Genomic DNA, 56,714 nt, shown 5'->3' with positions numbered 1-56,714 from the left:
CGCCGTACGACGACGAGCCCTTCGCGAGCTCGCGCATGGCTGCGGATGAGAAGGTGCACCACGAGGTGGTCCGCGGCCTGGCCGCGCGCGGACGGCGACGACTCTCCGGCACGTTCCGTGCCGCCGTCTTCGGCGCCAACGACGGACTCGTGTCCAACCTCGCCCTGGTCATGGGCATCGGCGCGACGGGGGTCTCCGGCCAGTTCGTGCTCTTCAGCGGCATCGCCGGACTGCTCGCCGGCGCGCTGTCGATGGGCGCCGGCGAGTTCGTCTCGGTGCGGTCGCAACGGGAGCTGCTGGCGGCCACCGAGCCCAGCGACTACGCCGACGGCGCCATCCCCCACCTGGACATCGACGCCAACGAGCTGGCGCTGGTGTACCGCACCCGCGGCATGCCGGAGGCGGAGGCGTCCGCGCGGGCGCGGCGCGCCGTGCAGGCGGCCCGCGCGCTCGGCCAGGGCAGGGCCGAGACCGGCCCGATCACGGTCGCCGACCACGGCGAGGTCGTGGGCACGGCGTGGGGCGCCGCCCTGTCGAGCTTCCTGTTCTTCGCCTCGGGGGCGATCATCCCGGTGCTGCCCTGGATCTTCGGGCTCGCCGGCACGGCGGCCGTCATCGTGGCGCTCCTCCTCGTCGGCGTCGCGCTGATGTGCACCGGGGCGGCCGTCGGCCTTCTCTCGGGGGCTCCACCGCTGCGTCGCGCGCTGCGTCAGCTCGCCATCGGATTCGGCGCCGCGGGCATCACCTACCTGCTCGGACTGCTCTTCGGAGTGTCGCTCGGCTGACGCGCCCGGGGCCCGGCGGGATTCGTTGAACAGTGGGCGACGTGGTAATGTCATTCCTCGGTTGCGAAACCGGAAACCACCTGCGCGGGTGGCGGAATAGGTAGACGCGCTAGCTTGAGGTGCTAGTGCCCGTATAGGGCGTGGGGGTTCAAGTCCCCCCTCGCGCACACAGTGGAGAAGGCCCCCGGCAGGGGGCCTTCTTTCGTGTGCGGCGCACGCCGCCTCGCGGCGGCACGGCGCGGAAACGGAGCGGAAACGAGTGCCAGGTAGGTTGGAGCGCATGCCTGCACCCGATCCCGCACTCCCCGAAGTCGCCTCGGTCGCGCGCGATCTGATCCGGTTCGACACGACCAACCACGGCGGAGGCCGATCGGCCGGCGAGCGCGAAGCGGCGGAGTACGTCGGCGCCTACCTGGAGCGCCTCGGCCTGGAACCCGAGTACTACGAGCCCGTTGCGCGCCGCACCAACGTCATGGCGCGCGTTCCCGGGCGCGACCGGGACAAGCCGGCGCTCGTGCTGCACGGCCACCTCGACGTCGTCCCCGCGATCGCGGAGGACTGGAGCGTCGACCCCTTCGAGGGCGTCGTCAAGGACGGACTGCTCTGGGGCCGCGGTGCCGTCGACATGAAGGACATGGACGCGATGATCCTCACGTCGGTCGCCGACATCCTCCGCGCCGGAGAGCAGCCCGAGCGTGACATCGTCCTCGCCTTCTTCGCGGATGAGGAGAACGGCGGGATCGAAGGATCGGCTCTCGTCGTGGAGAACCGCCCGGAGTGGTTCACGGGTGCGACCGAGGCCATCAGCGAGGTCGGCGGCTACTCGATTCCCGTCGGCGACCGGCACGCGTACCTCCTGCAGGTCGGCGAGAAGGCCCTGGTCTGGATCCGCCTGGTCGCCCGCGGTCGCGCCGCACACGGGTCCAGCGTCCACGCCGGGAATGCGGTGACGCGCCTGGCGGAGGCCGTCGCGGCGCTGGGGCGCACCGCCTGGCCGGTGACCCTCACCGACACCACGCGCGAGATGACCGAGCGGCTCGCCGAGATCATGGGCCGCCCGGCGGACGACCCCGACGCGATCGCGCGTGCGACGGGCGCGGCATCCGGATTCCTCTGCTCGACCCTGCGGACGACCACCAACCCCACCGGGCTCGTCGCCGGCTACAAGCACAACGTCATTCCCGATCGCGCGGAGGCGCTCGTCGACGTGCGGGTGCTCCCCGGCACCGAGGACGCCGCGCTGGCCGAGATCCGCGCCATCGTGGGCGACGACGTCGCGGTCGAGATCGTGCACCAGGACATCGGCCTCGAGGTGCCGTTCTCGGGCGCACTCGTCGAGGCGATGACGGCTGCGCTGGGCCGCCACGACCCCGGGGCGCCGGTGGTGCCGTACCTGATGGGCGGCGGCACCGACAACAAGGCGCTGGCGGCCCTCGGCATCGCCGGATACGGCTTCGCGCCGCTGCGGCTGCCGGCAGACCTGGACTTCACGGGCATGTTCCACGGCGTCGACGAACGCGTGCCGATCGACGCGCTCGTGTTCGGCCAGTCCGTGCTCACCGACCTGCTGCGCACCTACTGAGAATCGAGCGGATGCCGCCACCGCCGGCATCCGCCCTGTACGGCTGAAAGGCGCCCATGCTTCTCGAAGCGATCATCCTCGGCTTCGTCCAGGGACTGACCGAGTTCCTGCCGATCTCCTCCAGCGCGCACCTGCGGATCCTGGGGGAGTTCCTCCCGTCCGCCGAGGACCCGGGGGCCGCGTTCACCGCGATCACGCAGATCGGCACCGAGGCGGCCGTCGTGGTGTTCTTCTGGCGCGACATCGTGCGCATCATCGGGCAGTGGTTCCGCTCGCTCGGCGGTCGCGTGCCCCGCAACGACCCGGACGCGCGCCTGGGCTGGCTCATCATCATCGGCTCGATCCCGATCGTGGTCCTCGGCCTGCTCTTCCAGGACCAGATCGAGACGGTCCTGCGGTCGCTGTGGATCACCGCGGTCATGCTGATCTTCTTCGGCGTGCTGCTGGGCATCGCCGACCACGTGGGTGCCAAGAAGCGCAGGCTCCAGGACATGACGATAGGACACGGCGTCATCTACGGCTTCGCCCAGTCCCTCGCGCTCATCCCGGGGGTGTCGCGGTCAGGCGGGACGATCACCGCGGGGCTGTTCATGGGATACGAGCGGGCCGCGGCCGCCCGCTACGCCTTCCTGCTGGCGATCCCCGCGGTCTTCGGCAGCGGCTTCTTCCAGCTGTTCAAGAGCCTCGGGGAGCCGGGGGTCTTCACCCTCGGCGAGACCGCCGTGGCGACCGGTGTCGCCTTCATCGTCGCGCTCGGAGTCATCGCGTTCTTCATGAGCTGGATCTCCAAGCACAGCTTCCTGCCGTTCGTGCTCTACCGCGTGGCCCTCGGCTCGCTGCTGCTCGTGCTGTTGAGCATGGGCGTCATCCAGCCGTAGCAGCGGCCGGCGCGCTCAGCGGCGCGGGTCGTCGCGTCCGGGCTTGCTGGGCCCGTCGCCGGGCTTGCCGTCGGTGCGGCGGAGATACCGCTCGAACTCCTGCGCGATCGCGTCGCCCGAGGCCTCGGGCGAGTCCCACGTGTCGCGGGTGCGCTCGAGCTGGCGGATGTACTCGGTCATCTCCTCGTCGTCGGCCGCGGCCGCGTCGATCGACGCCTCCCAAGCCGCGGCCTCGGTGGCGAGATCGCCGCGCGCCACCGACGCGCCGGTGAGGTCCTCGAGCCGGTCGAGGAGTGCCAGGGTCGCCTTGGGCGACGGGGTGTGGCCGGCGACGTAGTGCGGCACGCTCGCCCACAGGCTCGCCGAGGGGATGCCGGCGCGCTCGGCGGCATCTCCGAGCACGCTGAGGATCCCGACCGGTCCTTCGTACGTCGAGCGCTCGAGGCTGAGCGCGCCGCGCAGCGCCTCGTTCTCGCTGCCGGCGAAGACCGAGATGGGGCGCGTGTGCGGGACGTCCGACATCATCGACCCGATGCCGACGAAGCCGCTGATGTCCTCACGGAGGGCGACGTCGATGAACTCGGAAGAGAACGCCTGCCACGCGCGCGCCGGCTCGACGCCGGTCAGCAGCCAGAGCTGCGTGCCGCGCGTGGCGTGGGCCGGGCGCAGGAGCGTGGCCTCCGGCCAGCGCAGCGAACGGCCGCCGTCGCCGTCGGCGGTGATGTGGGGCCGGGTGTACTGGTAGTCGAAGTACAGCTCTGGATCCACCGAGAAGACGGTCTCGTACGACCCGCCCTCGCGCAGCTGCGTGATCGCGGACGAGGCGGCTTCACCCGCGTCGTTCCATCCGTCGAACGCGGCGACGAGAACCCGACGACCCAGTCCGTCCACGAAACCTCCTCCGCCCACGCAACCGGCGGTGGCGGGCTGCTTCCAGGATAGGCCCCCCTCTCGGAGGGGGGCCGGAGGCCCGTCGGTAGGATTGGACGGTGAATCAGCCTCGCCCCGCCGCCGTCCTGTGGGACATGGACGGCACCCTCGTCGACACCGAGCCCTACTGGATGGCAGCCGAGACCCCGTTGGTGGAGAGCTTCGGCGGCTCGTGGTCCCACGAGCAGGCGCTCGGCCTGGTGGGACTGGGGCTCGAGGACTCGGCCCGCATCCTGCAGGGCACCGGCGTCCGCATGAGCACCGACGCCATCGTCGACCACCTCACCACGGAGGTCATGCGGAGCCTCTCCGAGACCGGGGTGCCGTTCCGGCCCGGCGCGCGGGAGCTCCTCGGCGACCTGCGCGCCGCGGGGATCAAGACCGGTCTGGTGACGATGTCGATGCGGCGCATGGCCGAGACCGTCGTCGACCTGATCGACTTCGACGCCTTCGACGTCGTCGTCGCCGGGGACGACGCCACCCGTCCGAAGCCGTTCCCCGACCCCTACCTGCAGGCGTGCGAGGCGCTGGGGGTCGCACCCGAAGACACCGTCGCGATCGAGGATTCGCCCAACGGCCTGCGTTCTGCGGTGGCGTCGGGCGCCTCGGTGATCGGCGTGCCGCTGATGGTGTCGCTCACGGGTGCCGGCGCGCACGCGCTGTGGGACACGCTCGAAGGCCGGACGGTGGACGACATCACGACGTTCCACGCCGCGCGACGCGCCCGCCTGGCCGCCGGCGCGCACGCCGTCCAGGAGCCGGCGCGATGACCGGGCCGCTCGAGCAGCCCCGCGGACCCTTCCGCTTCGGCGACCGCGTCCAGCTCACCGGGCCGAAGGGCCGTCTGCACACCATCACCCTGCGCGAAGGCGGTGAGCTGCACACCCACCACGGCGTCCTGCGCCACGCCGACCTGGTCGGGCAGCCGGACGGATCGGTCGTCGCCAACAGCGGCGGCCACGAGTATCTCGCCCTGCGCCCACTGCTGCGCGACTTCGTGATGTCGATGCCGCGGGGCGCGGCGATCGTCTACCCGAAGGACGCCGCGCAGATCCTGGCCGAAGCAGACATCTTTCCGGGCGCCAGCGTCGTGGAAGCCGGCGTCGGCTCGGGAGCCCTGTCGCTGTGGCTCCTGCGAGCCGTCGGCGCTGAAGGGCGCCTGGTGTCGTTCGAACGGCGCGAGGACTTCGCCGCCGTGGCCCGCGCGAACGTCGAGACGTTCATCGGCGCGGTGCCGGGCAACTGGAGCGTGGTGGTGGGCGACCTCGCCGAGCAGCTGGCGGACGCCGTGCCCGCGGCATCCGTCGACCGTGTCGTCCTGGACATGCTGGCGCCGTGGGAGTGCATCGACGCGGTCGCCGACGCGCTCACCCCGGGTGGCGTGGTCGTCTGCTACGTGGCCACTGCGACGCAGCTGAGCCGCGTGGCGGAGTACATCCGGGGGACCGGTCTGTTCACCGAGCCGGACGCGAACGAGACCATGGTCCGCGGCTGGCACGTGGAGGGCCTGGCGGTGCGCCCGGATCACCGCATGGTGGCGCACACCGGCTTCCTGGTGTGGGCGCGCCGCCTGGCGCCGGGGGCGGTCCCGCCCGAGGTGAAGCGCCGCGCTTCGAAGTCGAGCTACGGCGACGAGGACGTCGAGCTGTGGACCCCGGGCGCGGTCGGCGACCGCCAGATCACCGACAAGAACCTGCGCAAGCGCGTTCGGGAAGCGGAGCGTGCGGCGGAGGGCGCGCGCCGGGCGGCCGGACGCGCGGACGACCCCGCCGGCGGCTGAGCCCGTGCACGTCGTGCGCCCGGCGCGCATCTAAACTGTTCCGGTGCGCAAGATCCCCGCTGCCCTCGCCGTCCTCGGTCTGACGACGCTCGGTCTCGCCGGCTGCTCGCTGCTGCCGGGCGGTGCCGACTGCTCGCGCGCGGCGGTGTCCGATCCCGAGCTGATGGAGCTCATCACGGTCACCGGGGACGTCGCGGACGAGCCCGAGGTCGACCTCTACACGCCGCTCAGCGTGCCGCAGCTCGCGTACGAAGACGTCGTGACGGGCGAGGGCACGGCGATCACGACGGACGACCAGCTGATGGTCGTCGACGTCGCCGTCTTCAACGGGGCCACCGGAGACCCGATCGTCTCGACGCCCTACGACGGAGACCTGTCGCGAGTCTCGTCCCCGGCGCAGTGGGCCACCACCTTCCCGACGTTCGAAGACGTCCTCGACTGCGCGACCGAGGGCTCTCGCATCGCCGTCGCCATGTCGCAGGACGATCTCGGCGACGGCGTCGCAGCCAGCTTCCAGCTCGAGGAGGACGACAGCATCGTCACCGTCGTCGATGTGCGCAAGGTCTATCTCGCCGCCGCCGACGGACAGAACCAGTTCAACAGCGGCTTCGGGCTTCCCAGCGTCGTCCGGGCGCCCGACGGGCGTCCGGGTCTCATCATCCCCGACGGCGCGCCGCCCGCCGACGTCGTCGTCCAGACCCTCAAGAAGGGGTCTGGCGACGAGGTCACCGGCGAGCAGCCGGTGCGCGTGCACTACACCGGCGTGGTCTGGGGCGAGGACGAGCCGTTCGACACCACGTGGGACTCCGAGCCCGCCTCGCTGACGCTGGACGCCGTCGTGCCCGGGTTCGCTGAAGCGCTTGCGGGTCAGACAGTCGGCTCGCAGGTGATGGTCGTCATCCCGCCGGAGCAGGGGTACGGCGACGAGGACCAGGGCGCCATCCCCGGCGGATCGACCCTCGTCTTCGTGATCGACATCCTCGGCCTGGACGCGCCCCCCGCCGAGTGATCCGGCTCCGGCCGGTCCGGCGTCACCGGCCCTAAGATGGGCGGGTGCCTGCCACCGTCGCCGCGAAGATCCCGCCCGAGGAGCGCCTCGTCAACCTCGTGGTGGCTCTCGTCGCGACCGACCAGGGGCTGACCAAGGACACCATCCTCACGTCCGTCGCGGGCTATCGCGAGCAGAGTCAGGCGGGGGCCTCGAAGGATGCGCTCGAGAAAATGTTCGAGCGCGACAAGGAGTCGCTGCGCGGCCTCGGCGTGCCGATCGAGACGATCGGCGACTGGGCCGACCCCGATGACCTGCGCGAGGCGCGCTACCGCGTGCCGACGGCGGAGTACGAGCTTCCCGAGGACATCCAGTTCACCCCGGCCGAACTGGCGCTGCTGACGCTGGCCGGCGGGGTCTGGAGCGAGAGCTCGATGTCGGACGACGCCCGCAGCGGCCTGCGCAAGATCCGCGCGCTCGGCGACCTCGTCGACGAGCCGATCATCGGCTTCTCGCCGCGGCTCAGCATGCACGATCCGGCCTTCCTCCCGCTGCAGCAGGCGATCGAGCTGAGCCGCGTCGTCGGCTTCCCCTATCTGAAGCCGGGGGAGGAGGCGCCGCGCACCCGCAGGGTGCAGCCGCTTGCCCTGGTGGAGTACGAGGGCCGCTGGCACGTGTTCGGCATCGACCTCGACGTCCGCGCCGACCGCACCTTCCTCCTCTCGCGGATCGTCGGACCGGTGACGGTCACCCGCACGCCGTTCGACCCGGCGCTGCGCGAGGGGGCGGGCGAGCGCGCGCTGGCGGGGCTGGAGGAGGTGGCCGCCCGCAACTCGGCGCTGCTGGAGGTGAACCCCGGCACGGAGGCCGCCCTCCGCCTGGCGCGGCGCGCACAGCCCGCGGAGCAGGGCATCCGCGTGCCCTACGTCGACGTGCACATCCTCGCCGACGAACTGGCCTCATACGGACCGGAGGTGCGCGTGGTCGAACCCGCCGACCTCCGCGACCGGGTGATCGACCGCCTCGCGGCCACGCGCGATCTCCACGGCGGCGTGTCATGACCGGTCGCCGGCCGCTGGTCGCCACCGACCGCGCGGCTCTGATGCTCCAGCTCGTGCCGTACCTCATCGGCAAGGGCGAGGTGTCGCTGGCCGAGGCTGCGGACGAGTTCGACGTGTCGCCGGAGCAGATGCGCTCCATGGTCGAGAAGCTCACCGTCATCGGACTCCCCGGCGAGCGGGGCTACTGGCAGATGGCCAACGACCTGTTCGACATCGACTGGGATCTGCTGGACGAACGAGACCTCATCGTCATCACCAACTCCGTCGGGCTCGAGAGGGCGCCGAAGCTGACCGCGCGCGAGGCGGCCGCCCTGCTGGCCGGACTCCAGCTCGCCCGCTCGATCCCCGGGATCGGCGACACCGAGCTGTACGCAGGCCTGCTGGCCAAGCTCGCGCGCGGAGCGTCGAGCACCCCCGCAGAGGTGATCCTCGCGCCCGAGCCGGTCGACACCGCCCGTGACCTCGTCGCCGACGCGCTGCGGCGGGGCGTCGCCGTCTCGTTCACGTACAAGGCGCCGGATGCCGCGCCCACGACACGCACCGTGGACCCGGTGAAGGTGCACATCGCGAGCGGCCAGTGGTACCTGCAGGGCTGGTGCCACCTGCGCGAGGCCATGCGCACGTTCCACCTGGACCGCGTCAGCGACCTCGTGCTCACCGACATCGCGAGCACGCACGCCGGGGAGCAGGCGCCGGACTGGTTCGACACGGATGCGGGCGACGTGGTCGCGCGCATCCGCTTCCCCGAGGGGGTCGCGCCCCTCCTGGGGGACTACCTCGACCGCGCGACACTCGAGACGAAGGACGGCGTGACCATCGCCACCATGCGGGTCGCCGACGAGCTCAGCCTGCGCCGGCTCGCGGCCCGCCGCGGCGGCCTCGTCGAGGTCCTCGAGCCGGAGGGGGCGCGCCGCGCCGTCGCCGAGTGGGCCGACGCCGGGCTCGCGCAGTATCGCTGAGCCGCGGCATCCGTGTGCCCGGCATATTAGACTGGTCGCGATCCCCGCTGACGCGAACGACGGAGCACCTCAATGTTGGGCAATCTGAACGGCTGGCACCTGCTGATTCTGCTCGTCGTCATCCTGCTGCTGTTCGGCGCGGCCAAGCTGCCGGCGCTCGCGAAGAGCATGGGGCAGTCGGCCCGCGTGTTCAAGGGTGAGATGAAGGCCATGAAGGACGACGACAGGGCCGCCGCCGGCGACACCACGTCGGCCGACGTCGCCGACTCGGTCGCCGACCCCACGATCACCCCCGGCACGACCGACGGCTCCCGCGACACAAAGCCGTAGCGGGATGGTGGCCGCAACCGGCTCCGCGCCCATCGACGGCCCGGAGGCGCCGAAGCACGACAAGCGCATGTCGCTCGGCCAGCATCTGCTGGAGCTTCGCCGCCGCCTGGTCATCGCGGCCATCGGCCTGCTCGTCGGCATGGTGGTGGCGTTCATCATCACCGACCCGATCATCCACTGGATCACCGAGCCGATCCGCATCATCGCCGAGCGTCGCGGCGACGACTTCTCGGCCCTCAACTTCGGCGCCGTCACCTCGGCGTTCGACCTGCGCATGCGCATCGCGTTCTCGATCGGGCTGTTCCTGTCCGCGCCGATCTGGCTGTGGCAGATCTGGGCGTTCATCATGCCGGGCCTCACGCGCAAGGAGATCAAATACACGATCGGCTTCGTCGCCGCCGCGGTGCCGCTGTTCTTCATCGGCTGCTGGGTGGGCCTGTTGATCGTGCCGCACGTCATCGAGCTCATGTGGGGGTTCACGCCCGAAGGCGGCGTCAACTTCTATGCCGCCGCGGAGTACTACGACTTCGTGTTCAAGCTGATGATCGTGATCGGCGTCTCGTTCGTGCTCCCGGTGTTCCTGGTCGCACTCAACATGGCCGGCATCATGTCGGGCAGGGCGATCGTGAAGGGCTGGCGCGTGGCCGTCCTCGTCGCCACCGCGTTCGCAGCCCTGGCCACTCCGGCGGCCGATGTGGTGAGCATGCTCCTGCTGGCCGGAATCCTCGTCGTGCTGTTCTTCGCCGCCGCCGGCCTGTCGATGCTGTTCGACAGGCGCAAGGCGAAGCGGAACGCCGGCCTGCTTCCGCCGGAGCCGACGTCGTGAGCGACGCCGACCCCGCCGAGCGGTACGCGCGCGCCCGCGAGACCGCCCGGCTGGACCGGACGCACCCGCTCACCGCCGCCTTCGCCGCCGCACAGCGCTTCACGCTGGACCCGTTCCAGATCGAGGGATGCCGCGCACTCGAGGACGGCCGCAGCGTCCTGGTAGCGGCTCCCACCGGAGCCGGCAAGACCATCGTGGGCGAGTTCGCGGTGCACCTGGCGATGCGGGAGCCGGGGGAGAAGGCGTTCTACACGACGCCGATGAAGGCGCTGTCGAACCAGAAGTTCCGCGAGCTGCAGGACGTCTACGGCGCAGACGACGTCGGACTCCTCACCGGCGACACGAACATCAACGCCAACGCACGCGTGGTCGTCATGACCACGGAAGTGCTGCGGAACATGCTCTACGCCGACTCGCCTGCGCTCCGCGGCCTGCGCTACGTGATCATGGACGAGGTCCACTATCTCGCGGACCGGTTCCGCGGGGCGGTGTGGGAAGAGGTCATCATCCACCTCGCCCCGGCCGTGCGGCTCGTGTCGCTGTCAGCGACCGTCTCCAACGCCGAGGAGTTCGGCGACTGGCTCGACACCGTCCGCGGCGACACCGAGGTGATCGTGTCGGAGACCCGCCCGGTGCCCCTCGAGCAGCATGTGCTGGTGCGCGGCGACCTGCTGCCGCTGTTCGACGACCGCGCCGGCGTCGCGACGGCGCAGGTGAATCAGGAGCTCATGCGCATCCGGTCGTTCAAGGGTTCGCACTACGACAGCAACCGCCGCGCGCAGGCCTCGAACAGCGCCCGGCACGCGGGTTACGAGGCATCCCGTCGTCGTCCGCCGCGCGGCGGGACCCGACCGGTGCGCTCCGCCAACGTGCACCGCATCGAACGGATCGACCGGCCCGACGTGGTGGAACTGCTGTCCCGATCGAACCTGCTGCCCGCCATCTTCTTCATCTTCAGCCGGGCGGGCTGCGACGGTGCCGTGCAGCAGGTGCGCCGCTCGGGACTGCGGCTGACCTCGCAGGAGGAGCGGCAGGAGATCCGCGCGATCGTCGAGGAGCGCACGCGCACCCTTCTAGAGGAGGACCTGGCCGTCCTCGGGTACTGGGAGTGGCGTGACAATCTCGAGCGTGGCGTCGCGGCGCACCACGCCGGCCTCCTGCCCGCGTTCAAGGAGGTGGTCGAGGAGCTCTTCCAGCGCAAGCTGGTGAAGGCGGTCTTCGCGACCGAGACACTCGCGCTCGGGATCAACATGCCCGCGCGCACCGTGGTGCTGGAGAAGCTGGAGAAGTTCAACGGCGAGGCCCGCGTCGCCATCACCTCGGGGGAGTACACGCAGCTCACCGGACGCGCCGGCCGACGCGGCATCGACGTCGAAGGTCATGCCGTCATCCAGTGGACCGAGGGGCTGGATCCTCAGGCGGTGGCCGCGCTCGCCTCTCGCCGCACCTACCCGCTCAACTCGAGCTTCCGGCCGACGTACAACATGGCGGTCAACCTCATCGACCAGTTCGGCCGCGCCCGCGCGAGGGAGATCCTCGAATCGTCGTTCGCGCAGTTCCAGGCCGATCGCGCCGTCGTGGGCATCGCGCGGGAGGTGCGCGAGCAGGAGCAGTCGCTCGCCGGCTATCAGAAGGCGATGACGTGCGACCGCGGCGACTTCGCCGAGTACTCCGGCATCCGCCGAGAGCTGAGCGACCTGGAGAAGATCAACCGCAAGGATGCCGGCGCGTCACGGCGCACCCGCGACGAGCGACAGCGGCACATCGCGAGCCTCCGCAAGCGCATGCAACGGCACCCGTGCCACCAGTGCCCCGACCGCGAGCATCACGCGCGGTGGGCGGAGCGGTACTGGAAGCTGAAGCGCCAGATCGACAAGCTCCGCCGTCAGATCGAGACGCGCACCGGCACGGTCGCGCGCATCTTCGACCGGGTGGTCGACGTGCTCGCGACACTGGACTACGTCTCGCAGCTCGAGGACGGCCGCACCGCGCTCACGCCGTCGGGGCGGACGATGCGGCGCATCTACGGCGAGCGGGATCTGCTCGTCGCCGAGTCGCTCCGGCGCGACATCTGGAAGGACCTGGACCCCGCATCCCTCGCCGCCCTCGCCTGCTCGCTGGTCTACGAGCCGCGGCGCGACGACGGCGGCCCGGGGGAGCGGGGGCTTCCGCGCGGGGCCTTCCGTCCGGCGTTCGAGGCGACGCTGACGCTCTGGCAGGAGCTCGACGACCTCGAGCAGGAGAACCGGCTGCCGGGCACGGAGCCGATCTCGGCCGGCCTCGCCCAGGCCATGCACACCTGGGCGCGCGGCGGCATGCTCGACCGGGTCCTTCTCGAGGCCGACATGGCGGCGGGCGACTTCGTGCGGTGGGCAAAGCAGACCATCGACCTTCTCGATCAGCTCTCCCTCGTGGCCGAGCAGCCGCTTGCGGGCACGGCCCGTCGGGCGCTGGACGCGGTGCGCCGGGGCATCGTCGCCTACTCGGGCGTCTGAACAGCGGCGGACGGATGCCGCGCGGCGGCGTCAGCGCGCTCGCCTAGGCTGATGGCGTGCCCACTGCCATCGCGACACGCCCGCTCGTGCCGCTGTGGGCGGCGATCCCGGTCTCGGCGCTCGGCGGCGTGCTGCTGGACGTCGCGTTCCCGGCCGTCGCCTGGTGGCCGATGGCGTTCGCGGCGGTGGCGCTGGCGCTCGTCACCCTCGTCGGCAGATCCGTCACCGGCGCGCTCGCCGTCGGAATGGCCTTCGGTCTCGCGTTCTACCTGCTGAACGTCGATTTCACCGCCGAATGGGTGGGGCCGCTGCCGTGGATCGCACTCTCGGTGCTCGAGGCGCTCTTCGTCGCCGGCGGCGCCGTGCTCATCGCCCTGGCCTACCGCTGGACGCCGCGCGTGGCGCCGCGGAGAGGGCGTGTCATGCTCACCGCCGCGCTCGTGGCGGGCCTGTGGACGGCGCGCGAAGCCGTCAACGGCGGCTTCCCGTACGGCGGCTTCCCGTGGGGCCGCGTGGGCACGTCACAGGTCAGCGGGCCGTTCGCGGAGGTGGTGTCGTGGACCGGGACGGCGGGACTGACGTTCCTCGTCGTCGGGCTGGTGGCCGCAGGCGTCGAACTGGTGCGATCGCCGCGCCGCGCCCGAGGGGACGGCGTGCGCACCCTGCTTCCGGTCGCCGTCCTGGCTGTCGTCGCGACCGCCCTGCTCCTGATGCCGGCGTGGGCGACGACCCCGGCGGGGGCGATGCGGGTCGCCGCGGTGCAGGGAGACGGTCCGGCGGGGTACTTCGACGAGCGGCAGGCGGGTGACGTGCTGGAGTCGCAGTACGAGGCGACGGTCCCCCTCTTCGGCGCCGACGACGTCGACGTCGTGCTCTGGCCGGAGGGCGGCGTCGATGTCGACCCGGACGCCTCGCCCGCGGCGGCCGCGGCGCTCGACCGCGTCGTCCGAGAGGTCGATGCGCCGCTCGTGGCCAACAGGATCGATCAGCGCGGCGACGAGTTCTTCAACATGTCGTTCCTGTGGCAGGACGGCATCCAGCAGACGTACGACAAGCGCAATCCGGTGCCCTTCGGCGAGTACGTCCCCGATCGGGCGTTCTACGCCTCGATCGCGCCCGACCTCATCGGCATGATCGGTCGGGACTACACGCCGGGCACCGACCCGCCGGTGTTCGACGTCGACGGCACGCTCGCCGGGCTGGCGATCTGCTTCGACGTCATCTACGACGCGCTGGTGTGGGAGGGTGCGCGCGACGGCGCCCGCCTCTACCTCTTCCAGACGAACAACGCCGACTTCCGCGGCACCGACGAGAACCTGCAGCAGCTCGCCGTCGCGCGCCTCCGCGCCGTCGAGACCGGCCGCTCAGTGGTGAACCTGTCGACGGTGGGCACCAGCCAGGTGATCGCTCCGGACGGCTCGACGATCGAGGGACTCCCCGCCGATGAGCCGGGCCACATGCTCACCGACGTCCCGCTGCGGACGGGACTGACCCCGGCCGTGATCGCGGGGGGCTGGGTGAACGGACTGCTGTCGTGGGGCAGCGTCGCGGTGCTCGTCGGCCTCGGCCTCGCGGCCCGGATGCGCGGCAGCGGCCGCGCGAACGCGAAAACGCCGACCCCGTAGGGTCGGCGCTGCGCGAACGCGGGTCAGGCGCTGAGCTTGTCGGACTTCGCCTGCTCGTCGCCGCGACGGGCACGCAGGAACGCCAGACGCTCCTCGAGAAGCTCTTCGAGCTCCGGGATGGTGCGGCGCTCGAGCAGCATGTCCCAGTGGCTGCGCGGCGTCTTGTCACCGGAGTGATCGACGGTCGCCGTGCCCTCGCCGACGCGCAACAGGGCCTCGGCGCCGCACGTGCGGCACTCCCAGGCCGGGGGAACCTCGGCGTCGGCCGCGAAGGTCAGTGTGGTGTCTCGCCCGCACGCGGTGCAGGAGTAGATGTGCTGTGCGCGCTCATGGAACACGACGCCCTCTTCGCTCTGTAGGCTCTGGGCGCCGAGTCGGATGCCGCGCAGACTGCGGTCTGCCATTGTGTGGTCCTCTCGTCGCTGTTCAGGTATAACGAAGCGACCTGTGCGGATCATCCGAAGGGGGCACGTTCATCGCCCTTTCACAGTGGATGCACAGCCCGCTCGCCTCCGCTGAGCCGGTATCAGCCGAGGACGTCCAGAGCGGTGTCGGCGCGGTCGGTGACGATGCCGTCGACGCCCATCGCGACCAGCCGGCGCATGTCGTCGGCCTCGTTCACCGTCCAGACGTGCACCTCGACGCCGTGACGGTGCGCGGCATCGATGAGACGCGGAGTGACCAACCGCACGCGCCCGCGCCGCTCGGGAACCTGCAGCGCGTCCACGCCCGCCAGGGCGCGTGCGAGCAGGCGATCCGATCGCGCGGCGTGCGCAGCCAGCACCCGCGCGATCGTGCTCCTGCCCGCGGACGTGGCGGGGCGGATGCCGCGACCGGCCACCGCAGCCGCCTCCAGCGCCGCCGTGCGGCGGGGGTCGGAGAAGCTCGTCACCAGCACCCGGTCGCCGTGCGGTGCCACGGCGGCCCCGACGGCCGTCGCGGCATCCGCCGCCTTCACATCGAGGTTGAACCTCAGCGTCGGGAAGGCATCGAGCGCCTGCGCGAGCGTGACGAGGCCGCCGCGCCCCGTCATCAGCTCTTCCAGTTCGCGGACCGTCACGTCGGCGATCCGGCGCGGATCGCCGGTGACGCGCGACAGGTCGTCGTCATGGAAGAGGACGACGACGCCATCAGCGGTGCGGTGGCAGTCCGACTCGACGTACCGGACGCCGGCGGAGTGCGCGTGGGCCACGGCGGCGAAGGAGTTCTCCACGATGCCGTCGCGCGCGTCGGCCGGCGTCACCAGCCCCCGGTGCGCGAGCACCCGCGGTCGCGGGCCCCCGAACCAGGGGTGCGTCACGGAGTCGGCGGCGCGCCCGGCGATGTCGCGCCGAGGGCGGGACCACCGGACTGCCCGCGACCCTTGGCCGCGGCATCCGACATCACACCGGCGAACGAGCCGCTCAGCCCCTTCATGGCGTCGGTGAACTCGCTCGGGATGATCCACAGCTTGCTCGAGGCGCTGTCGGCGATCTTGGGCAGCGTCTGCAGGTACTGGTAGGCCAGCAGCTTGTCGTCGGGGTTTCCGGAGTGGATCGCGTCGAACACCGTCTGGATCGCCTCGGCTTCGCCCTGGGCACGGAGGACCGCCGCCTGCTTGTCGCCTTCGGCCTTGAGGATCTCGGCCTGCCGACGGCCCTCGGCCTCGAGGATCTGCGACTGCTTCGAGCCCTCGGCGGTCAGGATCGTCGCGCGACGCTCGCGCTCGGCGCGCATCTGCTTCTCCATGGAGTCCTGGATGGAGACGGGCGGGTCGATCGCCTTCAGCTCGACGCGGGACACGCGGATGCCCCATTTGCCGGTCGCCTCGTCGAGCACGACGCGCAGCTGGCCGTTGATGTTGTCGCGGCTGGTGAGCGCCTCTTCCAGGTTCAGGCCGCCGACGACGTTGCGCAGGGTGGTGGTCGTGAGCTGCTCGACGGCCCCGAGGTAGTTCGCGATCTCATAGGTCGCCGCGCGAGCGTCGGTGACCTGGAAGTAGACGACGGTGTCGATGGAGACGACCAGGTTGTCCTCGGTGATGACCGGCTGCGGCGGGAAGGAGACCACCTGCTCGCGCATGTCGATGAGAGGTCGCAGGCGGTCGATGAAGGGGACGAGGAGGTTCAGGCCCGGTGTGAGCGTCTTGTGGTAGCGCCCCAGGCGCTCGACGATGCCCGCATTGGCCTGCGGGATGATCCGGATGGACCGGACGATCACCACGAGCACGAAGATGAAGACCGCGAGCGCGAGGAGCCAGCCGATCGCGGCGGGGATGGCCGCGGTGAAGTCGTTCATGCGTAGGGGTCCTCCTGAGCGGGGGTGAGAGGTTCGGGGGAGTCGGAGCGCACGACCGCGGTCGCGCCGTCGATGCGGCTGACCCGCACTCTGGTGCCCGGCAGCAGGTCGCCCGCCTCGGTGCGCGCGGTCCACACGTCGCCATTGGCCAGCTTCACCTGTCCGCCGTGGGCGCCGACCGACGAGACGACGGTGCCACCGAGGCCGATCAGCGCGTCCACGTTCGAGGGAGTGGGATCCTCCCCACGCCGGAGGCGCCGCAGCAGCGGCGGGCGCAAGAGCAGCAGAAGGGCGGCGGCGACACCGGCCGCAATGATGACCTGCAGCCAGATCGGCGCTCCGAGAAGGTCGGCGACGAGGCCGGCCAGCCCGCCGATGCTGAGCATCAGGAAGGTGAAGTCGAGAGTGAGCATCTCGATGACGAGAAAGGCGAGGATCAGGACGAGCCAGCCGATCCACGCCCACTGCTCGATGGTCTGGATGAGCTCCACGGTGCGCCTCCTCTTGCCTCGAACCTAGCAGGTAGGGTCGCTGTGTGACTGAGACTCCCACCCCCATCCCCGCCGGTGCGCTGAGCGGCAGGACAGCCCTTGTGACCGGCTCGTCGCGCGGCATCGGCGCGGACACCGCGCGCTACCTCGCGCAGGGCGGCGCGAACGTCGTCATCAACTACCGCAACAAGGCTCCCCGCGCCGAGAAGCTCGCCACCGAGCTGCGCGACCTCGGCGTGGAGGTGCTCGTCGTGGGAGCCGATCTGACGGACCCGGAGTCCGTGCAGGCGATGTTCGACGAGGTCGCAGCCGCGTTCGGCGGCCTCGACATCCTCGTGCTCAACGCGTCCGGCGGCATGGAGTCCGGCATGGCCGAGGACTACGCTCTCCAGCTCAACCGCGACGCCCAGGTCCGCGTGCTCGAGACGGCTCTGCCGGTGCTGCGCGAAGGCGGCCGCGTGGTGTTCGTCACGAGCCACCAGGCGCACTTCATCCGCACCACCCCGACGATGCCCGAGTACGAGCCCGTCGCGCTGTCGAAGCGGGCGGGGGAGGACGCGCTGCGCGAGCGGATCCCGTTGCTGGCGGACCGCGGTGTCGACTTCGTGGTCGTCTCCGGCGACATGATCGAGGGCACCATCACCGCCACGCTGCTCGAGCGCGCCAACCCCGGTGCGATCGCCGCCCGTCGCGAGGACGCGGGCAGGCTCTACAACGTGTCGGAGTTCGCCGCCGAGGTCGCCGCCGCGGCCGTCGAGCCGGTGCCCGACGACAACACGCGTCTGATCGGCGACGTGTCGTCGTTCGCGGGGGAGTGAGCGGTGAAGCCACGCGACATCGAGACGCTCGTCGCGGTCGGGCGGCCGGACGTCTCGGCCGACGGCTCGTTCGCGGTCTTCGCGACCTCGAGGCCGGATATCGACGCCAACCGGGCTGTCGGCCAGGTGTGGCGCGTGGAGCTGCCGGACGGGACGCCCCGCCGACTGACGCGCGGCACCGCCGACAGCGGGCCGCGGCTCTCGCCGGACGGCTCGCGCCTGGCCTTCCTCCGGGCAGACGCCAAGCGCCGACCCCAGGTGCACGTCGTCGCGGCGAGCGGCGGCGAGCCTGTGCAGGCCACCGACGCACCGCTCGGCGTCGACCAGTTCGCTTGGTCGCCGGATGGCGCGACCATCGCCTTCCTCGCCCGCGTACCCGAGCCTGGGCGCTACGGCAGCGTCGAGGGACTCGAGTCGCACGCCGAGTCGCCCCGCCGGATCTCCGGCGTCCGGTGGCATGCGAACGGTCTCGGTTACGTCGCGGACCGCCCCGCGCACGTGTTCGTGATCGCGGCGCCGCAGCCTGACGCCGAGCCGTTCTACGAGCCGGCGGCTGCCGTGCGCCCCGACGGCGCCGAGCCGCCGCGAAGGCCTGTGGTGGCTGCGGAGGCGCGTGCGCTGACCTCCGGGCCGACATCGCACGGCCGGCTGGCATTCACCGCGGATGGCCGCGAGCTGCTCACGGTGCCCGACGAGATCGAGGCGCAGCGGCGTGATCTGCGCAGCCGTGTCATCGCGGTCGCGGTCGACGGGTCGGGTGTCCGCGAGGTGCTCGGCACCGCGGCCGGTCTCTCGGTGCTCGACGTGGCCGCGTCCGCTGACGGCACCGTGGCCGTCCTCGCTCACGAGGTCGGCGAGGGGCTCGACTTCGTCGCGCCCGGCGTCGGCCTCTTCCTGCTGGAGGGCGCCGGACCGCGACGGCTCACCGACGACGAGACGATCCACCTCGGCGAGGGGCATCTCGCTGCGATCGAGGACGACTTCCTCGTCCAGGATTCCACCCGAGGCCGGGTGCGGCTGCTGCGGGTGTCCCGCGAGGGCGCGTTGACCGAGGTGCTCGCGGGCGACGTCGAGGTGACCGGTCACGCGGCCGGCGGCGGCCGGGTGGTCGCCGCCGTCTCGCGGCCCGACTCCTTCGGTGAGCTCGTCCTCGCCGGCGACGAGCCTCGCACCCTGACGGCGTTCGGGGCGGCGGCCGCGGCCTCCGGCATCGCGCTGCCGCGGGAGCTCACCGTGACCGGACGCGACGGGTATCCGGTGCACGGCTGGGTGGCGAAGCCTGCCGGCGCGGGCCCCTTCCCCGTGATCCTCCAGATCCACGGCGGGCCGTTCGCGGCGTACGGCGTGCACCTGTTCGACGAGACGCAGGTGCTCGTGGACGCCGGCTACGCCGTCGTCTACTGCAACCCCCGCGGCTCGGCAGGGTACGGGCGGGCGCACGGGCGCAGCATCCGTCAACGAATGGGCACGGTCGACTTCGCAGACGTCATCGACTTCCTCGAGGGTGCGATCGCCGACGACGCCGACCTCGACGGCGCCCGCGTGGGCGTGCAGGGCGGTTCGTACGGCGGCTATCTCACCGCCTGGGTGATCGCGCACGACCATCGGTTCGCCGGCGCGATCGTCGAGCGGGGGTTCCTCGAGCCGCAGTCGTTCCAGGGCACGAGCGACATCGGATCGTTCTTCGGCGACGAGTATGTCGGCACCTCGCCCGACGACATCGCGCGGCAGAGCCCGATGGCCGTGGTCGGGCAGGTCACCACGCCGACGCTGGTCATGCACTCGGAGCTCGATTTCCGGTGCCCGCTCGAGCAGGCCACGCGCTACTACTCGGCGCTCAAGCGCCAGGGCACCGAGGCCGAGCTGCTCGTGTTCCCGGGTGAGGACCACGAGCTCACGCGTGCCGGGCAGCCGCGTCATCGCGTGGAGCGGTTCGACGCGGTGCTGGACTGGTGGCAGCGCCACCTTCCGGCGGGATGACCCGCCCGAGCGCCCCAGACATCAGACGGCCCCCGGGAGCGATCGCTCCCGGGGGCCGTCGGCGTCGGCGTCGGCTCAGAGGTCGCCCTTGAACGTGAAGGCGCGGACGATGTTGATGATGCCGAGCACGATCAGCGCGATGCCCAGCAGCCACCACAGCACCGCCGCACCCCAGATGGGGGAGAAGAGCAGGATGATGCCGGCGATGATGCTCAGGATCGCGAAGAAGATCGACCACCCCTTCGATGCGGCGTCGCCGAGCGTCGACAGCGCCACGACGCCCTCGACGATCCACATGATGCCGACGAGGATGCCGAGGAAGAGCGCGAGCCAGGCGGTGGCCTGTCCGAGGTTCAGCAGCGCGACGATGCCCGCGATGATGAACAGGATGCCGAGCACGATGTGCCCGACGCGCGCCCACCCGCCCTTGGTCTTGGAGAAGATGCCCAGACCGGCGTAGACGAGGCCGGCGGCGATGGCGTAGATCGCGATGATGGCCGTGACGACGGCGGCGGTCTTGCCCGGCCAGGCCAGGATGAGGACGCCGACGATGACGGCCAGGACACCGCCGATGCCGAGCGCCGTGCGGATGCCGTTGACGGCCGACTTCTCGGCCTCGGATGCAGTGGACATGTGCGCCCTTTCTGAGAATCACCTGTACGTGGTGCGGCTAAAGCTTAGACCTCATGTCGAACTCCGGCGCAACATCGGGGGTGTGTCGCCGACAGCGCTCGCCCGCCGCTGCGGGGTCGCGCTAGCGTGAACGTGCGTCGCGCTCGTCCGGCGGCGCGGCGCGGGAAGGAGCGGGCATGGCTCTCATCTCTAGGGGATTCGGTGGTCGCCGCCGCGAGAGCGATCCGCGGCTGCCGCCCGGCCAGTACCTCACCGACGACTTCCCGGTGCTGTCGGCGGGGCCGACGCCGCGGATCGACAGCGCCCAGTGGCGCTTCGACATCCGCGATGAGGCCGGCGGCGTGGTCTCCTGGACGTGGGACGAATTCCTGGCGCTTCCCGTCGAGGACGTGCACACCGACATCCACTGCGTCACGCGATGGTCGAAGCTCGGCACCTCGTGGCGGGGTGTCTCGCTCGACACGCTGCTGGCGGAGGTGTCCACCGAAGCGGGCTACGCCATGGCGCACTCGTACGGCGGCTACACCACCAACATCCCCCTCGACGAGCTGCGCGGCGGTCGCGCCTGGATCGCCTTCGAGTTCGAGGGCGACCCGCTGGACCCCGAGCACGGCGGTCCCGCGCGTCTGCTCGTGCCCCACCTCTACTTCTGGAAGAGCGCCAAGTGGGTGCGCGGACTGACACTGATGGACGACGATGCGCCCGGCTTCTGGGAGCAGAACGGCTACAACATGCACGGCGACCCGTGGACCGAGGAGCGGTATTGGTGATCGTGGGTGGCTGGCGGCCCGCTCGCATCGTCGAGGCGATTCCCGCGACCCGCTCGGCCCGGATCCTGCGGCTGGTCGTGCCCGGCTGGCCGGGGAGCATCGCCGGCCAGCACGTCGACATCCGGCTGACGGCCGAAGACGGCTACCAGGCGGAGCGGTCGTACTCGCTGGGGTCCTCTGGGACGGGCGACACCATCGAGCTGGCCGTCGACGAGATCCCCGACGGAGAGGTGTCGCCGTACCTCGTCCGCGACGTGCTTCCGGGGGACGAGCTCGAGGTGAAAGGTCCGCTGGGCGGTTACTTCGTCTGGCGGCCCGGGGGAGCGGAGCCGGTGCAGCTCATCGCGGGCGGCTCGGGCATCGTGCCGTTGAGGGCGATCGCCCGGGCGGCGGGGGATGCCGGTGCTGCGGCATCCGTCCGACTCCTCTACTCGGTGCGCACTGCCGAGGACGCGATCTATCGCGATGAGCTCCAACGCGGTGCCGCGGACGGGGGAGTGACGGTCGCATGGCGGTACACCCGCACCGCGCCGGCGGGTTGGACGGGCAAGGTGGGGCGCGTCGACGCCGATGCGCTGCGCGCGACGACGTGGGACCCTGGAGCGGAGCCGATCGTGTACGTCTGCGGACCGACGGGGTTCGTCGAGCATGTCGCCGACCTGCTGGTCGACCTGGGTCATCCGCCGGCGCGGATCAAGACCGAGCGCTTCGGAGGTGCGTGATGCGGGCAGCCATCGCCTCGAGCACCGTGGACGGCAACGCCGCGGCGGGGATGCTGTGGGACGTGTTCGGGGCGGACGTGACGGGCGTGAGGGCGGTCTGCGGCGGGTGCGGCTCGACCGCGCCGATGGCGGAGGCGATCGTCGAGCTGGACGAGACGGCCGCGATCGTGCGGTGCCGCGGATGCACGCACACCCTCGTCACCGTGCTGCGCGGCGAGCGGGGCGCGAGGATGGTGATCGGCTCGCTGCGGGAGCTCGTGCGGACCGGGCGGTGACCGGTCACCCCAGAAGCAGCGTCACCAGGATCAGGGCGGGGACGCACCCGATCGTGGTGAGGAAGACGGTGTCGCGCGAGATCGTCTCGCCCACGTCGTATCGCTGCGAGTAGTTGAAGACGTTCTGTGCCGTCGGCAGGGCGGCGAGCACCGTCACCACGAGCACGTCGTGGGCGCTCAGCCCGAACACGAACTCCGCGACCGCCCACGCGGCCACCGGCATCGCCACGAGCTTCAGCGCCGTCGCCAGCACGATGTCGCGGCGGCGGCCGGACGGGCCGAGAACGCGCTGGCCATGCAGCGAGATGCCGTAGGCGATGAGCAGGATCGGCACGCACGCGTTCGCGATGAGCACGGCAGGCTCCATCACGATCGGCGGCAGGTCGATGCCCAGCACCGAGACCAGCGTGCCGAGCACGGACCCGAGGACGATGGGGTTGGTGGCCACGCGGGCCACGGCGCGCCAGAGCGACGCACGCGATGTGGTCACGGCGTCGAGGATCGCCATGGTGATCGGCGTGAACACCAGCAGCTGGAGGAGGATCACCGGTGCCGGATACGCGGCACTTCCCAGCAGATAGAGCGAGAGCGGAATGCCGATGTTGTTGGAGTTCACCTGACCGGCGCTCAGGGCTCCGATGACGGTCTCACCGACCGAGCGCCTCCACGCGAAGCGGGCCACAGCTGCGTACACCAGGATGACGGCCACGGCTGCGATCGCCGACACCGGCAGCAGGGCGGAGAACAGCGTGCGCACGTCGGCCTGCGCGAGCACCACGAACAGCAGGAACGGTGACAGGACGAAGAAGGTCAGGCGCGCCAGCACCGGCCGGGCGTGCTCACCGAGAAGGTCGATGCGGCCCAGGACCCATCCGACGAGGATCGCGACGCCCACCACGACGAATCCGGTGAGCGACTCCAGCATGATCCGAGCCTAGGGACAACGCTTCCTCGCACCGAATCCCGGCCGGCTCGCCGTCCGGCCGGCTCGGCGGCGTCGGGGGCGCAGCGAAGGGAAGGTCGCGATCGCGACGCACGCGGCGAGCGCGGCGGCCGCGGCGGCAGCGAGGTGAGCGGCCGAGAGGCCCGCCTCGGCGGCGGCCAGCTCGCTCCCGCCGGCGGACAGCACGGCCGCGCGGCGGTAGGCGTCGACGGCGCCGAACGCCGCGATGCCCAGCGCACCGCCGATCTGCGCCGTCGAGGATGCCAGGCCGGAGCTGACGCCGGCGTTGCTGGCGGCCATGCCGTCGGCGATCACCAGCGTGGTGGGGGTGAAGCTGAAGGCCACGCCCGCGGCCGCGACGATCAGAACGGGAAGGAGCCGCCAGAGATAGGGAACGCCGTGGTCGATGGCCGAGAAGAGAACGTGCGCGGCAACGAGCATGAGCAGCCCCATGACCGCGACCTTCTCCGGTCCGAAGCGCGCGAGCGCCCGCGGCAGGACCAGCGTGCTGACCGCGAACCCCGCGAGCGAGGTCGGAAGCATGGCCAGGCCGGCGGCTGCGGGCTCGTACTCGAGCACCTGCTGGATCAGCAGCGCGACGAGCACGAAGCAGGCGATCCGTGCCCCGCCGCCGAGCAGGTTCACGAAGATCCCACCGGCGACCCGCGGCTCTTTCAGCGCCGGAAGCGGGAGGACCGGGTCGGCGCTGCGGCGTTCGACCAGGAGGAATCCTGCGCCGGCACCGAGGGCGACGAGCGCCGCGGCGACGACCTCGACGGATGCGAGTCCGGCGTGCGGGACGCTCAGGACCGCGAACACCACCGCGCCGGCGGCCACGGTGACCATCGCCGCACCCGCGGCGTCGAAGGGCCGGCGGGTCGCGGGATGGTCGCGCTCCAGGAGGACCAGTCCCGCGCCGCCCACGAGGACAGCCGCCGCCGCGGTGACGAACATGACGCTCTGCCAGCCGAGGGCGCCGGTGACGACGCCGCCGACGGCGACGCCCAGGGCCCCGCCGACGGTGGAGGCGGCTCCCCACCAGCTCATCGCCCGGGCCCGGGACACCCCGGTGAAGGTCGCGAGGATGACGGACATGGCGGCGGGACTGAGCATGGCCGACCCTGCGCCCTGCACCAGCCGCGCGGCGACGAGCACGGCGTCGTCGGAAGCGAAGCCGCCGATCAGGGAACCTGCCGCGAGCACCGTGGCACCGCTGAGGAACATCCGGCGCCGGCCGAAGACGTCGGCGGCGCGTCCGGAGATCAGCAGGAGCCCGCCGAACGTCAGGAAGTAGGCGTTGAGCACCCACGCCGTGCCGACGGCGGTGAGACCGAGGTCGTCGGCGATCGACGGCAGCGCGACGTTGAGGATGCTGGAGTCCAGCATGACCACCAGCTGTGCGGCGACGAGCGTGAGGACGAGCGGCAGGGTGCGCTCACGCATGGTCGATCGCCTCCAGGAACGGCAGCGTGGCGGACCGGATTGCCGGGGCGACGCCGGCGCGCATGCCCGCGACAGCGACGATACCCGTGGACGCCCGGACGCCGGTGGACCGCAGTCGCACCGATCTGACGCCGATAATGCACATTATGTCAACTTATGGATCGCGCCGGTATTCGCACGGTCCCCCTCCGCGGGTCACAGCGGGCCGGGCGCCACCGCGACCTGATGCTCATCCAGCCGGATCGTCGGCGTGCCCGCGACGACCACCTGCGCCCGCTCCCAGGGCCGCTGGTCGGCGAGGAACCGCAGTTCCGCCGCCATCCACTCGTGCCAGAACGCCGTGGCATGCTCGGCGCTTCCATTGACGCCCTGCGCGATGTCACGCTCGATGCCGCGCGTCTGGGCCGTCGCGAAATCCGACTGCACCCACACCGTCGTGTCGATCAGCTCGCTCAGCTCTCGCTGGGCGGCGCCGACGCCCTCGACCACCACGACATCCAGGCCGGCCGGCACCTCGATGGCACCGTCCCGCCCGTGCTGCGCCCACGCAGGCGGAGAGAACCTCACACCCTCCCCGCGTCGCAGCGGACCGAGGACGTGCTCGCTCAGAAGTGTCCCCCAGGCGAAGAGGGGCTCATTCCACGCGATGTCATCGGTATGGACGATCGCCGAGCGCATGGTCAGCCTGGTCAGGCGTTCCGCGAGTGTCGACTTTCCGGATGCGCTGCGGCCGTCGATCGCGACGATCCACGGCCTTGCCGCCGACGCCGGGGCGCCTTCCCGCACGACGCGTGCGAAGTCGTCCTCGGAGATCGCCCGCCACGGGCCGGCAGCCGGCTCCTGCGGCGGCGTGGTGATCGATGCAGCGATGGCAGGCATGCCGCGATGGTATCCGCTCCGGGAGCGCTTTCGTTCCGACCGTCGGCGAACCCGCGATCGGCTCAGTCTGCGTCTCCTGGCGCGATCTGCGTGCCCACCCGGACGAGGTTGCCGCTGGGATCGACGACGGCGAACTCGGCCATGCCGTAGTCCCGGTGCTCGAGCGGCGTGACGCGACTTCCGGTCGCAGCATCCGGAACGACGATCTCGCTCCATGTGGCGTGCAGATCTGCGGCGTCGTCCACGTAGAGGTAGCACGACGCCGCGGTCGTGAGCGGGTCGACGTCCGGCTGGGAGATGAAGTGGAGGTCGATGCCGCCGCGCCCGAGGATCAGGTAGGACCACTCCTCCGGCGGCGCCCCACGGTTCTTGAAGCCGAGCGCTTCATAGAATGCCAGCGTCTCTCGCAGATCGCGGCTGGGCAGGATCGGCACAGCTCGTTCGGTCACGCTTGCAGGCTAGCGCCCAACCCCAGCCCACGCGGACACAGAACGGGGGCGGGCCTGCGCCCGTCCCCGTTCCCTGCTCTTGCGCTCAGAGCCCGGCGGCGTCGTCCGTCGACGCGGTGCTCTGGCGGGTGATGCGCTCCCCCGCGGCCGGGTCGACCGCGGTGCGCGTGACGGTGTCCGAGCGGCGGCGGCGCGCCATGAGGACGAGACCGATGATGAAGATCACCGCTCCTGCGCCCATCAGGATGTAGCCGATCATGTCGAGATTCACCCACTCGACCTGCACGTTCACCGCGAACGCGAGGATCGCTCCGATGGCGAAGAGGGCGATGCCAGCTCCGATACTCATGCGAGGTGTCCTTTCCGGGGCGCGGCGACGGGCCCTCCCCTGCTGCGGAACATGTGGTTCCTCGATAACGGTGTCGCACCGGCGACGGCGCGAGGAGGGTCTTGACAAGCGGTCGATGAGCACTTCAGGAGCAGTCCACGCCGGAGACTACGCTGGAAGCGTGCCCCAGCTGTCCCGTCATCCCGCGGCGGAACCGGGGGTGCGGGCGTGGCTCATCTGGGCCGTCGGCGTCGCCGCATACGTGCTCGCGATCACGAACCGGTCGTCGTTGAGCGCGGTCGGGGTCGACGCCGCCGCCCGGTTCGACGCGGACGCGGCGACGCTCTCGATGTTCGCGGTCGTGCAGCTGGCCGTGTACGGCGGGATGCAGATCCCCATCGGGGTGCTGCTGGACCGGTACGGCGCGCGCCCGATCATGACGGCCGGCATGATCCTGATGGCGATCGGCCAGCTCACGATGGCCCTCTCCCCCAGCGTCGGCGTGGCGATCCTCGCGCGCATGCTGCTGGGTGCCGGTGACGCGGCTGTCTTCCCCGGCGTGCTGCGACTCATCGCCACTTGGTTCCCCGCCCAGCGGGGACCGCTCATGGTGCAGTTCACGGGCATCGTCGGGCAGTCCGGGCAGCTCGTGGCGCTCGTCCCGCTGGCGGCACTCCTGCACGCGACCTCCTGGACCATCACCTTCGGGAGCATCGCCGGACTCGGGGTGCTGTTCGCCGTGCTGGTGTTCCTCCTCATCCGCAACCACCCGCCCGATCGCGACGAGGATGTGTCGGTCGACACGGACACGGGCGCCATCCGGGTCGTGACCTCTGCCGTGGACACCGGCGTCGGTATCCGCGCCGCGTGGGCGCACCCCGGCACCCGCCTGGCATTCTGGTCCCACTTCACCACTCCGTTCGCCGGCACGGCGTTCGTCCTGCTGTGGGGAATGCCGTTCCTGACGGCGGGCGAAGGTCTCAGCACCGCACAGGCCGCGTCGATCATGTCGTTGTACGTGGTGGTCGGGATGGTGCTCGGCCCCGTGATGGGCGAGCTCTCGCGCCGCTTCCCCCTGGTCCGGTCCCGCGCACTGGTGCTCCCCACGATCGCGGTGCAGGTCGCCGCGTGGCTCGCCGTGATCGCCTACCCGGGCCCGGCGCCGCTGTGGCTCCTCCTCGCGCTCGCGGTGGCCCTGGCCACCGGCGGCCCGGCGTCGATGATCGCGTTCGACCACGCGCGCACGCACAACCCCTCGCATCGGCTCAGCACGGCGACCGGGGTGACGAACGCCGGCGGTTTCCTCGCGGCGCTCGTGGCGATCCTGCTGATCGGACTCGCCCTGGATCTCCAGGGTGCGGGGACTCCCGCGACCTACAGCCTGGACGCGTTCCGGCTCGCCTTCCTGCTGCAGGTGCCGTTGTGGCTGATCGGCGGCGCGTTCATCGTCGTCGAGCGCAAGCGCACGCGCATCCGGCTGGGAATGGATCCGCCGCGCCGCGCACGCCGCTCTCGCCGGTGACGACCAGCCGGGGCCTCCGCTCGATACGGTGGCGGTGTCCGATCGAAGGGAATGCCTCGTGACCGATCCTCTCGTCGTGGCCCCTGCGGTGAGGGAGGCCGTCGCGGCCGGCACGCCGGTGCTCGCGCTCGAGTCCACCATCTTCACGCACGGCCTTCCCCGTCCCCGCAATCTCCAGGTGGCCATCGAGGCCGAGGCGCTGGTGCGGGCACGCGGCGTCGTGCCCGCGACCATCGGCGTCGTGGACGGCCGCCCGACCGTCGGCCTCTCCCCCGCCGAGATCGAGCAGCTCTCGTCGTCGCACGGCGTCGTGAAGGCGAGCGTGCGCGACGTCCCGATCGCGGCGGCCAAGCACCTGAGCGCCGGCACCACAGTCGCTGCCACCGCGTACCTCGCCGCTCGCGCGGGCGTGAAGGTGTTCTCGACCGGTGGGCTGGGCGGCGTCCACCGCGGGGCGCCCGAGACGTTCGACGAATCCGCCGACCTCCTCACCCTCGCCGGTCTCCCCCTGGTCGTGGTGAGCGCCGGCGTCAAGTCCATCCTCGACATCCCGCTCACGCTCGAGCGCCTGGAGACGCTGAACCTGGCGGTGGTCGGTTACCGGACCCACGACTATCCCGGCTTCTACATCGCCGACTCCGGTCAGGATCTGGAGTACTCCGTCGACTCTGCCGAGGAGGTGGCCGCGATCGTGCGCGCGCGAGACGGGCTGGGCATCCGTTCGACGCTCCTCGTGGCCAATCCCATCGCGGCCGACCGGCAGCTCGACCCGGCGCTCCACGACGACGTGCTGTCGCGCGCTCTGGCTGCCGCAGCGACGCAGGGCGTCTCGGGCCACGACACCACGCCGTTCCTCCTCGACTTCCTGCAGCGCGAGACGGGGGGTCGAAGTCTCGACGTGAACGTCGAGGTGTACCGGGGCAACGTGGAGCTCGGCGCGGCGATCGCGCGTGCGCTGTCGGAAGCCCGCTGATGCTCGTCGTGATCGGGGATCTCGTCGCCGACCTCATCGTCCTGGGCGGCGCCGAACTGGAGCGGGGCACCGACAACCCCGCCGAGGTGCGCCTCACCCGGGGTGGCAGCGCGGCCAACGTGGCGGCCGCGGCCGCCGGGAGGCATCCGACGCGGTTCATCGGGCGGGTGGGCGACGACGCGCTCGCCCGCGCGCTCGTCGGCGAGCTGCAGTCCGCCGGAGTCGAGGTGCGGGTGCAGCGCGCGGGCCGCACCGGTGCGATCGTCGTCCTCGTCGACGCGGACGGCGAGCGCACGATGATCACCGACCGCGGCGCGTCCGCCGAGCTCGACGGGATCGATGAGGCCTGGACCGCCGACGCCGACTGGATCCACCTGCCCCTGTACGGCTTCGCGTCCGCGCGCTCGCGACAGGCGGTGACGGATGCCGCGACCCGCGCGGCTTCCCGCGGCGCCCGGGTGAGCCTCGACCTGTCGAGCGTCGCCGCCCTGCGCGCACTCGGCCGGGACCTGCTGCGCAGCATCGTGGGGACGCTGGAGCCTCACGTGGTGTTCGCCAACGCGGACGAGGCCCGCTGCGCGGCGGAGCTGGGATTCTCCCCCGCACCGGGAGGTGTCCTGGTGGTCAAGCGCGGCGCCGACCCGGTGCTCGTGACGACCGGCGAGGTGACCTCGGCCGTCCCCGTCGATCCGGTCGACCAGGTGGTCGACTCGACCGGCGCCGGCGATGCGTTCGCCGCCGGCTACATCGTCGCGGCTCTCGGCGGGGCCGATCCGCGCGCGAGCGCCCGCGCGGGCAGCATGGCGGCCGTGAGCGCGCTGCGGCGTCCGGGGGCCCTCTGACACATGCCGCGCAGCGGGCAGCTGCGACGGAACCGAAGGCCGACTCGCCCGACGGCGGTGTCGGAGCGTGCCGATACCGTGACGGCATGCCTCGAGTCATCTTCTACACCGCGACCACGCTCAACGGCTTCCTCGCCGACGACCAGGACTCCCTCGACTGGCTGTTCGCCGCGCCCGGCGGCGAGGGTGGTGACGAGGACTTCCAGCGCTTCCTCGCCGGCGTCGGCGTGCTCGTGCAAGGGTCGTCGACCTACCGATGGGTGCTCGAGCACGAGGATCTGATCGCTCACCCCGAGAAGTGGCCCGCCTACTATGGCGAGCGGCCGACGTGGGTGTTCACGAGCCGCGCGCTGCCGACGGTTCCCGGCGCCGATATCCGGTTCGCTGCCGGAGACGTGCGAGAGGCGTGGCCCGCGATCCGAGAGGCCGCGGGTGACCGCGACGTGTGGGTCGTCGGCGGGGGCGATCTGGCCGGTCAGTTCGCCGACGCGGGTCTCCTCGACGAGATCCGCGTGTCGATCGCGCCGGCCACCCTCCCGTCGGGCAAGCCGCTCCTTCCCCGACGACTCGGCGCCGAACGGCTCGAACTGACGTCCGCGCGCCAGGCCGGCGCCTTCGCGGAGCTCACGTACCGGCTGAAGCCGTCAGGAGGATGACGGCGCGAACTCGGTCCACTGCGCGAACTTGGCGGTGCGCCCGTCGCCCGACGACGTTCCGGTGAGGCGGCGCCGCACCCACGGACCGACGTGCTCGCGATAGTAGGCGGCGCCACGCGCGCCCGCCCCGGGCAGCGGCGGAAGCGACCACCACGCCGCCGGCGCGTCCAAGCCCAGCGCGTCCAGCACGCGCGCTGCGACGCGGTGGTGGCCGCGTGCGTTCATATGCAGGCGATCCTCCGACCAGTACGGCGGCGTCGCGAGCTCCTCATCGAACCAGTTGTAGGCGCGGACGATGTCGGGCCTGGATGACAGCCGGGCCTCGACGGCGTGTGAGAGGAGGTCGCCCCGCCGCTGGATGACCCGTCGCAGCGGCAGCTGACGCGTGGGGTCGGCGCCCGACAGGACGATGAGCTTCACGCCCTCCTCGTCGCAGCGGCGGAGCACGGTGTCGAAGGCCGACACCACGCTCGCGACGCTGGTGCGCGGCCGAAGCATGTCGTTGCCGCCCCCGTTGAACGACAGGTGCGTGGGCCGCAGCGCGAGCGCCGGCTCCAGCTGCTGCTCGACGATCGGCCACACCAGCTTGCCCCGGATGGCGAGGTTGGCGTACTCGACCGGTTCCCCCGCGGCATCCGCCCAGCCCTGCGCGACGAGATCCGCCCACCCGCGCACGCGTCCGTCGGGAAGCTCGTCGCCGACGCCCTCGGTGAAGGAGTCGCCGATGGCGACATATCGAACGGATGCCACGCCCCCAGCCTACGGCCGACGGTCGTCAGCGATCATCCAGCGCCGCTCCCCGCCGGTCGGCCAGGCCCCACGCGGCGGCCGCCGCCACGCCGAAGAACACTGCGAAGACGACGAAGAGCGTGGGAGCGCCGCCGGCGAGCAGCAGCGGCGGCACCACGAGCGGGGCCACGATGGAGGCGATGCGCCCGGCGCCCGCCGCCCAGCCGGACCCCGTCGCCCGCAGCGACGTGGGGTACATCTCGGGCGTCACCGCGTACAGGGCCCCCCAGGCTCCGAGGTTGAAGAAAGACAGCGCCATGCCGGCCGCGATGATGACGCCCGGCGAACCCGCCGTGCCGAAGAACACCGCCGATACCGCGGAGCCGACGAGGAAGACCGACAGTGTCGCCCGGCGGCCCCAGACCTCGATGAGCCACGCCGCGGCGGCATAGCCGGGGAGCTGGGCCAGCGTGATGATGAGCGTGAAGCCGAACGAGCGGACGAGGTCGTACCCCTGTGCCACGAGGATCGACGGGATCCAGATGAAGGCGCCGTAGTACGAGAAGTTCACGCAGAACCACACCAGCCAGAGACACGCCGTGCGTGCCCGGAACTCCGCCGACCACAGGGCCCCCAGTCGCTCGGCGAGGGACGTCGCCTTCGCCGGCGGTGCGACCGGCCTGTCCGGGGCAGGAGCCGCGGCGACGCCGGCGGCGTCCTCGAAGGTGCGGACGACCGACTCCGCCTGTGCGAGGTGCCCTCGCCTCTCCAGCCACCGCGCGGACTCGGGAAGCCCCCAGCGCACGATGAGGGCGTAGACCGCCGGGACCGCCCCGAGCGCGAAGGCCCAGCGCCACCCCTCCTCCGACGCCGGGATCACGAAGTAGCCGATCAGCGCGGCGAGCGTCCAGCCGACCGCCCAGAACGCCTCCAGGATCACGATCAGCCGCCCGCGGATGCGCGCGGGCGCGAACTCGCTCACGTAGGTGCTCGCGACCGGCAGCTCGGCGCCCAAGCCCAGACCCACGAGGAATCTCAGCACGAGCAGAGCCGCCAGTCCGCCGACGAGCGCGCTGGCGCCGGTTGCCAAGCCGTAGACCAGCAGCGTGAGCGCGAAGACCTGTCGCCGTCCGAACCTGTCGGCCAGCAGCCCGCCGACGCTTGCGCCGATCGCCATGCCGACGAACCCGATCGACGCGATCCATGCCGTCTCGCCGGGCGTGAGGCTCCACTGCGCGGCCAGTGCCGCGATCACGAACGAGATGAGGCCGACATCCATGGCGTCGAGTGCCCAGCCGATGCCTGAGCCGGTGAGCACGCGCAGGTGCGGGCGGGTGAACGGCAGGCGGTCCAGGCGCTCGGAGAGCGTGGACGACGCGCGGGTTCCGGCATCCGTCATAGCGTCATGCTACGGATGCCGGGACCCGGCGTGGGCGGTCACGAGAGCATGTCACGCACGAGCGGGGCCACCTCGGTGCCGAACAGCTCGATGGAGCGCATCATCTTCTCGTGCGAGAGGGTGCCCGTAGAGAACTTCATGTCGAACCGCGAGGCGCCCAGCGTCCGGACCGTGTCGGCGATCTTCCGGGCGACCGTCTCAGGCGACCCGACGTAGAGCGCACCGTCCGGGCCCACGTCGTGCTGGAAGCGGAGGCGGTTGTAGGTCGGCCAGCCGCGCTCCCGCCCGATCGTGTTGTTCATCGCCTCGAATCCCTCGTACGCCTCGTCCCACGCCTGCTGGTCGCTCTCGGCGACGTGCCCCGGCGAGTGCACGCCGACCGGCAGCTCGGGCTGCTGGAACGTCTCGAGCGAGCGACGGTAGAGGTCGGCGAAGGGCCGGAACCGCGCGGCGGGGCCGCCGATGATGGCGAGCATGAGGCCGTACCCGTATCGCGCGGCGCGGACGGCGGACTCGGGGGTTCCGCCGACGCCGACCCAGGCGCGCAGGCCCCGCTCGGTCTTCGGGAAGACGTCCGCGGCGTCGAGCGGCGCGCGCAGCGTTCCGCTCCAGGTGACGGGTTTCTCGGTGAGCAGCTGAGAGAAGAGGTCGAGCTTCTCGTCGAACAGCGTCTCGTAGTCGCGCAGGTCGTACCCGAACAGCGGGAACGACTCGATGAACGAGCCACGGCCGAGGATCACCTCCGCGCGCCCGCGCGAGACCGCGTCGAGCGTTGCGAACCGCTCGAACACCCGCACCGGGTCGTCGCTGGAGAGGACCGTCACGGCGGTGCCGAGGTGGATCTGCTCGGTGCGCGCTGCCGCAGCGGCCAGCACGATCTCAGGGCTCGACACCGCGAACTCCCTGCGATGGTGCTCCCCCACCCCGAAGAAGGACAGTCCGACGCGGTCGGCGAGGACTGCCTGCTCGACGACGTTGCGGATGGTCTGCGCGTGGCTGACCAGCTCCCCCGCCGCGTCACGGGTGATGTCGCCGAAGGTGTCGAGTCCGAGCTGGAGGGAAGCGGGGTCGAGAGAGGTCATGTCGTCTCCTTCTATGCGATTGAATGAACCCGGTCAGCCGGGCCGGCATTCCCCGAGACGCGCCGGCGCGGCGAGCGTAGCGTGAAGGCATGGCCCTCTTCGCAGATCGCCGGGCCGCCGGCCGGGAACTCGCGGGCGCCCTCGCCCGGTGGCGGGGGTCGGATGCCGTCGTCCTCGGCGTCGCCCGGGGCGGCGTCGTGGTCGCCGCGGTCGTGGCGGAGGAGCTCGGTCTCACCCTCGACGCCGTCGTGGTGCGCAAGCTCGGCGCGGCCGGGCACGAGGAGTTCGCCGTCGGCGCCATCGCCGAGGGCGTCAGGATCGTCACCCCCGGCGCCGTGCGGTGGGCGGGGATGTCGGAGGGAGATGTCGAGCGCGTCGAGGAGACCGAGCGCGAAGAGCTGCGGCGGCGGACGGACGCCTACGGGTCTCATCCCGCCGACCTCGCACGCCGCACCGCGATCGTCGTGGACGACGGGGTCGCGACGGGCGCGAGCGCCGTCGCCGCGTGCCAGGCCGTCCGGGCGCGCGGTGCCGCGCGGGTCGTGCTCGCGGTGCCGGTCGCGCCGGAGCGGTGGCGCGCGCCCGCAGAGGCGGTGGACGAGTTCGTCTGCCCCCGCCGCGAGGCGGACTTCTGGGCGGTGGGTCAGTACTACGACGACTTCGGCCAGACCACCGATGCCGAGGTCATCGCCCTGCTCACCGCCGGTGCCGACGGCTCAGCGACGACCCCGGAGGACGGCCGCTGAGCCGTGCCGACGTCAGCGCGACAGTGCGGCGCGCAGCGTGTCCAGGCCCACGCCGCCGATGTCGAGCGCCCGCTTGTGGAACTGCTTGATGGAGAAGGCCTCGCCCTCGCGCTCGGCGACCTCGTCGCGCAGCTGCTCCCAGATGCGCTGGCCCACCTTGTACGACGGCGCCTGGCCGGGCCAGCCGAGGTAGCGGTTGACCTCGAACCTGACGAACTCCTCGGGCATGTTGACGTTGCGCAGCATGAAGTCCAGCGCGAAGTCGGCATCCCAGGGCCCCTGCTCGTCGGGGCGCTGCTTCTCCAGGTGCACGCCGATGTCGAGCACCACGCGCGCCGCGCGCATGCGCTGGCCGTCGAGCATGCCGAGGCGGTCGGCCGGGTCGGACAGGTAGCCGAGCTGCTCCATCAGGCGCTCGGCGTAGAGTGCCCACCCCTCGGCGTGGCCCGACGTGCCCGCCAGGAGGCGCCGGTAGGTGTTCAGCTGCGCACGGTTGTACACGGCCTGCGCGATCTGCAGGTGGTGACCGGGGACGCCCTCGTGGTACACCGTGGTGAGCTCGCGCCAGGTGTCGAACTCCTCGACGCCCTCCGGCACCGACCACCACATGCGGCCGGGACGAGAGAAGTCGTCGGTCGGGCCGGTGTAGTAGATCCCGCCTTCCTTCGTCGGCGCGATCATGCACTCCAGCTTGCGGATCGGCTCGGCGATGTCGAAATGCGTCCTGCCGAGCTCGGCCACGGCGCGGTCGCTGGTCTCCTGCATCCACTTCTGCAGCGCATCGGTGCCGTAGAGCTTGCGGCTCGCGTCCTGCTCGAGGAAGGCGACCGCTTCTTCGACGGATGCCCCGGCCTTGATCTCGTTCGCGATCGACTCCTGCTCGGCGACCATGCGCGCAAGCTCCTCGACGCCCCACTCGTAGGTCTCGTCCAGATCGATCGTGGCACCGAGGAACCGGCGCGAGTGCAGCGCGTACAGGTCGCGGCCGACGGCGTCCTTCTCGGTCGCGGCGGGTGCCAGCTCGCCGGAGAGGAACGATGCGAGCTCGTCGTAGGCGACGCGGGCGGCGTTGGCGTTGTCGGCGAGCTCGCGCGCCAGGGAAGCGGGCAGCTGACCCTCTTCGGGGGCCGCCTCGGCGGCGAAGGTGGCGAAGAAGCCGCTGTCGGCGGTGTACCGCCCGATCTGCGTGGCGACCTCGGTCACCTGGCGGCGGGCGGGCACGACACCTTGCGCGATGCCCTCGCGGAGCGAGGCGACGTAGCCCTCGATCGCGGCGGGAACGGCACCGAGTCGGGTGGCGACGACCGACCAGTCGTCGGTCGTCGCAGTGGGCATGAGGTCGAACGCGGAGCGGATGTTCTGCGCGTGCGAGGCGATGACGTTGATGTCGCGGAGATGCCATTTCGCGTCGTGCAGCTCGATCTCGAGCTGGATCTCGCGCGAGAGGTCGTCCTGGGTGACGGCGTCGACATCGTCGGCCGGCGTGGCGGCCTGCAGTGCGGCCAGCGTCCTGCGGCCCTCCTCGACGAGGCGCTCCTGTCCCTGCGGGCTGTAGTCCCCGAACCGGTCGTTGTACTCGGTGCGGCCGATGTACGTCGCCAGGGTCGGCTCGAGCTCGGCGACGGTGTCGACCCACGCATCTGCGATCTTGTCGATCTGCGTGGGCGTGCGGGTTTCGTCAGTCATGGATCCGAGCCTAGGGACGAGTCGGTGCACCGCCAAACGAGACCCAGCGTCTCAATCTGTGGGGCCGCGGGTCAGTGGCCGGCGGCGTTCCAGTCGTCGCCCCGCCCGACCTGCACGTCGAGGGGCACCGAGAGCTGCGCGGCGTCGCCCATGCGCGAGCGGACGATGCGCTCGGCGGCATCCCACTCCCCCGTGGCCACCTCGATGACGAGCTCGTCGTGGATCTGCAGCAGCACCCGCGAGGAGAGCTGCTCGGCGGCGAAGTCGTCGTGGATGCGGAACAGGGCGATCTTCATGATGTCGGCGGCGCTGCCCTGGATAGGGGCGTTGAGCGCCGCCCGCTCGGCGTTCTCGCGCAGCACCCGGTTGGGGCTGGCGAGGTCCGGGAACGGGCGCCGGCGGCCGAAGATCGTCTCGGTGTAGCCGTCGATGCGGGCCTGCTCCACCGAGGAACGCAGGTAGTCGCGCACCGCGCCGAACCGCGCGAAGTACTCCATCATCAGCTGCTTGGCCTCGGCCTGCTCGATGCGCAGCTGCTTGGAGAGCCCGAAGGCGGACAGGCCGTACACGAGACCGTACGACATCGCCTTGACCTTCGTGCGCATGGCGGGCGTGACGTCCTCGGGGGCGACGCCGAACACGCGGGACCCCACGAAGCGGTGGGTGTCTTCGCCGGAGTTGAACGCCTCGATGAGCCCCGGGTCCTCCGACAGGTGCGCCATGATGCGCATCTCGATCTGGGAGTAGTCGGCGGTCAGGAGCGTCTCGTAACCCTCGCCCACCGTGAAGGCCGAGCGGATGCGCCGGCTCTCCTCGGTGCGGATGGGGATGTTCTGCAGGTTCGGGTCGGTGCTGGACAGGCGGCCGGTCTGGCTGCCCGTCTGCACGTACGTGGTGTGGATGCGGCCGTCGTCGCCGGCGGTGCGGTCTCCGCCGATCGCGGTGTCGAGCGACTCGATGATCTGCCGCAGCTTGGTGGCCTCACGGTGCTGGAGCAGCAGGTCGAGGAACGGGTGGGGGTTGGTCTCCTGCAGATCGGCGAGGACCGCGGCATCCGTGGAGTAGCCGGTCTTCGTCTTGCGCGTCTTCGGCAGCTGCAGCTCTTCGAACAGCACCTCCTGCAGCTGCTTCGGCGAGCCGAGGTTCACTTCGCGCCCGATCGCGGCGTAGGCCTCCTGCGCCAAGGCATCCGCGCGCACACCCAGCTCACCGGAGAACGCAGCCAGCCGCTCGTGCGAGACGGCGACGCCGGCGAGCTCCATGTCGGCGAGGGTGTGCAGCGTCGGAAGCTCGATGTCGGCCAGCACGCGCGCGACGCTCGGCGGCATCTCGGCCTGGAGCGCGCGGGCGACGCGCAGGGTGTACCACGACAGCTGGCCGGTGGTCGCCCCCTCCGTCTCTGGCACGAGCTGCGCGGGGTCGGACTCGGGCAGCTTCTCGTCGAGGTAGCGGTCGACGAGGTCGGCGAGGTTCTTGTCGGGGAAGCTCGGGCGCTGCAGCCACCCGCCGAGGATGACGTCGAACACGAGCCCCCCGAGGCGCACCCCCACGCGGCGGAGCGCCTTGACCTGGGGCTTGGCATCGGCCATCACCTTCGGCTCGTCGGAGATGAGCCAGGGGGTGAGAGCCTGCTGCAGCTCGGGCGTCCATTCCGCCTCGGCGGCGGCGTCGCCGACGGCCGCGCCGATCCACGACGGATACCCGCCTTCGACGGCGAGCGTGAGGCCGACCTCGCCGGTCGCGGCGGCGAGCCAGGCGGCGAACTGGGTCGGGGCGAGCTGCTGCGCGACGGGGGCGAGCTCGGCCGCCGCGGAGCTCACCGCCGCCATCTGCTGCTCGATGCCGGCGAGCTCGGCGACGCGCGGGATCAGCGTCTTGAACTCGAGGCGCGAGAAGATGTCGCGCACGGCCTGGGCGTCCATCGGCTGCACCTCGAGGTCATCGGGCCCGTAGGGCAGCTCGACGTCCGTCAGCAGGCGGTTGAGCCGGCGGTTGCGCCGCACGTCGTCGAGATGCTCCCGCAGGTTGCCCCCGACGACGCCCTTGATGGAATCCGCGCCGTCCAGAAGCGCGTCCAGCGAGCCGAACTGGGTCAGCCACTTCACGGCCGTCTTCTCGCCGACCTTCGGCACGCCCGGGAGGTTGTCGCTGGTCTCGCCGACGAGGGCGGCGATGTCGGGGTACTGCTCGGGTGGCACGCCATAGCGATCGATCACCGCCTGGCGGTCGTACCGCTTGAGCTGAGACACCCCCTGCACATTGGGGTAGAGCAGCGTGATGTCGTCGTTCACCAGCTGGATCGTGTCGCGGTCGCCGGAGCACACCAGCACCTGGAAGCCCTGCGCGGCACCCTGCGTCGCGAGGGTGGCGAGGATGTCGTCGGCCTCGATGTCCTCCTGCTGCAGCACGCGGATGCTCATCGCCGCTAGGCAGTCCTGCAGCAGCGGGATCTGACCCTTGAACTCGCTGGGCGTCTCGGAGCGGTTGGCCTTGTACTCGGTGTACTCGCGGGTGCGGAAGGACTGCCGCGAGGTGTCGAACGCGACGGCGAGGTGCGTGGGCTTCTCCGCCTTGATCAGGTTGATGAGCATCGCCAGGAATCCGTAGATGCCGTTGGTGTGCTGGCCGTCCTTCGTCGAGAAGTTGTCGACAGGAAGGGCGTAGAAGGCACGGTATGCCAGCGAATGTCCGTCGACGACGAGAAGGGTAGGCTTTGCGGAGTCCGTCACCCTGCAAGCCTAGCCAGGGGGCGCGACAGACCCCGCGCTCACGCAGGCCCTCCCCCACCGCCCGAGACGAGAGGCATCACCATGCCCGAACAGTCCCCCTCCGCCGTCGACGGACTCGCGTGGGCCGCGAACCGCGGCATGGGCGCACTGGCCGAGAAGATGGGCATCGTCTTCACCGAGTTCTCGGTCGAGCGCGCCGTGGCGACCATGCCCGTCGAAGGCAACACGCAGCCGGTGGGGCTCCTCCACGGCGGCGCATACGTGGTGCTGGGCGAGTCGCTCGGCTCGATGGCGGCGAATCTGTACGCCGGTCCGGGACGACTGGCCGTGGGCGTCGACATCAACGCGACGCACGTCCGCTCCGCCACGTCCGGTGTCGTCACCGGGGTGTGCACGCCCATCCACCTCGGGCGCACGCTCGCGGTCCACGAGATCGTCGTCACCGACGACGAGGGCCGCCGCTGCTCCACGGTGCGGATCACGAACCACATCCGCCAGGTCGAGTAGCGGCGCCCGCCGCGGGCTCAGCCCTTCTTGGGGGCGAGCTGCTCGATGATCGCCTTCGCGACGTCCTGCATGGTGAGGCGGCGATCCATCGACGCCTTCTGGATCCACCGGAACGCCTCGGGTTCGGACAGGCCCATCTTCTCGTTCAGGAGGCCCTTGGCCCGGTCCACGAGCTTGCGGGTCTCGAAGCGCTCGACCATGTCGGCGACCTCGGCCTCGAGCGTGATGATCTGCTCGTACCGGGCGAGGGCGATCTCGATGGCCGGGAGCAGGTCGTTCGGGGTGAAGGGCTTGACGACGTACGCGAGAGCGCCGGCCTCGCTGGCCCGCTCGACCAGCTCTTTCTGGCTGAAGGCGGTGAGGAGCACGACGGGCGCGATGTGGTTCTTGCTGAGCTTCTCGGCCGCCGAGATGCCGTCGAGCTGGGGCATCTTGACGTCCATGATCACGAGGTCGGGTCGCAGTTCGGTCGCCAGCTGCACGGCAGTCTCGCCGTCTCCGGCCTCTCCGACGACGTCGAAGCCGTTGTCGCGGAGGATCTCGACGATGTCGAGGCGGATGAGCGACTCATCCTCGGCGACGACGACACGACGGGGGGTGGAAGCCGTGGGGGCGGCGTTCTGCTCCTGCTCAGTCACCTTTGAATCCTACGGTATGGTCAATCGCGGACGTGCGGCGTGACGCGCGAGCCGGTGTGGCGGAATGGCAGACGCGACCGACTCAAACTCGGTTGCCCGCGAGGGCGTGTGGGTTCGACTCCCACCACCGGCACTCTCCCTGCATCGTGAAGAGCGGATGCCTCGGCTTCGAGGCGTCCGCTTTTCGGCGTTTCCCGGCCGCCCGCGATGCACCAGTATTCGCTGTTGCTAAGTACCGGTACCTAGTGTTACTGTTTACCGGTAGTCAGCATCACTGAGTAGTCCAGAGAAGGTGCGCCATGGGCAAGCAGGAGACCGAGATGCTCAAGGGCACGCTGGAGGGCATCGTGCTCGCGATCCTCTCTAGCCGGCCCGCGTACGGGTACGAGATCACGACGTGGCTCCGCGACCAGGGCTTCAGCGACATCGCCGAAGGCACCGTCTACGCCCTGCTCGTCAGGGTCGAGCAGCGGGGCCTCGTCGACGTCGAGAAGGTGCCGTCCGAGAAGGGGCCGCCGCGCAAGGTGTACTCCCTCAACGCGCAGGGGCGCGAACAGCTCGCAGAGTTCTGGAGGACGTGGAGCTTCCTCGCAGATCGCATCGAACAGCTCCACCGTCAGCACGAGAAGACCAACTGAGGAAGAGGACTCATCATGGCTGCCAAGTGGTACGAGATCGTCACCGGCTCGCTCGAGCAGAAGAAGCAGTACAGGCAGTACAAGGCCCGCATCGAGGCCCTTCCCGAGCCGTATCGCACGGCCGCGAAGGCACTGGACCGGTACCTCATGACCGTCGGCGGAATGACCGACGGCGAATCCCTGGTGCAGATGCTGAGCGACTCGGCGGACCTCTGGGAGCGCGCCGCCGCCGACGGCACCCCCGTGCGCGACATCGTGGGCGAGGATCCGTCGGCGTTCGCCCAGCAATTCACGGCCGCGTACTCGGGCAAGCAGTGGATCGACAAGGAGCGCGAGCGCCTCAACAAGGCGATCGACGAGGCAGAACGAGGAGAGAAGCGATGACCGCCGACACCGCCATCCAGGTCACGAGCCTGGAGAAGTCCTACAAGGACCTGCATGTGCTGCGCGGCGTCGACTTCGACGTGGCGCGAGGGAGCATCTTCGCGCTGCTGGGATCGAACGGAGCCGGCAAGACGACCGTCGTGCGGATCCTCTCCACGCTGCTGAAGGCCGACGCCGGTGCCGCGGCCATCACGGGGTTCGATGTCGCGACGCAGGCGCAGCAGGTCCGCCAGACGATCAGCCTGACCGGGCAGTTCGCGGCCGTCGACGAAGTCCTGAGCGGGCGCGAGAACCTCGTGCTCATCGCCCAGCTGCGCCACCTGCCCGACCCGGGCCGGATCGCGGACGACCTCCTCGCCCGCTTCTCGCTCATCGACGCCGGCAGGCGGAAGGTGTCGACGTACTCCGGCGGGATGCGCCGTCGCCTCGACATCGCGATGAGCCTCATCGGCGACCCGCCGGTGATCTTCCTGGACGAGCCGACGACGGGGCTCGACCCGGCGGCCCGCCTGGAGGTGTGGGACGCCGTGAAGGAGCTCGCCCGGAGCGGCACCACCGTGCTGCTCACCACCCAGTACCTCGAGGAGGCCGAGCAGCTGGCGGACCGCATCGCGATCCTCCACAAGGGGCGGATCATCGTCAACGGCACGCTGGCGGAACTCACGCAGCTGCTGCCGCCGGCCCGGGTCGAGTACGTCGAGAAGCAGCCCAGCCTCGAGGAGGTCTTCTTCGCCCTGACGGGCGAAGAGGACACCGCACAACCCGGCGACGCCGAGACCGGCCCCGCCACGACACGGAAGGAAGGACGATGACCGCTCACGCCATCGGCGACACGGCCGTACTCACCGGCCGGTCGCTGCGGCACATCCTGCGCAGCCCCGACACCATCATCACCACCGCGGTCACGCCGATCGCGCTCATGCTGCTGTTCGTCTACGTCTTCGGCGGGGCGATCGACACCGGACTCAGCCAGGGGTCGTACATCGACTACATGCTGCCCGGCATCCTGCTCATCACGATCGCGTCGGGGATCGCCTACACGGCGTACCGCCTCTTCCTCGACATGAAGGGCGGCATCTTCGAGCGGTTCCAGTCTCTTCCGATCTCACGGTCGGGAGTGCTGTGGGCGCACGTGCTGATGTCGCTGGTGTCGATCCTGGTGTCGCTCGCGATCGTCATCGGCGTCGCGCTGCTGATGGGCTTCCGCACCGGCGCGGGTCTCGGCGCCTGGCTCGGGGTGATCGGCATGCTCGTGCTCTTCACCCTGGCGCTGACGTGGCTCGCGGTGATCCCCGGCCTCACGGCCAAGACGGTCGACGGCGCGAGCGCGTTCTCGTACCCGCTCATCTTCCTGCCGTTCATCAGCTCGGCCTTCGTGCCGACCGAGAGCATGCCGGCTCCCGTGCAGTGGTTCGCCGAGAACCAGCCGGTCACCTCGATCGTCGACTCCATGCGTGCGCTGTTCGCCGGCCGGCCGGTGGGCGCGGACATCTGGGTTGCGATGGCCTGGCTGGTCGGGATCCTCGCGGTCGCGTACGTCGCCTCGATGGCGATCTACCGCCGCAGGATCAGCTGAGCCGGCAGTCGCCGGGCAGACAGAAGAGCGGATGCCTCGACCCGAGGCATCCGCTCTTGTGTTGTCGGCTCTACGCGCCGAAGTACTGGTTGCCCAGCGCCTTGCTCTTGAGAGCGTCGAACTCGCCTTGGCTGATGGTGCCGGCGTCGAGCAGCGCCTTGGCCTTGGCGATGTCTTCGGCGGGACTCGTGGAGGCCGCCGGACGGTAGTCGTCCGACTCGGGCACCACTCCCCCGCGCGCCGCCTGCGCGCGCTCCGCCATCCCCTTGCCTCGCGCGATCACGTAGATGAGCGCGGTGAGGAACGGCACGAAGACCAGGAGGATGATCCACAGCGCCTTCATCCAGCCGTTGAGCTGGTCGTCGCGGAAGAGGTCGGTGATGATCACGATCACCACATAGAGGTAGGCGATGAAGTAGAAGCTCCAGAGCAGGAACCAGATGAAGTCGTTGAAGAACACGGCGTCCTCCTGTCAGCGAGGTGTGGTGGCGACAGCGTAGCGCCCGACCGGCGCCGGCGTAGGCGTCTGCCGGGCGTGTCAACCCCGCGGGACGCATCCGATCCCGATGCGAGGATGGCCGCTCCACGACGAACAGCGAGGACCGGCATGCCCCATTCCGCCATCACCCGCGCCGCCCGCGAGACCTTCGGCTGGGAGGCGTTGCGGGACGGGCAGCCGGAGGCGATCGAGTCGCTGGTCGCGGGCCGCGACGCGATCGTCGTCCTGCCGACCGGCGCCGGCAAGTCAGCGGTCTACCAGCTGGCCGGCGCGCTGCGCGACGGCCTCACCGTCGTGGTGTCGCCGCTCATCGCCCTGCAGGACGACCAGGTCGCGCAGCTGGCGGCCGTCGCCGGCGCGCCGCGGGGAGCGGTGCTGAATTCGACGCTCGGTGAGCGCGCCGCCGCCGGCCTGTGGCAGGACCTCCGGGCGGGAGCCGTCCGGTACGTGTTCCTGACACCGGAGCAGCTGGCGAAAGACGACGTGGTCGACCGGCTGCGGGAGATCGGTGTGGGACTGCTCGCAGTCGACGAGGCGCACTGCGTCGCGAGCTGGGGACACGACTTCCGTCCCGACTACCTGCGCCTCGGCACCGTTCGCGAGCGACTCGGCGCCCCGCCGATCGCCGCGCTCACCGCCACCGGAGCCGAGCCGGTCCGCGTCGAGATCGCCGAGCGGCTCCGGCTGCACGACGCCGTCATCGTCGTCCGCGGCGTCGACCGCCCCAACATCGACCTCACGGTGCGCCGCGCCGTCACGGCCGATGAGAAGCGCGGCGACGTCCTCGAACTCGCCGCCGCGACGACCGGCTCCGGGCTGCTCTACACGGCGACGCGCCGCGAAGCCGAGGAGTACGCCGCGGCGCTCGCCGAACGCGGCCGGCGGGTCCGCGTGTACCACGCCGGCATGCCGAAGGCGGATCGCGAGGACACGCACCGCGCCTTCCTCGAGAACGACGTCGACCTCGTCGTCGCGACGAACGCATTCGGGATGGGGATCGACAAGCCGGATGTGCGCTTCGTGATCCACGCGTCGGTGCCCGAGTCCCTCGACGCCTACTACCAGGAGATCGGACGCTCCGGCCGCGACGGCAAGGCCGCTGCCGCCACTCTCTTCTATCGCGCGGAGGATCTCGGCATCCGCAAGTACTTCGTCTCGCGCAGCGTCGACCTCGACGCGCTCGCTGCGACCTACGGCGCGATCGTCGCAGCCGACCGGCCGGTGGCGACGAAGGCGCTCGCCGAGACGCTCGGGGTCGCGCCCAGGCGCGCCACCCACCTCGTCAACCTGCTCGTGGAAGGCGGCGTCGTGCGCGTCGGCCGCCGCGGGGCGGTGGCGGCGGCATCCGTTCCGGCGTCCGAAGCGGCCGCCCTCGCCGCAGAGGCATCGGAGCGGCGCGAACGGATCGAGCAGTCGCGGCTGGAGGTGATGCGCCGGTACGCCGAGACGCGGGACTGCCGCCGCCGGGCGCTGCTGCGGTACTTCGGCGAGGATCCGGACGAACCGTGCGGGCACTGCGACACGTGCCGGGCCGGTACCGCACAGGATGACGTGCGGGACGAGTCGCGCGCGCCGTTCCCACCCGGCGCCGAGGTCGAGCACACCGAGTGGGGACGCGGCGCCGTCTCGGCGGTGGAGGGCGACCGTCTCACCGTGTTCTTCGGGGAACAGGGTTACAAGACGCTCGCCCTCGACACCGTCATCGAGAACGAACTGCTCAGCCTCGTGGGCTGACGCTCAGAGCTCGCCGGACTTGTAGATGGGGGCCTTGCCGTGAACGGCGTCGCCCACCTTGTGGATGCGGATGTCGTTGGTCGACCCGATGATCCCGGGAGGCGAGCCGGAGATCACCACGACCTTGTCGCCCACCTTGGCCAGATCGTTGGACAGCAGGTGATCGTCGACCTGGATGAACATGCGGTCGGTGTGCGCGACGTGCTCGACGAGTGCCGACTGGACGCCCCACGTCACCGCCATGCGTCGGCGGATGCCGGGCTCGGGCGTGAACCCGATCATCGGGATGCGGGGGCGCAGGCGCGACATGCGCCGCGCGGTGTCGCCGGACTCGGTGAAGATGCAGAGGAACTTCGCCTCGACGAACTCGGCGACCTCCAGGGCGGCCAGGGTGATCGCCCCTCCCTGGGTGCGCGGCTTCGTGGTGAGCGGCAGGATGCGCTCGAGGCCGTGCTCCTCGGTGGAGTCGATGATGCGGGCCATGGTCTCGACGGTGACGACGGGGTACTCGCCCACGCTCGTCTCCCCCGACAGCATCACCGCGTCTGCGCCGTCGAGGACCGCGTTGGCGACGTCGGAGGCCTCGGCGCGCGTCGGCACCGGCGAGTGCGTCATGGACTCGAGCATCTGCGTGGCGACGATGACCGGCTTGGCCATGCGACGGCAGAGCTCCACCGCCCGCTTCTGCACGATCGGCACCGCTTCCAGCGGCAGCTCGACGGCGAGGTCGCCACGGGCGACCATGATGCCGTCGAACGCGTCGATGATCTCTTCGAGGTTGTCGACGGCCTGCGGCTTCTCGATCTTGGCGATGACCGGGACGTGGCGTCCCTCTTCGGCCATGATGACGTGGACGCGCTGGACGTCCTTGGCGTCGCGCACGAACGACAGCGCGATGATGTCGGCACCCGCGCGGAGGCCCCACCGCAGGTCCGCCTCGTCTTTCTCGGACAGCGCGGGGACGTTCACCGCCACGCCGGGCAGGTTGATGCCCTTGTTGTTGGACACGGCGCCGCCCACGACGACCTCCGTCGTGACGACGGTGCCGTCGGTCTCGAGGACCTTCACGCGCACCTTGCCGTCGTCGATCAGCAGGAAGTCGCCGGGGTTGACGTCCTGCGGCAGCCCCTTGAAGGTGGTGCCCACGATGTCCTTGGTGCCGAGGATGTCCTCGGTGGTGATCTTGAAGATGTCGCCGGCGGCCAGCTCGTGGGGACCGTTCTCGAACTTGCCGAGGCGGATCTTCGGGCCCTGCAGGTCGACGAGGATCGCGACGGCGCGGCCGGCGTCGTCCGCGGCCTTGCGCACGTTGGCGAAGTTGCTGTCGTGGACCGAGTAGTCCCCGTGGCTCAGGTTGAAGCGGGCGACGTCCACACCGGCATCGATGATCGCGCGGACCATCTCATACGTCGATGTGGCCGGACCCAGGGTGGCGACGATCTTCGCGCGTCTCATCCGTTGGTGTCTCCGGGTTGGGGTGGGATTGGCGAATGCCTCGGCCAGCCTACGCGGGCTGCAGTCCGATGGCGACATCCGTGGGGCGCACCGGAGCGGGCAGCTCCGTCTCGCCCATGAGGTACCGGTCGACGCTCGCGGCGGCCGCCCGGCCCTCCGCGATCGCCCACACGATGAGCGACTGACCGCGCCCGGCGTCGCCGGCCACGAACACGCCCGGGGCGGTCGTCTGGTAGTCGTCCTCGCGGCGCACACTGCCGCGCTCGGTGAACCGCGCGCCCAGCTGCTCCTCGAGGAGGTTGCGCTCCGGGCCGGTGAAACCCATCGCGATGAGGACGAGGTCGGCCGGGATCTCGCGCTCGGTGCCGCTCTTGGGGACGCGTCGGCCGTCGACGAACTCGGTCTCGGCGACGCGCAGCGCGCGCACCTCTCCCGCGCCGTTGGCGAGGAACTCCACCGTGGAGGCCAGGTAGGAGCGCTCTCCTCCCTCCTCGTGGGCGGACTGCACCTCGAAGACGGTCGGCGTCATCGGCCACGGCTGGTGCTCCGGCCGTTCGCCGGGGGGTCGCCGTCCGATCGCGAGGTTCGTCACGCTCAGCGCGCCGTGGCGGTGCGCGGTCCCGATGCAGTCGGCGCCGGTGTCGCCGCCGCCGATGACCACGACGTGCTTGCCCTTCGCGGTGATCTGGTTCGGCACCGCGTCGCCGGCCACGGCCTTGTTGGACTCCACGAGGTACTCCATGGCGAAGTGCACACCGGCGAGGTCCCGTCCGGGGATCGGAAGCTCCCGCGGCACCGTCGCTCCGGTCGCGATGACCACGGCGTCGTACCGGGCGCGGAGGTCGGACCACGAGATGTCCTTGCCGATCTCCACCCCGGCGCGGAACCGCGTGCCCTCGTCCTGCATCTGGCGCAGGCGCATCTCGAGGTGCTTCTTCTCCATCTTGAAGTCGGGGATGCCGTACCGCAGCAGGCCGCCGATGCGGTCGTCCCGCTCGAACACCGCGACGGTGTGGCCGGCGCGGGTGAGCTGCTGTGCGGCGGCGAGCCCTGCCGGACCGGAGCCGACGACGGCGACGGTCTTGCCGGTGAGTCGCCCCGGGGGCTCCGGCTCGATCCACCCGTTCGCGAACGCCTCGTCGGCGATCGAGACCTCGACCTGCTTGATGGTGACGGCGGGCTGGTTGATGCCGAGCACGCACGAGCTCTCGCACGGCGCCGGGCATAGCCGTCCGGTGAATTCGGGGAAGTTGTTGGTGGCGTGCAGCCGCTCGCTGGCGGCGCGTCCCTCGCCGCGCCACGTCAGGTCGTTCCACTCCGGGATGAGGTTGCCCAGCGGGCAGCCCTTGTGGCAGAAGGGCACACCGCAGTCCATGCAACGGCCGGCCTGCCGGCGGATCACCGCGGCGTCACCGGGCTCATAGACCTCTTTCCAGTCCATGATGCGCACCGGCACCGGGCGCCGCGGCGGCAGCTCGCGCTCGGTGACCTTCAGAAAGCCTTTCGGGTCAGCCACCCGTCACCTCCAGGATGCGGTTCCAGACGACGTCGCCGTCGGGGTCGAGCCCCTCCGCGACGGCGGCCTGGCGGGTCTGCAGCACAGCGGCGTAGTCGCGCGGCAGCACCCGGACGAAGTTCGCCAGCTCAGCCTCGAAGTCGTCGAGGAGCGCCTGGGCGAGAGTCGATTCGGTCTCGGCGACGTGCTGCTCGAGCAGGTCGCGGAGGATCTCTGCGTCGCCCGAGCCGAGCTCGCCGAGGACGAGCTCCCCGCTGGCGAGTGCTTCACGGTTCACGAGCTTGCGGTCGAGCCGGTACACGTAGGCCGTTCCCCCCGACATGCCGGCCCCGAGGTTGCGGCCCGTTGCGCCGAGGATGACCGCGAGACCACCGGTCATGTACTCCAGTGCGTGGTCGCCCACACCTTCGACGACGGCCGTCGCACCGGAGTTGCGCACGAAGAACCGCTCCCCCACGACCCCGCGCAGGAAGAGCGTGCCCTGGGTGGCCCCGTAGCCGATCACGTTGCCGGCGATGACGTTCTTCGAGGCGTCGAAAGTGGCGCCCCGCGGCGGGCGCACCACGATCTGACCCCCCGACAGGCCCTTGCCGACGTAGTCGTTCGAGTCGCCCTCCAGGCGCAGCGTGATTCCCGCCGGCATGAACGCGCCGAACGACTGCCCCGCGGACCCGGTCAGGTTCACGACGATGCTGCCCGAGGGCAGGCCGTTCTCGCCGTGCGCACGCGTGACGTGGTGGCCGAGCAGCGTGCCGACCGCCCGCTCGGTGTTGCGAATGGGCAGGTCGATGGTGACGTGGCCGCCGTGCGCGACGACGTCCTGCGCGCGCTCGAGCAGGGCCACGTCGAAGTGCTCGTCGAGCTCGTGCTTCTGCTGTGCGGTGTTCCGGCGCGGCTCGTCTTCGGCGAAGACCGGACCGGCGAGCACCGGGCCGAGGTCGAGGCCGTTCGCCTTCCAATGGCGCACCGCCCCGTCCACGTCCAGCAGGTCGCTGCGGCCGATCGCCTCGTCGAGCGAGCGGAAGCCCAGCTCGGCCAGGTACTCGCGCACCTCCTCCGCGATGAACTCCATGAAGTTCACGACGAACTCGGGCTTGCCGTTGAAGCGCGCGCGCAGCGTCGGGTTCTGCGTGGCCACGCCGACCGGGCACGTGTCGAGGTGGCACACCCGCATCATGATGCAGCCCGACACGACCAGAGGTGCGGTGGCGAAGCCGAACTCCTCGGCGCCCAGCAGCGCGCCGATGATGACGTCGCGGCCGGTCTTCAGCTGGCCGTCGACCTGGACGACCACCCGGTCGCGCATGCCGTTGAGCATGAGCGTCTGCTGGGTCTCAGCCAGGCCGAGCTCCCATGGGGTGCCGGCGTGCTTGAGCGAGTTCAGCGGGCTCGCGCCCGTGCCGCCGTCGTGGCCCGAGACGAGGATGACGTCGGCCAGGGCCTTGGCGGTGCCCGCGGCGACCGCGCCGATGCCGGACTGGCTCACGAGCTTCACGTGCACCCGGGCGCCCGGGTTCGCGCGCTTCAGATCGAAGATCAGCTGCTTGAGGTCCTCGATCGAGTAGATGTCGTGGTGCGGCGGGGGCGAGATGAGCCCGACCCCGGCGGTCGCGTGGCGCGTGCGCGCCACCCACGGGTACACCTTGGTCGGGGGCAGCTGACCGCCCTCGCCCGGCTTGGCACCCTGTGCGAGCTTGATCTGGATGTCGTCCGACTCGGTCAGGTAGAGGCTGGTGACGCCGAAGCGCCCGGAGGCGACCTGCTTGATCGAGCTGCGGCGCTCGGGATCGAGCAGACGATCGACGTCCTCGCCGCCCTCGCCGGTGTTCGATTTGCCGCCGATGCGGTTCATCGCGATCGCGAGCGTCTCGTGCGCCTCCTTGGAGATCGAGCCGTAGCTCATCGCGCCGGTCGAGAACCGCTTGACGATCGACGACACGGGCTCGACCTCGTCGATCGGCACCGGCGTGCGTCCCTCGGTCTTCAGGGCGAACAGGCCCCGCAGCGTCTTCAGCTCGTTCGCCTGGTCGTCGACGAGCTTGGTGTACTCGCGGAAGATGTCGTAACGGCGGGTCCGCGTCGAGTGCTGCAGGCGGAAGACCGTGTCGGGGTTGAACAGGTGCGGCGAGCCGTCGCGGCGCCACTGGTACTCGCCGCCGGTCCAGAGCCGCTCGTGCGCGCGCACGGCGGCGTCCTCGGGGTACGCGTACGCGTGCCGTGCGGCGTTCTCGGCCGCGATCACGTCGAGTCCGACTCCGCCGAGCTTGGACTCGGTGCCGGTGAAGTAGGTGTCGACGAACTCCTGCGACAGGCCCACCGCTTCGAACACCTGGGCGCCGGCGTAAGACGACACGGTCGATATGCCCATCTTCGACATGATCTTCAGCACGCCCTTGCCGAGCGCGTAGATCAGGTTCTTGACGGCCTTCTGCGGCGTGAGCCCGGTGATCATCCCGGCCCGCACCAGGTACTCCACGGTCTCCATGGCCAGGTACGGGTTCACCGCCGATGCGCCGTAGCCGATGAGCGTCGCGATGTGGTGCACCTCGCGCACGTCGCCCGCCTCGACGACGAGACCGCACTTCATGCGGGTCTGCTTGCGGATGAGGTGGTGGTGCACCGCGGCCAGCATGAGCAGCGACGGGATCGGCGCGAGGTCCTTGTTGGAGTCGCGGTCGGACAGGACGATGAACTCGGCGCCGTCCTCGATGGCCTGGTCGACCTCCTCGCACATCTGCTCGAGGCGCTTGCGCATCCCCTTGTGCCCGGCCTCCACGCGGTACAGGCCGCGGATGGTGACCGAGGTGCGGCCGGGCAGCGCGGTGTCGATGTGCTGGATCTTGGCGAGCTCGTCGTTGTCGATCACCGGGAAGTCCAGGGTCACCACGCGGGTGTGGCCGGGCCCCCACTCCAGCAGGTTGCGCTCCGGGCCGAGGCCGAGCGAGAGGGAGGTCACGACCTCCTCGCGGATCGAGTCCAGCGGCGGGTTGGTCACCTGGGCGAACTGCTGCGTGAAGTAGTCGAACAGCAGCCTCGGCCGTTCGCTGAGCACGGCGACCGGCGTGTCGGACCCCATCGCGCCGAGCGGCTCCGCACCGGTCTGCCCCATCGGGGCGAGGAGGATCTTGACCTCCTCCTCGGTGTACCCGAAGGTCCGCTGCCGGCGCGTGATGGAGGCGATCGGGTGGACGATGTGCTCACGCTCGGGCAGATCGGCAAGCCGCACGCGACCCGTGTCGAGCCACTCCTGCCACGGTTCCATGTCGGCGAGCTCGGCCTTGATCTCGTCGTCCTCGATGATGCGGCGCTGCGCGGTGTCGACGAGGAACATGCGGCCCGGCCGCAGCCGGCCGCGACGCTTGATGCGCTCGGGCTCGAAGTCGAGCACGCCGGTCTCGGAGCCGATGACGATGAGGCCGTCGGTGGTCTCGGTCCACCGCCCCGGGCGCAGGCCGTTGCGGTCGAGGGTGGCGCCGACCAGCGTGCCGTCGGTGAAGATCAGCGCGGCCGGGCCGTCCCACGGCTCCATCTGCATGGAGTGGAACTCGTAGAAGGCGCGCAGCTTCGGGTCGATGTCGGCCTGCTTCTCGTACGCCTCGGGGACCATCATCATGATGGCGTGGGGCAGGCTGCGGCCGGTGAGGGTGAGGAGCTCGAGCACCTCGTCGAAGGACGCGGAATCGCTGGCGCCTTGCGTGCAGATCGGCAGCAGCGGGCGGATGTCTCCGAGGAGCTCCGACTCGAGCTGGGACTGGCGGGCCCGCATCCAGTTGCGGTTGCCGTTGACCGTGTTGATCTCGCCGTTGTGAGCCAGCATCCGCAGCGGCTGCGCGAGCGGCCACGACGGGAAGGTGTTGGTCGAGTAGCGGGAGTGGACGACGGCCAGCTCGGACGCGAAGCGCTCGTCCTGCAGGTCGGGGTAGAACGGCTCGAGCTGGAGCGTCGTCACCATGCCCTTGTAGCCCAGTGTGCGCGCCGACAGCGACACGAAGTAGGCGTCCAGCTCGGTGCGGGCGCGCTTGCGCAGGCGGAAGGTGCGCCGATCCAGGGCGATTCCCGAGAGCGCCGGTGCGTCGCCGTTCGCCGGCCGAGACACGAAGAGCTGCTCGAACACCGGCCGCGCCTGGAAGGCGAGCTTGCCGAGGTTCTCCTCGGCGGTGGGCACCTCGCGCCAGCCGAGAACGGTCAGGTTCTCGGATGCCGCGATCCGCTCGATCCCCGCCTTCTGAGCCTCGCGCGCCTCGTCGTCGCGCGGGAGGAACACCATTCCGGCGGCGTACTCGCCGACGGGCGGCAGCTCGAAGTCGACGACAGCGCGCAGGAACGCATCCGGCATCTGCGTGAGGATACCCGCGCCGTCGCCGGTGCCCGCGTCGGAGCCGATGGCCCCGCGATGCTCGAGGTTGCGCAGCGCGGTCAGCGCGAGGTCGATGATGTCGTGGCCGGCCCGGCCGCGCAGCGTCGCGACCATCGCCAGCCCGCACGCGTCCTTCTCGAACGCGGGGTTGTACATGCCCTGCTTCTGGGGAAAGCCGGCCTGGCCCGACGATGCGGGGGTGCTCACCTCGGCGGAGGTGCCATGACGGGGGCTCGAAGCCATACCTACCGTCCTCACGTTGATACTCAAGATGGGACGACGTCGGCCCGGGCGCGCTCTGGTCTCGGGGAGAGGAGCGCGTTATTTCGTGGCAGGGGTGCTTGTGGCGCTGACCCCGTCGACTTCGGACGTCGGGGGTTCGCTGACGTCGACGAAGTCGTCGGTGTCCTGCGATTGTACAGCCTGTCCGGCCTTCCACTCGCGGCCGGACACATAGGGCGACGGCTCCAGACCGGGGTGGCGGCGCTTCTGGATGAAGAAGATCGCGAGCCCGAGGAGCACGCCGAGGATCGCCGCCCACACGTTGGTGCGAAGGCCCAGGATGATCTCGCTCGGATCGACGCGGATCGACTCCCACACGATGCGCCCGGCGCTGTACCAGACGAGGTACAGCGCGAACAGCCGGCCCCATTGCAGACGAAGCGCGCGGCCGACGACGACCAGGAAGACGACGCCCGCCACGTTCCAGATCACCTCGTACAGGAAGGTGGGGTGGAACAGCGTGCCTTCGGCCAGCCCGATGGGCCATGCCGGGTTGGGATAGTCGATCTCGAGCCCCCAGGGCACGTCCGTGGGCAGGCCGTACAGCTCCTGGTTGAACCAGTTGCCGAAGCGGCCGATGGCCTGCGCCAGCAGCAGACCCGGCGCGAGGGCGTCGGCGAAGGTCCAGAAGCGGATGCCGGTCCAGCGGCACCCGAGCCAGGCGCCGATGGCACCCCCGATGAGGGCGCCGTAGATCGCGATGCCGCCCTCCCAGATGTAGAGCGCCGAGATCGGATCGGCGCCCTCGCCGAAGTAGAAGCTCCAGTGGGTGAGGACGTGATAGATGCGGGCGGCGATGATCGCCAGCGGCACGGCCAGCAGCGAGATGTCGATGACGACCCACGGCTCCGCACCGCGCTTGGTCAGGCGCGCATTGGTCCACAGGACCGCGACGATGATGCCCGTGATGATGCACAGCGCGTAGATGTGGATCCGCAGGGGGCCCAGGTCGAAGTAGCTGATCTCCGGGCTCGGGATGCTGGCGACGACGCTCGCGGCGGCGTTGATCATGGGTGAACCGTGTCCTTGCTGGAGGGGGTGGCGGCGACGGCCGACCTTGAGATTCTAGTTCGCGCTCCGCGCGGTTCCTGCGGCGAGGGCGCGGGCGGTGCGTCCGAGCTCCTCCAGGCCGCCCTCTCTAAGCGCGCGGACGAGCGCCGTCCCGACGATCGCGCCGTCGGCGTACTCGAGCACGCCGGCGACCTGCTCGGGGTTGGAGATGCCGATGCCCACGCACGCGTGCGCTGTGCCGTGCTCGCGCAGGCGCGCGACGAGACCGCGCGCCGCGGCATCCAGCTCGGCGCGCTCTCCGGTGATCCCCATCGTCGAGACGGTGTAGACGAAGCCCGTGGACGCGCGCACGATGAGCGCGAGGCGCTCGTCGGTGGAGGTCGGCGCGGCGAGGAAGACGCGGTCGAGGCCGGTGCGCTCGCTGGCGGCGATCCACTCCGAGGCCGCGTCCGGGGTGATGTCGGGGGTGATGAGTCCCGCTCCCCCGGCCTCGCGGAGATCGTCCGCGTAACGATCCACGCCGTACTGCAGGACGGGATTCCAGTACGTCATGACGAGGACGGGGACGTCCACCCGCCGGGTGATCTCCCGCACCGCGGTGAAGGTGTCGCGCATGCGGAAGCCGCGGGCCAGGGCCTCCTGGGTCGCCTCCTGGATCACGGTGCCGTCCATCACCGGGTCCGAGTAGGGCGGCCCGAGCTCGAGCACGTCGGCACCGCAGTCGGCGAGCGTGACGGCGGCCTCGATGCTCGTCTCGAGGTCGGGGTATCCGAGCGGGAGGTAGCCGACGAAGGCTCCGCGGCCCGCGGCGTGAGCGGCGTCGATCGCTGCGGCGACCCGCGAGCTCACAGCTTCTCCCCCTCGCCCTTTGCGGCATCCTCGTGCGGCGCGGACGCGGCGGCGGCGAGGTCTGTGCCCTCGTCGTACAGCTCGAAATAGCGTGCGGCGGTGTCCATGTCCTTGTCGCCGCGGCCGGAGAGGCAGATCGCGATGATCGCGTCGGGGCCGAGCTCCCGGCCGATGCGCAGTGCGCCCGCGAGCGCGTGCGCCGACTCGATGGCGGGGATGATGCCCTCCGTCTCGGAGAGCAGCCGCAGCGCCTGCATCGCCTCATCGTCGGTCGCGGGGATGTACTCGGCGCGGCCGATCGAGGCGAGCCACGCGTGCTCGGGGCCGACGCCCGGGTAGTCCAGGCCCGCCGAGATGGAGTGCGACTCGACCGTCTGGCCGTCCTCGTCCTGAAGCACGAACGTCTTCGCGCCGTGCAGCACACCCGGCCGGCCGCGCTCGATCGACGCCGCGTGACGCGGCGTGTCGACCCCGTCGCCGGCTGCCTCCACGCCGTAGAGCTTCACGCCGTCGTCGTCGAGGAAGGCGTCGAACATGCCGATCGCGTTTGAGCCGCCGCCGACGCAGGCCATCACCGCGTCGGGGAGGCGTCCGGCCTCCTCGAGCAGCTGGGCACGCGCCTCCTCCGAGATGACCTTCTGGAAGTCCCTGACCATCGCCGGGAACGGGTGCGGGCCCGCCGCCGTGCCGAAGATGTAGTTCGTCGTCTCGACAGTGGCGACCCAGTCGCGGTAGGCGTCGTTGATGGCGTCCTTGAGGGTGCGCGAGCCGGTCTTCACCGGCACGACCTCGGCGCCCAGCAGGCGCATGCGGGCGACGTTGAGCGCCTGGCGCTCGGTGTCGACCTCGCCCATGTAGATGGTGCAGTCGAACCCGAACAGCGCCGCCGCCGTCGCCGTCGCCACGCCGTGCTGGCCGGCCCCGGTCTCGGCGATCACGCGCGTCTTGCCCAGGCGCTTGGTGAGCAGCGCCTGGCCGAGCACGTTGTTGATCTTGTGGGAGCCGGTGTGATTGAGGTCCTCGCGCTTGAGGAACACCCGGGCTCCGCCGGCGTGCGCGGCGAACCGCGGCACCTCGGTGATCGGCGACGGGCGGCCGGCGTACGAGTGCAGCAGACGCACGAACTCCGCCTGGAACGCGGGATCGGCCTTGGCCGCCTCGTACTCGGCTGTCAGTTCGTCGATCGCCGCGATGAGCGATTCGGGCATGTACCGCCCGCCGAACTCGCCGAACAGCGGCCCGGGAGCCTCACGAAGACTCATGCGCCGGCCTCCAGGAATGCGCGCAGGGTGGACACGGGATCGTTGGTCACGAGCGCCTCGCCGACCAGCACCACGTCGGCGCCGGCAGCGCGATAGTGCGCCACATCGGCGGGGACCATGACGGCCGACTCCGCGATCTTCACCGTGCCGGCGGGGATGCGCTCGGCGAGCCGTCCGAACAGGTCGCGGTCGAGCTCGAAGGTGGACAGGTCGCGTGCGTTGACGCCGATCACCGCGGCGCCGAGGTCGACCGCGCGGTCCACCTCGTCCGCGCTGTGGGTCTCGACGAGTGCGGTCATCCCGAGCTCGCCGGTCAGGGCGTACAGGCGCGACAGTGCGTCCTGCTCGAGGGCCGCGACGATGAGCAGCACGAGATCCGCGCCGGAGGCCCGCGCCTCGAGTACCTGGTACTCGGTCGCGATGAAGTCCTTGCGCAGCACCGGAAGGGTCACGGCGGACTTGACCGCCTCGAGATCGGCGAGGCTGCCCTTGAAGCGCCGCCCCTCGGTCAGGACCGAGATCGCGGATGCCCCGCCCTCCTCGTACCGGCGGGCCTGCAGCGCGGGATCGGGGATGGCGGCGAGGTCGCCGCGGGACGGGCTGGCCCGCTTGACTTCGGCGATGATCTTCACGCGGTCAGCAGGTGCGAGGGCGGCGAGCACGTCGAGTGCGGGACGCTGCGCGAGCGCCGCCGTCTCGACCGCAGCCAGGGGCCGCTCCGAGGCGCGGGCCTCGGCGTCCTCCACCGCGCCGGCCGTCAGGTCGGCGAGCATGCTCAGTGCTCTTTCGCGGTGTACTTCGAACCGCCGACGCCGTAGCCCGCCTTGGCCATCGCCCAGCCCACGATGAGGCCGACGACCAGCAGGGCCGCCGACGCCCATACCAGGGCGGGGATGTCCAGAAAGAAGAAGAGGGTGCCGAGGGAGACCGCGACGAGCATGATCACGACGGCCGTCCAGGCGGCGGGCGAGTGTCCGTGGCCGGGGTCGCCGATGTTGTTGCTCATGGATGTCTCCTCGGTGAAGCCTGGGAAGCGCGGAATACCGCCAGTCTAGCGGTCAGGCGGTCGGGTCCTGGCCACGCGACAGGTCGTCCCAATCGTCGATGGCGCGCGATCCGGCCGCGTCATGAGGTCGCGCCCCGGAGGGCGCCGACGATGCTGCGGTGTCGTCGGTGCGGTACCGGCGCCCGCTGCGCGGCCAGGTGTGGGCGGTGGCGAGGACGAAGACCCCCGTCGCGAACAGGACCGCCCAGGTCACGAGGCTCACGGCGGGCCAGGGGGTGGTTCCGATGGCCGCGATGAGCCGGGCGACGGATGCCTCGCCGGCGATGCCGGTCGACTGCGTGACGACCGAGGCGACCGCCGTGATCGGCGGTGCGAAGACGACGGGGGCG

Annotated in this window: 55 protein-coding genes and 2 tRNA genes (2 of these 57 cut by a window edge); 30 read left to right on the top strand and 27 right to left on the bottom strand. The window is 70.8% G+C overall.

Annotation, left to right across the window (positions count from 1 at the left end; genetic code table 11):
- The 4 genes from IR212_RS08565 to IR212_RS08550 all read left to right on the top strand — a co-directional run.
- Positions 1–785, top strand: the 3' portion of a protein-coding gene (locus tag IR212_RS08565; RefSeq protein WP_194395537.1) for a VIT1/CCC1 transporter family protein. 304 nt of this gene lie to the left of the window's left edge; the window shows 785 of its 1,089 coding nt (coding positions 305–1,089); its start codon lies off the left edge, out of view; it ends in the stop codon at positions 783–785.
- Positions 786–867: 82 nt separating this feature from the next.
- Positions 868–952 (top strand) — tRNA-Leu (locus IR212_RS08560).
- Positions 953–1,065: 113 nt separating this feature from the next.
- Entirely contained in the window at positions 1,066–2,367 is a 1,302-nt protein-coding gene (locus tag IR212_RS08555; protein ID WP_194395536.1) for a M20/M25/M40 family metallo-hydrolase, read from the top strand.
- Positions 2,368–2,423: 56 nt separating this feature from the next.
- Complete coding sequence (locus IR212_RS08550) at positions 2,424–3,245, top strand: undecaprenyl-diphosphate phosphatase (RefSeq protein ID WP_194395535.1); 822 nt, start codon at positions 2,424–2,426, stop codon at positions 3,243–3,245.
- Positions 3,246–3,260: 15 nt separating this feature from the next.
- Here the strand turns inward: IR212_RS08550 and IR212_RS08545 are convergent, their stop codons facing one another.
- Positions 3,261–4,136, bottom strand: a complete 876-nt coding sequence (locus IR212_RS08545) for a PAC2 family protein (RefSeq protein WP_194395534.1) — start codon at positions 4,134–4,136, stop codon at positions 3,261–3,263.
- Positions 4,137–4,234: 98 nt separating this feature from the next.
- Here IR212_RS08545 and IR212_RS08540 point away from each other — a divergent pair, with 98 nt between their 5' ends.
- The 9 genes from IR212_RS08540 (at position 4,235) to lnt (ending at position 14,239) form a co-directional block, all read left to right on the top strand.
- Positions 4,235–4,945 carry an HAD family hydrolase gene (locus IR212_RS08540; protein ID WP_194395533.1) on the top strand — a complete coding sequence of 237 codons (711 nt, stop codon included), beginning with the start codon at positions 4,235–4,237 and terminating at the stop codon, positions 4,943–4,945.
- Positions 4,942–5,955: a tRNA (adenine-N1)-methyltransferase gene (locus IR212_RS08535; protein ID WP_194395532.1), complete on the top strand. Its 1,014-nt coding sequence runs from the start codon at positions 4,942–4,944 to the stop codon at positions 5,953–5,955. Before IR212_RS08540 ends, IR212_RS08535 begins: the two co-directional genes overlap by 4 nt.
- A gap of 43 nt (positions 5,956–5,998) precedes the next feature.
- Positions 5,999–6,964 carry an FKBP-type peptidyl-prolyl cis-trans isomerase gene (locus tag IR212_RS08530; protein ID WP_194395531.1) on the top strand — a complete coding sequence of 322 codons (966 nt, stop codon included), beginning with the start codon at positions 5,999–6,001 and terminating at the stop codon, positions 6,962–6,964.
- 44 nt (positions 6,965–7,008) lie between these two features.
- Positions 7,009–8,004: a helix-turn-helix transcriptional regulator gene (locus tag IR212_RS08525; RefSeq protein ID WP_194395530.1), complete on the top strand. Its 996-nt coding sequence runs from the start codon at positions 7,009–7,011 to the stop codon at positions 8,002–8,004.
- Positions 8,001–8,963 carry a helix-turn-helix transcriptional regulator gene (locus tag IR212_RS08520; RefSeq protein ID WP_194395529.1) on the top strand — a complete coding sequence of 321 codons (963 nt, stop codon included), beginning with the start codon at positions 8,001–8,003 and terminating at the stop codon, positions 8,961–8,963. Before IR212_RS08525 ends, IR212_RS08520 begins: the two co-directional genes overlap by 4 nt.
- Before the next feature lie 72 nt (positions 8,964–9,035).
- Complete coding sequence (tatA, locus tag IR212_RS08515; RefSeq protein WP_194395528.1) at positions 9,036–9,293, top strand: Sec-independent protein translocase subunit TatA; 258 nt, start codon at positions 9,036–9,038, stop codon at positions 9,291–9,293.
- 67 nt (positions 9,294–9,360) lie between these two features.
- Positions 9,361–10,119, top strand: a complete 759-nt coding sequence (tatC, locus tag IR212_RS08510; RefSeq protein WP_194398602.1) for a twin-arginine translocase subunit TatC — start codon at positions 9,361–9,363, stop codon at positions 10,117–10,119.
- Entirely contained in the window at positions 10,116–12,614 is a 2,499-nt protein-coding gene (locus IR212_RS08505; protein ID WP_194395527.1) for a DEAD/DEAH box helicase, read from the top strand. Before tatC ends, IR212_RS08505 begins: the two co-directional genes overlap by 4 nt.
- Positions 12,615–12,670: 56 nt before the next feature.
- Positions 12,671–14,239 (top strand): apolipoprotein N-acyltransferase, encoded by a 1,569-nt coding sequence (gene lnt / locus IR212_RS08500; protein WP_194395526.1) that lies wholly within the window; start codon positions 12,671–12,673, stop codon positions 14,237–14,239.
- Between the two features lie 23 nt (positions 14,240–14,262).
- Here the strand turns inward: lnt and IR212_RS08495 are convergent, their stop codons facing one another.
- The 4 genes from IR212_RS08495 to IR212_RS08480 form a co-directional block, all read right to left on the bottom strand.
- Positions 14,263–14,643: an RNA polymerase-binding protein RbpA gene (locus IR212_RS08495; RefSeq protein WP_194395525.1), complete on the bottom strand. Its 381-nt coding sequence runs from the start codon at positions 14,641–14,643 to the stop codon at positions 14,263–14,265.
- Positions 14,644–14,765: 122 nt separating this feature from the next.
- Positions 14,766–15,539, bottom strand: a complete 774-nt coding sequence (locus IR212_RS08490; RefSeq protein WP_194395524.1) for a glycerophosphodiester phosphodiesterase family protein — start codon at positions 15,537–15,539, stop codon at positions 14,766–14,768.
- Positions 15,536–16,516 carry an SPFH domain-containing protein gene (locus IR212_RS08485; protein WP_228479232.1) on the bottom strand — a complete coding sequence of 327 codons (981 nt, stop codon included), beginning with the start codon at positions 16,514–16,516 and terminating at the stop codon, positions 15,536–15,538. The genes IR212_RS08490 and IR212_RS08485 overlap by 4 nt, the downstream gene beginning before the upstream one ends.
- On the bottom strand, positions 16,513–17,007 hold the full coding sequence (locus IR212_RS08480; protein ID WP_194395523.1) for an NfeD family protein: 495 nt from the start codon (positions 17,005–17,007) through the stop codon (positions 16,513–16,515). Before IR212_RS08480 ends, IR212_RS08485 begins: the two co-directional genes overlap by 4 nt.
- Positions 17,008–17,051: 44 nt before the next feature.
- On the opposite strand from IR212_RS08480, the gene IR212_RS08475 reads away from it, so the two are divergent.
- Positions 17,052–17,825 carry an SDR family oxidoreductase gene (locus tag IR212_RS08475; RefSeq protein ID WP_194395522.1) on the top strand — a complete coding sequence of 258 codons (774 nt, stop codon included), beginning with the start codon at positions 17,052–17,054 and terminating at the stop codon, positions 17,823–17,825.
- A gap of 3 nt (positions 17,826–17,828) precedes the next feature.
- Positions 17,829–19,805: a S9 family peptidase gene (locus IR212_RS08470; protein WP_194395521.1), complete on the top strand. Its 1,977-nt coding sequence runs from the start codon at positions 17,829–17,831 to the stop codon at positions 19,803–19,805.
- Positions 19,806–19,880: 75 nt separating this feature from the next.
- On the opposite strand, the gene IR212_RS08465 is transcribed toward IR212_RS08470, so the two are convergent.
- Positions 19,881–20,438 (bottom strand): HdeD family acid-resistance protein, encoded by a 558-nt coding sequence (locus IR212_RS08465; RefSeq protein WP_194395520.1) that lies wholly within the window; start codon positions 20,436–20,438, stop codon positions 19,881–19,883.
- Between the two features lie 176 nt (positions 20,439–20,614).
- Between IR212_RS08465 and IR212_RS08460 the strand changes: the two genes are divergently transcribed.
- Genes IR212_RS08460 through IR212_RS08450 form a run of 3 tightly spaced genes read left to right on the top strand, consistent with a single transcriptional unit; the run spans position 20,615 to position 22,205 of the window.
- A complete protein-coding gene (locus IR212_RS08460) occupies positions 20,615–21,208 on the top strand; it encodes a sulfite oxidase-like oxidoreductase (RefSeq protein ID WP_194395519.1) in 594 nt (197 codons plus the stop codon).
- Complete coding sequence (locus tag IR212_RS08455; RefSeq protein WP_194398600.1) at positions 21,205–21,930, top strand: ferredoxin reductase; 726 nt, start codon at positions 21,205–21,207, stop codon at positions 21,928–21,930. The genes IR212_RS08460 and IR212_RS08455 overlap by 4 nt, the downstream gene beginning before the upstream one ends.
- On the top strand, positions 21,930–22,205 hold the full coding sequence (locus tag IR212_RS08450; protein ID WP_194395518.1) for a DUF6510 family protein: 276 nt from the start codon (positions 21,930–21,932) through the stop codon (positions 22,203–22,205). Before IR212_RS08455 ends, IR212_RS08450 begins: the two co-directional genes overlap by 1 nt.
- A 4-nt stretch (positions 22,206–22,209) precedes the next feature.
- Here IR212_RS08450 and IR212_RS08445 read toward each other — a convergent pair whose 3' ends face one another.
- From IR212_RS08445 to IR212_RS08425, 5 genes are all read right to left on the bottom strand, one after another.
- Positions 22,210–23,130 (bottom strand): AEC family transporter, encoded by a 921-nt coding sequence (locus IR212_RS08445; RefSeq protein WP_194395517.1) that lies wholly within the window; start codon positions 23,128–23,130, stop codon positions 22,210–22,212.
- 9 nt (positions 23,131–23,139) lie between these two features.
- The gene (locus IR212_RS08440; RefSeq protein WP_194395516.1) at positions 23,140–24,591 is read right to left on the bottom strand and encodes an MFS transporter; all 1,452 of its coding nucleotides are present in this window, start codon (positions 24,589–24,591) and stop codon (positions 23,140–23,142) included.
- Positions 24,592–24,786: 195 nt separating this feature from the next.
- A complete protein-coding gene (locus IR212_RS08435) occupies positions 24,787–25,470 on the bottom strand; it encodes a uridine kinase family protein (RefSeq protein ID WP_228479231.1) in 684 nt (227 codons plus the stop codon).
- A 62-nt stretch (positions 25,471–25,532) separates the two neighbouring features.
- Entirely contained in the window at positions 25,533–25,919 is a 387-nt protein-coding gene (locus IR212_RS08430; RefSeq protein ID WP_194395515.1) for a bleomycin resistance protein, read from the bottom strand.
- An 85-nt stretch (positions 25,920–26,004) separates the two neighbouring features.
- Positions 26,005–26,268 (bottom strand): DUF6458 family protein, encoded by a 264-nt coding sequence (locus tag IR212_RS08425; protein ID WP_194395514.1) that lies wholly within the window; start codon positions 26,266–26,268, stop codon positions 26,005–26,007.
- 160 nt (positions 26,269–26,428) lie between these two features.
- Here IR212_RS08425 and IR212_RS08420 point away from each other — a divergent pair, with 160 nt between their 5' ends.
- The 4 genes from IR212_RS08420 (at position 26,429) to IR212_RS08405 (ending at position 30,240) form a co-directional block, all read left to right on the top strand.
- Positions 26,429–27,769, top strand: a complete 1,341-nt coding sequence (locus IR212_RS08420; RefSeq protein WP_194395513.1) for an MFS transporter — start codon at positions 26,429–26,431, stop codon at positions 27,767–27,769.
- A 58-nt stretch (positions 27,770–27,827) separates the two neighbouring features.
- A complete protein-coding gene (locus tag IR212_RS08415) occupies positions 27,828–28,742 on the top strand; it encodes a pseudouridine-5'-phosphate glycosidase (RefSeq protein ID WP_194395512.1) in 915 nt (304 codons plus the stop codon).
- Positions 28,742–29,584, top strand: coding sequence for a carbohydrate kinase family protein (locus tag IR212_RS08410; protein WP_194395511.1), 843 nt, complete (start codon positions 28,742–28,744; stop codon positions 29,582–29,584). The genes IR212_RS08415 and IR212_RS08410 overlap by 1 nt, the downstream gene beginning before the upstream one ends.
- 86 nt (positions 29,585–29,670) lie before the next feature.
- Complete coding sequence (locus IR212_RS08405; RefSeq protein WP_194395510.1) at positions 29,671–30,240, top strand: dihydrofolate reductase family protein; 570 nt, start codon at positions 29,671–29,673, stop codon at positions 30,238–30,240.
- Here IR212_RS08405 and IR212_RS08400 read toward each other — a convergent pair.
- From IR212_RS08400 to IR212_RS08390, 3 genes are read right to left on the bottom strand one after another with little or no spacing between them, the layout of a single operon-like run.
- Positions 30,229–30,990, bottom strand: coding sequence for an SGNH/GDSL hydrolase family protein (locus IR212_RS08400; protein WP_194395509.1), 762 nt, complete (start codon positions 30,988–30,990; stop codon positions 30,229–30,231). The genes IR212_RS08405 and IR212_RS08400 overlap by 12 nt on opposite strands.
- Before the next feature lie 25 nt (positions 30,991–31,015).
- Entirely contained in the window at positions 31,016–32,368 is a 1,353-nt protein-coding gene (locus tag IR212_RS08395; RefSeq protein ID WP_194395508.1) for an MFS transporter, read from the bottom strand.
- A 38-nt stretch (positions 32,369–32,406) separates the two neighbouring features.
- On the bottom strand, positions 32,407–33,450 hold the full coding sequence (locus IR212_RS08390; protein ID WP_194395507.1) for an LLM class flavin-dependent oxidoreductase: 1,044 nt from the start codon (positions 33,448–33,450) through the stop codon (positions 32,407–32,409).
- 89 nt (positions 33,451–33,539) lie between these two features.
- Between IR212_RS08390 and IR212_RS08385 the strand changes: the two genes are divergently transcribed.
- The gene (locus IR212_RS08385; protein WP_194395506.1) at positions 33,540–34,196 is read left to right on the top strand and encodes a phosphoribosyltransferase; all 657 of its coding nucleotides are present in this window, start codon (positions 33,540–33,542) and stop codon (positions 34,194–34,196) included.
- Between the two features lie 12 nt (positions 34,197–34,208).
- Here the strand turns inward: IR212_RS08385 and IR212_RS08380 are convergent, their stop codons facing one another.
- Entirely contained in the window at positions 34,209–35,882 is a 1,674-nt protein-coding gene (locus IR212_RS08380; protein WP_194395505.1) for a DUF885 domain-containing protein, read from the bottom strand.
- A gap of 71 nt (positions 35,883–35,953) precedes the next feature.
- Positions 35,954–38,611: a DNA polymerase I gene (polA, locus tag IR212_RS08375; RefSeq protein ID WP_194395504.1), complete on the bottom strand. Its 2,658-nt coding sequence runs from the start codon at positions 38,609–38,611 to the stop codon at positions 35,954–35,956.
- Positions 38,612–38,692: 81 nt separating this feature from the next.
- Here polA and IR212_RS08370 point away from each other — a divergent pair, with 81 nt between their 5' ends.
- Positions 38,693–39,118: a hotdog fold thioesterase gene (locus IR212_RS08370; RefSeq protein ID WP_194395503.1), complete on the top strand. Its 426-nt coding sequence runs from the start codon at positions 38,693–38,695 to the stop codon at positions 39,116–39,118.
- A gap of 17 nt (positions 39,119–39,135) precedes the next feature.
- Here the strand turns inward: IR212_RS08370 and IR212_RS08365 are convergent, their stop codons facing one another.
- On the bottom strand, positions 39,136–39,756 hold the full coding sequence (locus tag IR212_RS08365) for an ANTAR domain-containing response regulator (RefSeq protein WP_194395502.1): 621 nt from the start codon (positions 39,754–39,756) through the stop codon (positions 39,136–39,138).
- Positions 39,757–39,806: 50 nt separating this feature from the next.
- On the opposite strand from IR212_RS08365, the gene IR212_RS08360 reads away from it, so the two are divergent.
- The 5 genes from IR212_RS08360 (at position 39,807) to IR212_RS08340 (ending at position 42,354) form a co-directional block, all read left to right on the top strand.
- Positions 39,807–39,889, top strand: a tRNA-Leu gene (locus IR212_RS08360).
- Positions 39,890–40,055: 166 nt separating this feature from the next.
- Positions 40,056–40,394, top strand: a complete 339-nt coding sequence (locus tag IR212_RS08355; protein ID WP_194398434.1) for a PadR family transcriptional regulator — start codon at positions 40,056–40,058, stop codon at positions 40,392–40,394.
- A 15-nt stretch (positions 40,395–40,409) separates the two neighbouring features.
- Positions 40,410–40,778: a DUF1048 domain-containing protein gene (locus IR212_RS08350; RefSeq protein ID WP_194398433.1), complete on the top strand. Its 369-nt coding sequence runs from the start codon at positions 40,410–40,412 to the stop codon at positions 40,776–40,778.
- Positions 40,775–41,590 (top strand): ABC transporter ATP-binding protein, encoded by an 816-nt coding sequence (locus IR212_RS08345; RefSeq protein WP_194398432.1) that lies wholly within the window; start codon positions 40,775–40,777, stop codon positions 41,588–41,590. Before IR212_RS08350 ends, IR212_RS08345 begins: the two co-directional genes overlap by 4 nt.
- Positions 41,587–42,354 (top strand): ABC transporter permease, encoded by a 768-nt coding sequence (locus IR212_RS08340; protein ID WP_194398431.1) that lies wholly within the window; start codon positions 41,587–41,589, stop codon positions 42,352–42,354. The genes IR212_RS08345 and IR212_RS08340 overlap by 4 nt, the downstream gene beginning before the upstream one ends.
- A 70-nt stretch (positions 42,355–42,424) precedes the next feature.
- Here IR212_RS08340 and IR212_RS08335 read toward each other — a convergent pair whose 3' ends face one another.
- Positions 42,425–42,814 carry an SHOCT domain-containing protein gene (locus tag IR212_RS08335; protein WP_194398430.1) on the bottom strand — a complete coding sequence of 130 codons (390 nt, stop codon included), beginning with the start codon at positions 42,812–42,814 and terminating at the stop codon, positions 42,425–42,427.
- A gap of 147 nt (positions 42,815–42,961) precedes the next feature.
- Here IR212_RS08335 and IR212_RS08330 point away from each other — a divergent pair, with 147 nt between their 5' ends.
- Positions 42,962–44,587: a RecQ family ATP-dependent DNA helicase gene (locus IR212_RS08330; protein ID WP_228479550.1), complete on the top strand. Its 1,626-nt coding sequence runs from the start codon at positions 42,962–42,964 to the stop codon at positions 44,585–44,587.
- A 3-nt stretch (positions 44,588–44,590) separates the two neighbouring features.
- Here IR212_RS08330 and pyk read toward each other — a convergent pair whose 3' ends face one another.
- From pyk to IR212_RS08285, 9 genes are all read right to left on the bottom strand, one after another.
- Positions 44,591–46,042 carry a pyruvate kinase gene (pyk, locus tag IR212_RS08325; RefSeq protein WP_194398429.1) on the bottom strand — a complete coding sequence of 484 codons (1,452 nt, stop codon included), beginning with the start codon at positions 46,040–46,042 and terminating at the stop codon, positions 44,591–44,593.
- 49 nt (positions 46,043–46,091) lie between these two features.
- Positions 46,092–47,558 (bottom strand): glutamate synthase subunit beta, encoded by a 1,467-nt coding sequence (locus IR212_RS08320; protein ID WP_194398428.1) that lies wholly within the window; start codon positions 47,556–47,558, stop codon positions 46,092–46,094.
- Complete coding sequence (gene gltB, locus IR212_RS08315) at positions 47,551–52,158, bottom strand: glutamate synthase large subunit (protein ID WP_420488621.1); 4,608 nt, start codon at positions 52,156–52,158, stop codon at positions 47,551–47,553. The genes IR212_RS08320 and gltB overlap by 8 nt, the downstream gene beginning before the upstream one ends.
- Before the next feature lie 78 nt (positions 52,159–52,236).
- Positions 52,237–53,208 (bottom strand): prolipoprotein diacylglyceryl transferase, encoded by a 972-nt coding sequence (gene lgt / locus IR212_RS08310; RefSeq protein WP_194398427.1) that lies wholly within the window; start codon positions 53,206–53,208, stop codon positions 52,237–52,239.
- A gap of 54 nt (positions 53,209–53,262) precedes the next feature.
- On the bottom strand, positions 53,263–54,057 hold the full coding sequence (gene trpA, locus IR212_RS08305; protein WP_194398426.1) for a tryptophan synthase subunit alpha: 795 nt from the start codon (positions 54,055–54,057) through the stop codon (positions 53,263–53,265).
- The gene (trpB, locus tag IR212_RS08300) at positions 54,054–55,319 is read right to left on the bottom strand and encodes a tryptophan synthase subunit beta (RefSeq protein WP_194398425.1); all 1,266 of its coding nucleotides are present in this window, start codon (positions 55,317–55,319) and stop codon (positions 54,054–54,056) included. The genes trpA and trpB overlap by 4 nt, the downstream gene beginning before the upstream one ends.
- On the bottom strand, positions 55,316–56,092 hold the full coding sequence (trpC, locus tag IR212_RS08295; protein WP_194398424.1) for an indole-3-glycerol phosphate synthase TrpC: 777 nt from the start codon (positions 56,090–56,092) through the stop codon (positions 55,316–55,318). Before trpC ends, trpB begins: the two co-directional genes overlap by 4 nt.
- A gap of 2 nt (positions 56,093–56,094) precedes the next feature.
- On the bottom strand, positions 56,095–56,325 hold the full coding sequence (locus IR212_RS08290) for a DUF6704 family protein (RefSeq protein WP_194398423.1): 231 nt from the start codon (positions 56,323–56,325) through the stop codon (positions 56,095–56,097).
- Positions 56,326–56,377: 52 nt separating this feature from the next.
- Positions 56,378–56,714, bottom strand: the 3' portion of a protein-coding gene (locus tag IR212_RS08285; protein WP_337907631.1) for a Trp biosynthesis-associated membrane protein. 278 nt of this gene lie beyond the right edge of the window; 337 of the gene's 615 nt are visible here — the last part of the coding sequence; its start codon lies beyond the right edge, outside the window; it ends in the stop codon at positions 56,378–56,380.

The organism is Microbacterium atlanticum, assembly GCF_015277815.1.
Taxonomy (GTDB): Bacteria; Actinomycetota; Actinomycetes; order Actinomycetales; family Microbacteriaceae; genus Microbacterium; species Microbacterium atlanticum.
This window is presented reverse-complemented; position numbering and strand designations above follow the sequence as displayed.

Bases quoted from the DNA above. Each gene is read 5' to 3' on its own strand.
- IR212_RS08555 (WP_194395536.1), top strand. From the start codon at position 1,066: ATGCCTGCACCCGATCCCGCACTCCCCGAAGTCGCCTCGGTCGCGCGC.
- IR212_RS08550 (WP_194395535.1), top strand. From the start codon at position 2,424: ATGCTTCTCGAAGCGATCATCCTCGGCTTCGTCCAGGGACTGACCGAG.
- IR212_RS08535 (WP_194395532.1), top strand. From the start codon at position 4,942: ATGACCGGGCCGCTCGAGCAGCCCCGCGGACCCTTCCGCTTCGGCGAC.
- IR212_RS08520 (WP_194395529.1), top strand. From the start codon at position 8,001: ATGACCGGTCGCCGGCCGCTGGTCGCCACCGACCGCGCGGCTCTGATG.
- tatA (WP_194395528.1), top strand. From the start codon at position 9,036: ATGTTGGGCAATCTGAACGGCTGGCACCTGCTGATTCTGCTCGTCGTC.
- tatC (WP_194398602.1), top strand. From the start codon at position 9,361: ATGTCGCTCGGCCAGCATCTGCTGGAGCTTCGCCGCCGCCTGGTCATC.
- IR212_RS08495 (WP_194395525.1), bottom strand. From the start codon at position 14,643: ATGGCAGACCGCAGTCTGCGCGGCATCCGACTCGGCGCCCAGAGCCTA.
- IR212_RS08485 (WP_228479232.1), bottom strand. From the start codon at position 16,516: ATGAACGACTTCACCGCGGCCATCCCCGCCGCGATCGGCTGGCTCCTC.
- IR212_RS08465 (WP_194395520.1), bottom strand. From the start codon at position 20,438: ATGTCCACTGCATCCGAGGCCGAGAAGTCGGCCGTCAACGGCATCCGC.
- IR212_RS08460 (WP_194395519.1), top strand. From the start codon at position 20,615: ATGGCTCTCATCTCTAGGGGATTCGGTGGTCGCCGCCGCGAGAGCGAT.
- IR212_RS08450 (WP_194395518.1), top strand. From the start codon at position 21,930: ATGCGGGCAGCCATCGCCTCGAGCACCGTGGACGGCAACGCCGCGGCG.
- IR212_RS08445 (WP_194395517.1), bottom strand. From the start codon at position 23,130: ATGCTGGAGTCGCTCACCGGATTCGTCGTGGTGGGCGTCGCGATCCTC.
- IR212_RS08440 (WP_194395516.1), bottom strand. From the start codon at position 24,591: ATGCGTGAGCGCACCCTGCCGCTCGTCCTCACGCTCGTCGCCGCACAG.
- IR212_RS08435 (WP_228479231.1), bottom strand. From the start codon at position 25,470: ATGCCTGCCATCGCTGCATCGATCACCACGCCGCCGCAGGAGCCGGCT.
- IR212_RS08425 (WP_194395514.1), bottom strand. From the start codon at position 26,268: ATGAGTATCGGAGCTGGCATCGCCCTCTTCGCCATCGGAGCGATCCTC.
- IR212_RS08410 (WP_194395511.1), top strand. From the start codon at position 28,742: ATGCTCGTCGTGATCGGGGATCTCGTCGCCGACCTCATCGTCCTGGGC.
- IR212_RS08405 (WP_194395510.1), top strand. From the start codon at position 29,671: ATGCCTCGAGTCATCTTCTACACCGCGACCACGCTCAACGGCTTCCTC.
- IR212_RS08395 (WP_194395508.1), bottom strand. From the start codon at position 32,368: ATGACGGATGCCGGAACCCGCGCGTCGTCCACGCTCTCCGAGCGCCTG.
- IR212_RS08390 (WP_194395507.1), bottom strand. From the start codon at position 33,450: ATGACCTCTCTCGACCCCGCTTCCCTCCAGCTCGGACTCGACACCTTC.
- IR212_RS08385 (WP_194395506.1), top strand. From the start codon at position 33,540: ATGGCCCTCTTCGCAGATCGCCGGGCCGCCGGCCGGGAACTCGCGGGC.
- IR212_RS08380 (WP_194395505.1), bottom strand. From the start codon at position 35,882: ATGACTGACGAAACCCGCACGCCCACGCAGATCGACAAGATCGCAGAT.
- IR212_RS08370 (WP_194395503.1), top strand. From the start codon at position 38,693: ATGCCCGAACAGTCCCCCTCCGCCGTCGACGGACTCGCGTGGGCCGCG.
- IR212_RS08355 (WP_194398434.1), top strand. From the start codon at position 40,056: ATGGGCAAGCAGGAGACCGAGATGCTCAAGGGCACGCTGGAGGGCATC.
- IR212_RS08350 (WP_194398433.1), top strand. From the start codon at position 40,410: ATGGCTGCCAAGTGGTACGAGATCGTCACCGGCTCGCTCGAGCAGAAG.
- IR212_RS08345 (WP_194398432.1), top strand. From the start codon at position 40,775: ATGACCGCCGACACCGCCATCCAGGTCACGAGCCTGGAGAAGTCCTAC.
- IR212_RS08340 (WP_194398431.1), top strand. From the start codon at position 41,587: ATGACCGCTCACGCCATCGGCGACACGGCCGTACTCACCGGCCGGTCG.
- IR212_RS08330 (WP_228479550.1), top strand. From the start codon at position 42,962: ATGCCCCATTCCGCCATCACCCGCGCCGCCCGCGAGACCTTCGGCTGG.
- pyk (WP_194398429.1), bottom strand. From the start codon at position 46,042: ATGAGACGCGCGAAGATCGTCGCCACCCTGGGTCCGGCCACATCGACG.
- gltB (WP_420488621.1), bottom strand. From the start codon at position 52,158: ATGGCTTCGAGCCCCCGTCATGGCACCTCCGCCGAGGTGAGCACCCCC.
- lgt (WP_194398427.1), bottom strand. From the start codon at position 53,208: ATGATCAACGCCGCCGCGAGCGTCGTCGCCAGCATCCCGAGCCCGGAG.
- trpB (WP_194398425.1), bottom strand. From the start codon at position 55,319: ATGAGTCTTCGTGAGGCTCCCGGGCCGCTGTTCGGCGAGTTCGGCGGG.
- trpC (WP_194398424.1), bottom strand. From the start codon at position 56,092: ATGCTCGCCGACCTGACGGCCGGCGCGGTGGAGGACGCCGAGGCCCGC.
- IR212_RS08290 (WP_194398423.1), bottom strand. From the start codon at position 56,325: ATGAGCAACAACATCGGCGACCCCGGCCACGGACACTCGCCCGCCGCC.